At 72.9% G+C, this 55,595-nt stretch carries 57 protein-coding genes and 1 tRNA gene (2 of these 58 running past the window's edge); 34 read left to right on the plus strand and 24 right to left on the minus strand.

What is annotated here, in order from left to right:
- The 5 genes from KBX43_RS13680 to KBX43_RS13700 all read left to right on the plus strand — a co-directional run.
- Window positions 1–319 carry the end of an aspartate-semialdehyde dehydrogenase gene (locus KBX43_RS13680; protein WP_064447774.1) on the plus strand. Its footprint begins 704 nt before the window's first position, so the window shows 319 of its 1,023 coding nt (coding positions 705–1,023); its start codon lies off the left edge, out of view; its stop codon occupies window positions 317–319.
- A gap of 103 nt (window positions 320–422) precedes the next feature.
- Window positions 423–1,091, plus strand: coding sequence for a TMEM175 family protein (locus KBX43_RS13685; protein ID WP_210884638.1), 669 nt, complete (start codon window positions 423–425; stop codon window positions 1,089–1,091).
- A gap of 65 nt (window positions 1,092–1,156) precedes the next feature.
- Complete coding sequence (locus KBX43_RS13690) at window positions 1,157–1,573, plus strand: CBS domain-containing protein (RefSeq protein WP_043328834.1); 417 nt, start codon at window positions 1,157–1,159, stop codon at window positions 1,571–1,573.
- A gap of 160 nt (window positions 1,574–1,733) precedes the next feature.
- Window positions 1,734–2,105, plus strand: coding sequence for an SCP2 sterol-binding domain-containing protein (locus KBX43_RS13695; protein WP_043328836.1), 372 nt, complete (start codon window positions 1,734–1,736; stop codon window positions 2,103–2,105).
- Window positions 2,105–4,165 carry a glycogen debranching N-terminal domain-containing protein gene (locus tag KBX43_RS13700; RefSeq protein WP_043328837.1) on the plus strand — a complete coding sequence of 687 codons (2,061 nt, stop codon included), beginning with the start codon at window positions 2,105–2,107 and terminating at the stop codon, window positions 4,163–4,165. Before KBX43_RS13695 ends, KBX43_RS13700 begins: the two co-directional genes overlap by 1 nt.
- Window position 4,166: 1 nt before the next feature.
- Here the strand turns inward: KBX43_RS13700 and KBX43_RS13705 are convergent, their stop codons facing one another.
- On the minus strand, window positions 4,167–4,556 hold the full coding sequence (locus KBX43_RS13705; protein WP_043328838.1) for a VOC family protein: 390 nt from the start codon (window positions 4,554–4,556) through the stop codon (window positions 4,167–4,169).
- 9 nt (window positions 4,557–4,565) lie between these two features.
- Window positions 4,566–5,225, minus strand: a complete 660-nt coding sequence (locus KBX43_RS13710) for an alpha/beta hydrolase (RefSeq protein ID WP_043328840.1) — start codon at window positions 5,223–5,225, stop codon at window positions 4,566–4,568.
- A gap of 100 nt (window positions 5,226–5,325) precedes the next feature.
- Between KBX43_RS13710 and KBX43_RS13715 the strand changes: the two genes are divergently transcribed.
- Window positions 5,326–6,078, plus strand: coding sequence for a 1-acyl-sn-glycerol-3-phosphate acyltransferase (locus tag KBX43_RS13715; RefSeq protein ID WP_209962994.1), 753 nt, complete (start codon window positions 5,326–5,328; stop codon window positions 6,076–6,078).
- 353 nt (window positions 6,079–6,431) lie between these two features.
- Here KBX43_RS13715 and KBX43_RS13720 read toward each other — a convergent pair whose 3' ends face one another.
- From KBX43_RS13720 to KBX43_RS13735, 4 genes are all read right to left on the minus strand, one after another.
- Window positions 6,432–7,175: a hypothetical protein gene (locus tag KBX43_RS13720; RefSeq protein WP_043328843.1), complete on the minus strand. Its 744-nt coding sequence runs from the start codon at window positions 7,173–7,175 to the stop codon at window positions 6,432–6,434.
- Between the two features lie 74 nt (window positions 7,176–7,249).
- The gene (locus tag KBX43_RS13725) at window positions 7,250–7,966 is read right to left on the minus strand and encodes a response regulator transcription factor (RefSeq protein WP_043328844.1); all 717 of its coding nucleotides are present in this window, start codon (window positions 7,964–7,966) and stop codon (window positions 7,250–7,252) included.
- Window positions 7,936–9,132 carry a hypothetical protein gene (locus KBX43_RS13730; protein ID WP_209962992.1) on the minus strand — a complete coding sequence of 399 codons (1,197 nt, stop codon included), beginning with the start codon at window positions 9,130–9,132 and terminating at the stop codon, window positions 7,936–7,938. Before KBX43_RS13730 ends, KBX43_RS13725 begins: the two co-directional genes overlap by 31 nt.
- Window positions 9,122–10,297 (minus strand): ATP-binding protein, encoded by a 1,176-nt coding sequence (locus KBX43_RS13735; RefSeq protein ID WP_064448673.1) that lies wholly within the window; start codon window positions 10,295–10,297, stop codon window positions 9,122–9,124. Before KBX43_RS13735 ends, KBX43_RS13730 begins: the two co-directional genes overlap by 11 nt.
- A gap of 206 nt (window positions 10,298–10,503) precedes the next feature.
- On the opposite strand from KBX43_RS13735, the gene KBX43_RS13740 reads away from it, so the two are divergent.
- Complete coding sequence (locus KBX43_RS13740) at window positions 10,504–10,944, plus strand: hypothetical protein (protein WP_043328848.1); 441 nt, start codon at window positions 10,504–10,506, stop codon at window positions 10,942–10,944.
- A 41-nt stretch (window positions 10,945–10,985) separates the two neighbouring features.
- Complete coding sequence (locus KBX43_RS13745; RefSeq protein WP_064448672.1) at window positions 10,986–11,396, plus strand: TIGR03618 family F420-dependent PPOX class oxidoreductase; 411 nt, start codon at window positions 10,986–10,988, stop codon at window positions 11,394–11,396.
- Here KBX43_RS13745 and KBX43_RS13750 read toward each other — a convergent pair.
- Both KBX43_RS13750 and KBX43_RS13755 read right to left on the minus strand, forming a co-directional pair.
- A complete protein-coding gene (locus tag KBX43_RS13750; protein ID WP_210884640.1) occupies window positions 11,393–11,839 on the minus strand; it encodes a hypothetical protein in 447 nt (148 codons plus the stop codon). The two genes, KBX43_RS13745 and KBX43_RS13750, sit on opposite strands and share 4 nt — an antisense overlap.
- A 157-nt stretch (window positions 11,840–11,996) precedes the next feature.
- Window positions 11,997–12,356 (minus strand): MerR family transcriptional regulator, encoded by a 360-nt coding sequence (locus KBX43_RS13755; protein WP_181373721.1) that lies wholly within the window; start codon window positions 12,354–12,356, stop codon window positions 11,997–11,999.
- A gap of 75 nt (window positions 12,357–12,431) precedes the next feature.
- On the opposite strand from KBX43_RS13755, the gene KBX43_RS13760 reads away from it, so the two are divergent.
- The 5 genes from KBX43_RS13760 (at window position 12,432) to KBX43_RS13780 (ending at window position 16,993) form a co-directional block, all read left to right on the plus strand.
- Complete coding sequence (locus KBX43_RS13760; RefSeq protein ID WP_210884646.1) at window positions 12,432–13,157, plus strand: SDR family oxidoreductase; 726 nt, start codon at window positions 12,432–12,434, stop codon at window positions 13,155–13,157.
- Between the two features lie 131 nt (window positions 13,158–13,288).
- Entirely contained in the window at window positions 13,289–14,137 is an 849-nt protein-coding gene (locus tag KBX43_RS13765) for an alpha/beta fold hydrolase (protein ID WP_210884649.1), read from the plus strand.
- Window positions 14,128–14,454 carry a hypothetical protein gene (locus KBX43_RS13770; RefSeq protein WP_210884651.1) on the plus strand — a complete coding sequence of 109 codons (327 nt, stop codon included), beginning with the start codon at window positions 14,128–14,130 and terminating at the stop codon, window positions 14,452–14,454. The genes KBX43_RS13765 and KBX43_RS13770 overlap by 10 nt, the downstream gene beginning before the upstream one ends.
- Window positions 14,455–14,556: 102 nt before the next feature.
- Window positions 14,557–16,566 (plus strand): hypothetical protein, encoded by a 2,010-nt coding sequence (locus tag KBX43_RS13775; RefSeq protein ID WP_210884653.1) that lies wholly within the window; start codon window positions 14,557–14,559, stop codon window positions 16,564–16,566.
- A gap of 31 nt (window positions 16,567–16,597) precedes the next feature.
- Window positions 16,598–16,993, plus strand: coding sequence for a hypothetical protein (locus tag KBX43_RS13780; RefSeq protein ID WP_210871367.1), 396 nt, complete (start codon window positions 16,598–16,600; stop codon window positions 16,991–16,993).
- A 29-nt stretch (window positions 16,994–17,022) separates the two neighbouring features.
- Here the strand turns inward: KBX43_RS13780 and KBX43_RS13785 are convergent.
- Window positions 17,023–17,098 (minus strand) — tRNA-Arg (locus KBX43_RS13785).
- A gap of 170 nt (window positions 17,099–17,268) precedes the next feature.
- Between KBX43_RS13785 and KBX43_RS13790 the strand changes: the two genes are divergently transcribed.
- The gene (locus tag KBX43_RS13790) at window positions 17,269–18,003 is read left to right on the plus strand and encodes a hypothetical protein (protein WP_210884655.1); all 735 of its coding nucleotides are present in this window, start codon (window positions 17,269–17,271) and stop codon (window positions 18,001–18,003) included.
- Window positions 18,004–18,024: 21 nt separating this feature from the next.
- On the opposite strand, the gene KBX43_RS13795 is transcribed toward KBX43_RS13790, so the two are convergent.
- Complete coding sequence (locus KBX43_RS13795; RefSeq protein ID WP_043328867.1) at window positions 18,025–19,041, minus strand: alpha/beta hydrolase; 1,017 nt, start codon at window positions 19,039–19,041, stop codon at window positions 18,025–18,027.
- Window positions 19,042–19,204: 163 nt separating this feature from the next.
- The gene (locus tag KBX43_RS13800; RefSeq protein WP_043328869.1) at window positions 19,205–19,615 is read right to left on the minus strand and encodes an HPF/RaiA family ribosome-associated protein; all 411 of its coding nucleotides are present in this window, start codon (window positions 19,613–19,615) and stop codon (window positions 19,205–19,207) included.
- A gap of 286 nt (window positions 19,616–19,901) precedes the next feature.
- On the opposite strand from KBX43_RS13800, the gene ssb reads away from it, so the two are divergent.
- The 3 genes from ssb (at window position 19,902) to KBX43_RS13815 (ending at window position 23,434) form a co-directional block, all read left to right on the plus strand.
- Window positions 19,902–20,756 carry a single-stranded DNA-binding protein gene (gene ssb / locus KBX43_RS13805; RefSeq protein ID WP_210884657.1) on the plus strand — a complete coding sequence of 285 codons (855 nt, stop codon included), beginning with the start codon at window positions 19,902–19,904 and terminating at the stop codon, window positions 20,754–20,756.
- A gap of 81 nt (window positions 20,757–20,837) precedes the next feature.
- Window positions 20,838–21,854, plus strand: a complete 1,017-nt coding sequence (locus KBX43_RS13810) for a cobalamin biosynthesis protein (RefSeq protein ID WP_064448660.1) — start codon at window positions 20,838–20,840, stop codon at window positions 21,852–21,854.
- A complete protein-coding gene (locus KBX43_RS13815) occupies window positions 21,851–23,434 on the plus strand; it encodes a cobyric acid synthase (RefSeq protein WP_210884658.1) in 1,584 nt (527 codons plus the stop codon). The genes KBX43_RS13810 and KBX43_RS13815 overlap by 4 nt, the downstream gene beginning before the upstream one ends.
- On the opposite strand, the gene KBX43_RS13820 is transcribed toward KBX43_RS13815, so the two are convergent.
- A complete protein-coding gene (locus tag KBX43_RS13820; protein WP_210884704.1) occupies window positions 23,428–23,829 on the minus strand; it encodes a rhodanese-like domain-containing protein in 402 nt (133 codons plus the stop codon). The two genes, KBX43_RS13815 and KBX43_RS13820, sit on opposite strands and share 7 nt — an antisense overlap.
- Before the next feature lie 111 nt (window positions 23,830–23,940).
- Here KBX43_RS13820 and KBX43_RS13825 point away from each other — a divergent pair, with 111 nt between their 5' ends.
- The 4 genes from KBX43_RS13825 (at window position 23,941) to KBX43_RS13840 (ending at window position 27,938) form a co-directional block, all read left to right on the plus strand.
- Entirely contained in the window at window positions 23,941–24,597 is a 657-nt protein-coding gene (locus KBX43_RS13825; protein WP_307851521.1) for a hypothetical protein, read from the plus strand.
- Between the two features lie 21 nt (window positions 24,598–24,618).
- Entirely contained in the window at window positions 24,619–25,983 is a 1,365-nt protein-coding gene (locus tag KBX43_RS13830; protein WP_210884660.1) for a dipeptidase, read from the plus strand.
- A 78-nt stretch (window positions 25,984–26,061) separates the two neighbouring features.
- Window positions 26,062–26,268, plus strand: coding sequence for a hypothetical protein (locus KBX43_RS13835; protein ID WP_030273275.1), 207 nt, complete (start codon window positions 26,062–26,064; stop codon window positions 26,266–26,268).
- 86 nt (window positions 26,269–26,354) lie between these two features.
- Entirely contained in the window at window positions 26,355–27,938 is a 1,584-nt protein-coding gene (locus KBX43_RS13840; protein ID WP_210884662.1) for an ATP-dependent DNA ligase, read from the plus strand.
- Between the two features lie 10 nt (window positions 27,939–27,948).
- Here the strand turns inward: KBX43_RS13840 and KBX43_RS13845 are convergent, their stop codons facing one another.
- Complete coding sequence (locus tag KBX43_RS13845) at window positions 27,949–28,773, minus strand: SURF1 family protein (RefSeq protein ID WP_043330989.1); 825 nt, start codon at window positions 28,771–28,773, stop codon at window positions 27,949–27,951.
- 134 nt (window positions 28,774–28,907) lie between these two features.
- Here KBX43_RS13845 and KBX43_RS13850 point away from each other — a divergent pair, with 134 nt between their 5' ends.
- Window positions 28,908–30,278 (plus strand): cobyrinate a,c-diamide synthase, encoded by a 1,371-nt coding sequence (locus tag KBX43_RS13850; protein ID WP_064448657.1) that lies wholly within the window; start codon window positions 28,908–28,910, stop codon window positions 30,276–30,278.
- A gap of 112 nt (window positions 30,279–30,390) precedes the next feature.
- Here KBX43_RS13850 and KBX43_RS13855 read toward each other — a convergent pair whose 3' ends face one another.
- The gene (locus KBX43_RS13855) at window positions 30,391–32,523 is read right to left on the minus strand and encodes a transglycosylase domain-containing protein (RefSeq protein ID WP_043328877.1); all 2,133 of its coding nucleotides are present in this window, start codon (window positions 32,521–32,523) and stop codon (window positions 30,391–30,393) included.
- Between the two features lie 121 nt (window positions 32,524–32,644).
- On the opposite strand from KBX43_RS13855, the gene cobC reads away from it, so the two are divergent.
- From cobC to cobA, 3 genes are read left to right on the plus strand one after another with little or no spacing between them, the layout of a single operon-like run.
- Window positions 32,645–33,727 carry an Rv2231c family pyridoxal phosphate-dependent protein CobC gene (gene cobC / locus KBX43_RS13860; RefSeq protein ID WP_209962966.1) on the plus strand — a complete coding sequence of 361 codons (1,083 nt, stop codon included), beginning with the start codon at window positions 32,645–32,647 and terminating at the stop codon, window positions 33,725–33,727.
- Entirely contained in the window at window positions 33,727–34,797 is a 1,071-nt protein-coding gene (gene cobT, locus KBX43_RS13865) for a nicotinate-nucleotide--dimethylbenzimidazole phosphoribosyltransferase (RefSeq protein WP_210884711.1), read from the plus strand. The genes cobC and cobT overlap by 1 nt, the downstream gene beginning before the upstream one ends.
- Window positions 34,794–36,035 carry a uroporphyrinogen-III C-methyltransferase gene (gene cobA, locus KBX43_RS13870; protein WP_043328883.1) on the plus strand — a complete coding sequence of 414 codons (1,242 nt, stop codon included), beginning with the start codon at window positions 34,794–34,796 and terminating at the stop codon, window positions 36,033–36,035. The genes cobT and cobA overlap by 4 nt, the downstream gene beginning before the upstream one ends.
- Before the next feature lie 20 nt (window positions 36,036–36,055).
- Here the strand turns inward: cobA and otsB are convergent, their stop codons facing one another.
- The 4 genes from otsB to KBX43_RS13890 all read right to left on the minus strand — a co-directional run bounded on the left by otsB (window position 36,056) and on the right by KBX43_RS13890 (window position 40,868).
- The gene (gene otsB, locus KBX43_RS13875; RefSeq protein ID WP_043328885.1) at window positions 36,056–38,656 is read right to left on the minus strand and encodes a trehalose-phosphatase; all 2,601 of its coding nucleotides are present in this window, start codon (window positions 38,654–38,656) and stop codon (window positions 36,056–36,058) included.
- Window positions 38,653–40,053 carry a trehalose-6-phosphate synthase gene (locus tag KBX43_RS13880; protein ID WP_043328887.1) on the minus strand — a complete coding sequence of 467 codons (1,401 nt, stop codon included), beginning with the start codon at window positions 40,051–40,053 and terminating at the stop codon, window positions 38,653–38,655. Before KBX43_RS13880 ends, otsB begins: the two co-directional genes overlap by 4 nt.
- 141 nt (window positions 40,054–40,194) lie before the next feature.
- Window positions 40,195–40,587 carry a hypothetical protein gene (locus tag KBX43_RS13885; protein WP_051611384.1) on the minus strand — a complete coding sequence of 131 codons (393 nt, stop codon included), beginning with the start codon at window positions 40,585–40,587 and terminating at the stop codon, window positions 40,195–40,197.
- Window positions 40,584–40,868: a hypothetical protein gene (locus tag KBX43_RS13890; RefSeq protein ID WP_113974807.1), complete on the minus strand. Its 285-nt coding sequence runs from the start codon at window positions 40,866–40,868 to the stop codon at window positions 40,584–40,586. Before KBX43_RS13890 ends, KBX43_RS13885 begins: the two co-directional genes overlap by 4 nt.
- A gap of 213 nt (window positions 40,869–41,081) precedes the next feature.
- Between KBX43_RS13890 and ettA the strand changes: the two genes are divergently transcribed.
- The 4 genes from ettA to KBX43_RS13910 all read left to right on the plus strand — a co-directional run bounded on the left by ettA (window position 41,082) and on the right by KBX43_RS13910 (window position 44,572).
- Window positions 41,082–42,758, plus strand: coding sequence for an energy-dependent translational throttle protein EttA (ettA, locus tag KBX43_RS13895; protein ID WP_043328893.1), 1,677 nt, complete (start codon window positions 41,082–41,084; stop codon window positions 42,756–42,758).
- The gene (locus KBX43_RS13900) at window positions 42,751–43,194 is read left to right on the plus strand and encodes a thioesterase family protein (protein WP_043328894.1); all 444 of its coding nucleotides are present in this window, start codon (window positions 42,751–42,753) and stop codon (window positions 43,192–43,194) included. Before ettA ends, KBX43_RS13900 begins: the two co-directional genes overlap by 8 nt.
- Window positions 43,191–43,856 carry a hypothetical protein gene (locus tag KBX43_RS13905; RefSeq protein ID WP_043328896.1) on the plus strand — a complete coding sequence of 222 codons (666 nt, stop codon included), beginning with the start codon at window positions 43,191–43,193 and terminating at the stop codon, window positions 43,854–43,856. Before KBX43_RS13900 ends, KBX43_RS13905 begins: the two co-directional genes overlap by 4 nt.
- A 131-nt stretch (window positions 43,857–43,987) precedes the next feature.
- On the plus strand, window positions 43,988–44,572 hold the full coding sequence (locus tag KBX43_RS13910) for a YbjN domain-containing protein (protein ID WP_043328898.1): 585 nt from the start codon (window positions 43,988–43,990) through the stop codon (window positions 44,570–44,572).
- A gap of 12 nt (window positions 44,573–44,584) precedes the next feature.
- Here the strand turns inward: KBX43_RS13910 and KBX43_RS13915 are convergent, their stop codons facing one another.
- The 3 genes from KBX43_RS13915 to KBX43_RS13925 form a co-directional block, all read right to left on the minus strand.
- A complete protein-coding gene (locus KBX43_RS13915; RefSeq protein ID WP_051611386.1) occupies window positions 44,585–44,971 on the minus strand; it encodes a globin in 387 nt (128 codons plus the stop codon).
- 78 nt (window positions 44,972–45,049) lie between these two features.
- On the minus strand, window positions 45,050–46,423 hold the full coding sequence (locus tag KBX43_RS13920; RefSeq protein WP_043328901.1) for an MFS transporter: 1,374 nt from the start codon (window positions 46,421–46,423) through the stop codon (window positions 45,050–45,052).
- 236 nt (window positions 46,424–46,659) lie between these two features.
- Window positions 46,660–47,715: a mechanosensitive ion channel family protein gene (locus tag KBX43_RS13925; RefSeq protein WP_223201338.1), complete on the minus strand. Its 1,056-nt coding sequence runs from the start codon at window positions 47,713–47,715 to the stop codon at window positions 46,660–46,662.
- A 176-nt stretch (window positions 47,716–47,891) separates the two neighbouring features.
- On the opposite strand from KBX43_RS13925, the gene KBX43_RS13930 reads away from it, so the two are divergent.
- Window positions 47,892–49,349, plus strand: coding sequence for a D-glucuronyl C5-epimerase family protein (locus tag KBX43_RS13930; RefSeq protein WP_113974810.1), 1,458 nt, complete (start codon window positions 47,892–47,894; stop codon window positions 49,347–49,349).
- Window positions 49,350–49,549: 200 nt separating this feature from the next.
- Complete coding sequence (locus tag KBX43_RS13935) at window positions 49,550–50,089, plus strand: HNH endonuclease (RefSeq protein WP_030502198.1); 540 nt, start codon at window positions 49,550–49,552, stop codon at window positions 50,087–50,089.
- Between the two features lie 9 nt (window positions 50,090–50,098).
- On the opposite strand, the gene KBX43_RS13940 is transcribed toward KBX43_RS13935, so the two are convergent.
- The 3 genes from KBX43_RS13940 to KBX43_RS13950 form a co-directional block, all read right to left on the minus strand.
- A complete protein-coding gene (locus KBX43_RS13940) occupies window positions 50,099–50,956 on the minus strand; it encodes a class F sortase (RefSeq protein ID WP_043328904.1) in 858 nt (285 codons plus the stop codon).
- Between the two features lie 12 nt (window positions 50,957–50,968).
- The gene (locus tag KBX43_RS13945; RefSeq protein WP_043328906.1) at window positions 50,969–51,478 is read right to left on the minus strand and encodes a hypothetical protein; all 510 of its coding nucleotides are present in this window, start codon (window positions 51,476–51,478) and stop codon (window positions 50,969–50,971) included.
- A gap of 79 nt (window positions 51,479–51,557) precedes the next feature.
- Window positions 51,558–51,998, minus strand: coding sequence for an Lrp/AsnC family transcriptional regulator (locus KBX43_RS13950; RefSeq protein ID WP_030502195.1), 441 nt, complete (start codon window positions 51,996–51,998; stop codon window positions 51,558–51,560).
- Between the two features lie 148 nt (window positions 51,999–52,146).
- Here KBX43_RS13950 and KBX43_RS13955 point away from each other — a divergent pair, with 148 nt between their 5' ends.
- The 3 genes in view from KBX43_RS13955 to KBX43_RS13965 are tightly spaced (at most 14 nt apart) and all read left to right on the plus strand, a layout consistent with a single transcriptional unit that may run on beyond the window.
- A complete protein-coding gene (locus KBX43_RS13955) occupies window positions 52,147–53,025 on the plus strand; it encodes a tryptophan 2,3-dioxygenase (protein WP_210884664.1) in 879 nt (292 codons plus the stop codon).
- Window positions 53,026–53,039: 14 nt separating this feature from the next.
- Window positions 53,040–54,320, plus strand: coding sequence for a kynureninase (gene kynU, locus KBX43_RS13960; protein ID WP_209962958.1), 1,281 nt, complete (start codon window positions 53,040–53,042; stop codon window positions 54,318–54,320).
- Window positions 54,317–55,595 carry the 5' portion of an NAD(P)/FAD-dependent oxidoreductase gene (locus tag KBX43_RS13965; RefSeq protein ID WP_209962956.1) on the plus strand. 50 nt of this gene lie beyond the right edge of the window, so the window shows 1,279 of its 1,329 coding nt (coding positions 1–1,279); its start codon is at window positions 54,317–54,319; the stop codon falls past the right edge of the window. The genes kynU and KBX43_RS13965 overlap by 4 nt, the downstream gene beginning before the upstream one ends.

The following is a 55,595-nucleotide window of genomic DNA, read 5'->3' on the forward strand; positions in this document are numbered from 1 at the left end:
CCCCGGGCTGAAGGTCTCCGGCACGTGTGTGCGCGTCCCGGTCTTCACCGGCCACTCGTTGCAGATCAACGCCCGGTTCGCCCGCCCGATCGACCCGGCCCGGGCCCGCGAGTTGCTCGACGGCGCGCCCGGCGTGGCGCTGCGCGACGTGCCCACGCCGCTGGAGGCGGCCGGCCAGGACCCGACGTACGTCGGCCGGATCCGGGCCGACGAGACCGTCGAGCACGGGCTCGCGCTGTTCTGCGCCAACGACAACCTGCGCAAGGGCGCGGCGCTGAACGCCGTGCAGCTCGCCGAACTGGTCGCCGCCGAGCGCTGACCCTGCGGGCGTCCGTGCCGGGCCACCCGGCACGGACATCCGCTCAGCGGGTATGCCCGCCGGGTCGCCGGCCGCCCCGCGCGCCGGCAGGGCGGAGGTGCCGATGACGGCCGAAGGGGACACCGAGGCCGCCGGGATGCGTTCGGACACGGGCCGGGCGATCGGGTTCAGCGACGCGGTCTTCGCCATCGTCATCACGCTGCTGGTCCTCGACCTGCGGGTGCCCGAGACGGCGCCGGGCGGAATGCTGCGCGCGCTGCTCGACCAGTGGCCGGTCTACCTCGCCTACGTCACGTCCTACCTGTACGTGGCGGTCAACTGGCTGAACCACAAGGGGACGTTCCACCGGGTCCGCTGCGCCGACCGGGGACTGCACTGGGCCAACCTCGGCGTGCTGTTCAGCGTGGCGCTGCTGCCGTTCGTCACCGCGCTCGTCTCCCGCGCCGTGGAGGAGGGCGACGTCTTCGACGAGCGGGTCGCGGTGTCCGCGTACGGGCTGGTCGGCGTGATCCTGTCGATCACCTGGCTGTGGCTCTACCACTACCTGAGCCGGCACCCGGAACTGCTGGAGCCGCACGTCCCCGCCCGTTTCTTCGAGGCCGAACGCGTCCGGGCGCTGCTCGGCGTCCTCGCGTACGCGATCGCCGGTCTGGTGGCCGTGTTCCTGAGCGTGCCGGTGGCGCTCGTGGTGCTCCTGCTGCTGCCGATCTTCTACGGGCTGTCCAGCAACGGCTTCTACGACCTGCGCCGGCGCCTGAGCCACCGGCGGTGACGCCCCGCGTTACCCCGCCTCGGGCGGCGGGTAGACCGCCCTGCCGACACCGAGAGGGGAGCACCATGACAACGGTCGGAGAGTTCATGACGACCCGGTTGGTGACGATGGACGGCAACGACACGCTCACCGCCGCGGCGCAGGAGATGCGCGACAGCGCCATCGGCGACGTGGTGGTGACCGACGGCGACAACGTGGTCGGTATCGTCACGGACCGGGACATCACGGTGCGGGGCGTGGCCGAGGACATGGATCCCACCTCCACCCGGCTCAACCAGATCACCAGCAAGGACGTGGTGACGGTGAGCCAGTACGACGACGCGGTGGCCGCCGCCGACCTGATGCGCACGTACGCGGTCCGCCGGCTCCCGGTGGTCGAGGACGGCCGGCTGATCGGCCTCATCTCCATGGGTGACCTGGCGGTCGAGCGGGAACCCCAGTCGGTGCTCGCGGACATCAGCGCCGACGACCCCAACAACTGACCTGACCGACGCGGTGACGCCGGCTCCCGGTTCGGGGGCCGGCGTTCCGCGTCACGCAGGCGACGCGGCGGTCACCCGGATCGGGCGAGGTTGACCGCGGAACGGGTGGGGACACCGCATCCCGGACGGAAGACCGCGGAACGCGGGAGGAGTCGCCCGGATGGTGGACATGGCCACAAGATTCTTCGAGGACCTGGACCGGCGGGGGTTCGAGCCCCTGTTGGTCAAGACATCCGGAACGCTGCGCTTCGACCTGCACGAGGGCCCGCACACCACGCACTGGCTGCTGGAGATAGAACGGGGCAACCTGCGGGTCCGGCAGGAGGACGGCGAGGCGGACACCGTGGTCGGCACCGAGCCGCGCCTCTTCGCCGAGCTGGTCGGCGGTGAGGAGAACGCCATCGCGGCGCTGCTGCGCGGCGACATGACTGTCGTCGGCGACCTCCGGCTGGTGTTGCAGGTCGAGCGGGTCTTCCCCGGTCCGCCGGACTCCCGGGGACCACGTCACACGTTCGGTGGGAGGGGCGCCTGATGCCCGGGCAGAACACCGTCCGCATCCTGGACGGCAACACGTTCGTGGTCAGCGAGGACAGCGGCGACATCGAGGCCACCCCGAACGAGCCGACGGGTCTCTTCTCGCTCGACACGCGCTACCTGTCGAAGTGGGTGCTCACCGTCAACGGCGAGCGGCTCAACGTCCTGTCCTACGACGACCTGCAGTACTACGAGGCCCGGTTCTTCCTGGTGCCCGGCATGGCCACGCACTACATCGACGCGAAGCTGTCGGTGATCCGGGAACGGGCGGTGGGCGGCAGCTTCCGGGAGACGCTGACCATCCTCAACCACGACGAGAAGGCGGTCGACCTGGAGGTCCGGATGGACGCCGGGTCCGACTTCGCCGACCTCTTCCAGATCAAGGACGAGATCCTGAACAAGAAGGGCGAGCTGTACGCCGAGGCCGAGTCGGACCGGCTGCGCCTGGGCTACCGGCGGGGCAACTTCCGGCGCGAGACCGTCGTCTCCGCCAACCAGCCGGCCCGCTACGACCAGCGCGGCTTCGCCTGGAGTCTGCGGCTGGAACCCAACGAGCAGTGGGACGCCGTCATCGACGTGCAGACGTTCGCCATCGGTCCCGGCGGCCGGGACCTGCGGATCGGGCTGCGCGCCCACGGCGTCGAGCGGCTCGCGCTCCAGCACGACCTGGAGGAGTGGATCAGCCGGGCCCCGAAACTGAACAGCGAGCACGAAGATCTCGCCGCGACCTACCGGCGGAGCCTGGTCGACCTCGCTGCGCTGCGCTTCTCGCCGCTGTCGCTCGGCGGGCAGACGCTGCCCGCGGCCGGCCTGCCCTGGTTCATGACCATGTTCGGCCGGGACAGCATCCTCACCTGCCTGCAGGTGCTGCCGTTCGCGCCGGAGATGTCGAAGACCACGCTGCGGATCCTCGCCGCGCTGCAGGGCACCCGGTTCGACGACTTCCGGGACGAGGACCCGGGCCGGATCCTGCACGAGATGCGCTACGGCGAGACCGCCGCGTTCGAGGAGCAGCCGCACTCGCCGTACTACGGCTCGGTGGACGCCACCCCGCTGTTCGTGGTGCTGCTCGACGAGTACGAGCGGTGGACCGGCGACGGGGCGCTGGTCAAGGAGCTGGAACTGGAGTGCCGGGCCGCGCTGAGGTGGATCGACAAGTACGCCGACCTGATCGGCAACGGCTACATCTGGTACGAGCGGCGCAACACCGACACCGGCCTGGAGAACCAGTGCTGGAAGGACTCGTGGGACTCCATCTCGTACGCCGACGGCACGCTGCCGCCGTTTCCCCGGGCCACCTGTGAGGTGCAGGGCTACGCGTACGACGCGAAGATGCGCGCGGCCCGGCTGGCCCGGGTGTTCTGGGGCGACCACACGTACGCCGACCAGCTCGAACGCGAGGCCGCGGAGCTGAAGCGGCGCTTCAACCAGGACTGGTGGGTCGCCGACCGCGGCTTCTACGCGCTCGCGCTGGACCCGGACGGGCGCCAGTGCGACGTGCTCAGCTCCAACATCGGCCACCTGCTGTGGAGCGGGATCGTGGACGAGGAACGGGCGTCGAGTGTCGCCGAGCACCTGGTGGGGCCCCGGCTCTGGTCCGGCTGGGGGGTGCGGACGCTGGCCGAGGGCGAGGTCCGCTACAACCCGATCGGCTACCACAACGGCACGATCTGGCCGTTCGACAACTCGTTCGTCGCCTGGGGCCTGCGCCGGTACGGCTTCAACGAGGAGGCGGCCACCGTGGCCAACGGCATCCTCGACGCGGCCGCCTACTTCGACGGCCGACTGCCCGAGGCATTCGGCGGCTACCAGCGGGAGCTGACGAAGTTCCCGGTGGAGTACCCGACCGCGTGCAGTCCGCAGGCGTGGTCCACCGGCGCGCCGCTGCTGCTGATCCGCACCATGCTGGGCCTGGAGCCGCACGAGGGGCACCTGGCGGTGGACCCGCGCCTGCCGATGGGCATGGGACGCATCGAGGTGCTGGACATCCCGGGCCGCTGGGGCCGGGTGGACGCGTTCGCCCGGGGCCGGCTCGACCTCGACGAACTGGCCGAATGAGTCAGTGCCCGGGCGGACGCGCGGTGTGCGCCTCGTCCGGCGGCAGCAGGCAGAACTCGTTGCCCTCCGGGTCGGCCAGCACGGTCCAGCGCGGCAGCTCGCGTACCACTGTCGCGCCCGCCTCCAGCACGGCGGCCCGCTCCTCGGCGTCGCCGACCAGGTCGAGGTGGATCCGACCGGGCGCGGGCAGCTCGGCGGCGGGGCTGATCCACAGGTCCGGCCGCCGCCCGTGCGGGTCGCGCAGCAGCACCGCCTCGGCCGGGGCGAGCGTGCCCTCGGCGAGCTTCACCCGGTCCTCCTCGACCACCGGCAGCCCGGTGACCGCGCTCCAGAACGGCGCGAGCAGGTACGGGTCGCGGCAGTGGATGACGATCGCGGCGAGGTCGGGCATGCCTCGAACCTAGTCGCCCGCGACGGCGGGCAGGACGTTGTCCAGGAACGCGGCGGCGGTCGCGAGCAGGTCGGGCCGGGCCAGGTCGAGCGCGTGACCCCCGCCTGTGAGCCACAGATGCACCGGGTGACCGGCGGCGAGCAGCCGAGCGGTCAGCTCGACCGGCTGGGCGGCCGGCACCGCCTCGTCGTCGCGGCCCTGGACCAGCAGCACCGGCACGCCGGAGCCCAGGTGGGTGGCCACTGTCGCGTCGGCGGTGGCCGGGTCGCCCGCGGCCGGCGGGTGGCCCAGCAGGTCGGTCCACGGGTCGTCGCCGGGGGCACGCCGTCGCCGCTGCTCCGGGTCGAGCGGGTCGACCGGCGCCCAGTACGCGAGCACGCCCGCCACATCGCCGGGCCGGTCCACCCCGCGCAGGGCGAGCTGGAGGGCCAGCATCCCGCCCGCTGAGTCGCCGCCCACCAGCAGCGGCAGGCCGTCCGCCCCGCTCCACGCGGCGCGCGCGGCTTCGCGTACGTCATCGAGCTGGGCCGGCCAGCGGGCCTGGTGGGAGAACCGGTAGGTGGCCTCGACCACGCGCAGCCCGAGGGACGCGAGCGCTCTGCCGTCCTCCTCGGCGCGGGCACGCCAGCCTCCGCCGTGGATCCAGAGCAGCACCGCGCGTTCGGTCACGGCACCATCGTCGCCGCACCCGCCCCCGGTGCGCGAGCCCGGTCTGCCGAGGGCAGATCGCCCCTACGGTCGCGTAACCTACCCGGGGTAAAGTTTCGCCATGTCGGAACTCGTGTACCCGCCCGTGATCACCGCCGCGAAGACGATGTTCCGGCTCCTCGACCTGCGCCTCGACGTGTCCGGCAGCGAGCACGTGCCGCCCACCGGCGGCGCCGTGCTCGCATCCAACCACGTGAGCTACCTCGACTTCATCTTCTGCGGCTACGGCGCGCACCCGGCCAAGCGGCTGGTCCGCTTCATGGCCAAGGACAGCGTCTTCCGGCACCGCGTCTCCGGGCCGCTCATGCGCGGCATGAAGCACATCCCGGTCAACCGGGCCGCCGGCGCCGGCTCGTACGCCGCCGCGGTGAGCGCGCTGCGCCGCGGCGAGGTGGTCGGCGTCTTCCCGGAGGCGACGATCAGCCGCTCCTTCGTCGTCAAGGACCTCAAGAACGGCGCGGCCCGGATGTCGCAGGAAGCCGGCGTGCCGCTGCTGCCGGTCGCGCTCTGGGGCACCCAGCGCATGTGGACCAAGGGCCGCCCGCGCACGCTCACCCGCCGGCATACGCCGATCACCATCATCGTCGGCGATCCGATGGACCCGGCCGCCTACCCGGACGCCACAGTCATGACCGCCGACCTGCGTACCCGGCTGTCGGCGCTCGTCGACCGGGCCCAGCGGGAGTACCCGGACCAGCCGTCCGGCCCGGACGACACCTGGTGGCAGCCGGCCCACCTGGGCGGCAGCGCGCCCACGCCGGAGGAGGCCGTCGAGCTGGACCGCTCCGAGCGCCGCACCCGCAGCGCCTCCTGACCCCCGCGGTCCGCAGCTCGGCTCGGCTCGGCTCGGCTCGGCTCGGCTCGGTAGATCTTGGTACGAAAAGGCCCCCATGAGGGCCCTTTCGTACCAAGATCTACACAGATCTCATGACGTAGTACGTTCGTCTCATCTGGTGGTGTGCCCTCCAGGAGTGCGGTGCGCGCCCGGCCGAACTGAGCGAGTGGAGTCTCACGCAACGCCCCTCCGTTGCCGAGATCTTCGGCCGCCCACCACGCACATACGAGGAAAGGGCCGCCGAGAACGCTCACCTGTTCCGCCGACTGAGGACAGCCGCACCGCGCAAGGATGCACCTCCATGCCGCAGAGGATGCGCGCTCGGGGGAGGGTCAGCAGGCGGAACCGGGCTGGTCGCGGGCCGGGACGTCGGACAGCGCCCACGGCGACGCCTCGGCCACCGGCGGACGGTAGTAGTCGTCGCGGGACAGGAACTCCACCGGCAGCGAGCCCGGCAGCGTCACCGTGCCGAGCATCGGGCCGGGGGAGGCGGCGACCCGGGTGGCGAGCACGTCCCGCTCCGGCGGTGAGAGGTCGACCAGATCGGGGTTGGCCAGGCGGTATCCGGCCACCGCGCGGCGGACCTGCCGGGCCAGCCCGGCGACCGGCCCGACCGGGCCGGTCAGTGCCAGCGCCGGCTGCCGGATGGTGCGCAGCGCGTCGCAGACCACGCGCAGCTCGGCTGTGCCGTCGCCGTGATCGACCAGTTCCAGCCGGGACGGCCACTGCCAGCGGATCTGACCGCTGACCAGGCGGGACAGCCGGACCGGGCGCCGGTGCCGGGCACCCGTCCGGCTGTCCCGCCCGGGGACCACTGACAACTCGGAACCGCTGCAGACGTACGCCAGCCGGCGGTCGGTCACGGTGATCGTCGCCGGCGCGGGCAGCGCCCAGCAGCGGACGTCCTCGGTGGGGCCCAGCAGGTGACCGGCGACCCGCAGCAACTGATGCCCGAGTATGCGCTCACCCGGCTCGGGCACCAGCGCGTAACGCCGGTCCAGCACGGGACGGGTGGGGTCGGCGTCGGCGTCGAACCGATGCGGTCCGACGAAGAAGGGTGCGGCGTCCTCCGGCACGGTACGACCTCCCGGTGACGGTTGGCGGTATCAGGGAGCCTGCCGGATTCGTAGGGTGATTGTCATGACACCTGTTAGGGGGTCGGCCGGTCGGCCGACGCCTGCGACCGGTAGATGCCGATATCTTCCGGTCGGACGAGTCCGTCCTCGATCGCGCGGGCGAGCAGGGCCGCCTTCGTGGCAGCCGGACGCCCCGCTCGGGTGTACTTGATCCGCGCTCGGTCGACGTACTGCTTCACTGTGTGCTCGCTGATCTGCATCCGGCGCGCCACCGACGCCTTCGACATCGACTGGAACCACAACAGCAGCGCCTCGCGCTCCTTGTCCGACAGGGCCGGACGATCCGGCCGGGCGTCGCCGACCATCGCGCCGGCCAGCGCGGGCGGCACGTACGGCCGGTCCTGCGCCGCCGCCAGCACGGTGCCCACACAGTGCTCGCGTCCCTCGTGCTTGGCCAGGAACGCCACCGCGCCCGCGTCCAGCGCGGCCAGCATGGTCGGCGGGTCGCTGTGCTCGGAGTAGACCACCACCCGGCGCCCGGCCGCGCTCAGCTCGGCCAGCTTGTCCAGCACCATCCGGCCGTGCAGGCGCAGGTCGAGCAGCACCACCTCGGCGTCGGGCGCGGCCCGCAGCACCTCGTCCGGGTCGTCGCCGGTGGCCACCACCCGCAACCGCGGCTCGCCGGCCAGCCAGGCCCGCACCCCGTCGATCACCACCGGATGGTCGTCCACGATCGCCACCCCGATCGGCCACCCGGCGTTCACGTCCGCCGCCAGCGGGTCTGCGTCCATCTGATCTCCCCGTCCCGCTCGTGCAGGTGTTCCACCGGTCCGCCCCCACCGGTCGTCGTCTCGTCCGGGCCGTCGTGGTCCGGTGTCACCAGGCTGACCACCACCTCGTCCGGTCCCGCGACCACTGTCAGCCGCGCCCAGCCCTCGGCCGCGGCGAGCCCTGCCGTGAGCGGGTCGGCCAGCCCGCGCCGGATCTCCACCGGCAGCTCCGGTGGCGTGCCGACCGCCACCAGGTCGATCGGCAGTCCGTTGCGTTCGGCCAGGTCGGCCGCCGCGCGCAGCTCGTGCAGCAGCGCGTCGGGCACGTCGTCGGACTCGGCGATGAGCCGGCGCAGCCGGGCCGCGGCCAGCACCGCCCGCCGCCGCACCGCCGGGTCGGCCGGGTCGGCGTCGCCCGCCGTCAGCTCGGCCAGCACCTCCTCGGCGGTGCCGCTGACCAGAGCGAGCCGTTCCTGGCGCTCGGTGCGGGCCCGCTCGGCCGCCTCCCGCTCCGCCGCCACGGCCAGCGCCGCCGCCGCGGTGGCGGCCCGGGCCCGGGCCTGCGCGGTGAGCGCCGCCGCGCCGACGAAGACCGCCACCGGCAGGGTGGAGGTGCCGTAAACGTACATCGTGGCCCGGCTCAGATCGGCCGACGCGGTCGCGCCGTACAGCACCACCGCGGTCACCGCGATCGCGCCGTGCGCGGCGAGCATGACCAGCAGCCAGCGCACCGGCCGCCGCCAGAGCGCCAGCAGGAAAAACCACGCCAGGCCGCCCCACACCCAGTTGGCGGTGCTGAACAGGAAGCGCTCGCCGGCGCCCGCGACGACCGCCGCGTCGACCACCAGCAGCGCCGCGGCCAGGCTCCGGGCCGGGGGCAGTTCGCCGCGCAGCAGTAGTACGCCGGCCCAGATCCCGATCAGCGCGGTCACCAGCCAGCCCACCGCCACCACGGCGGGGAAGGCCATTCCCGGTCCCGCCCGCAACACGGCCGGCAGCGCGATCGCCAGGTGCCAGGCCGCCGCGATGACGATGGCGGCGATCCGCGCGCCCCCGTCGGAGGCGTCGGCCACCGCGTGCGCCTCCGGCGGGGCGGTGGCCGGTCCGGGGCGCGTCGCCACCCGCGGCCGGGGAAGTGGACGCAGCACGGAGTCGGCGGTCACCGCCGCACCCGACTCAGTCGGCATCGGACCACTCCAGCCGAATCCGGGTGCCCGCGCCAGGGGCGGAGGTCACCAGCGCGCGTCCACCCACAGTGGTCATCCGCCCGTGGATCGACTCGCGCAGCCCGTACCGGTGGGCCGGGACCGTGGCGGGGTCGAAGCCCGGACCGTCGTCGACCACTTCGACCACGACGGCGCCGCCCTCGCGGGCCAGGCGCAGCGACGCGGTCGCGCCGGGTGCGTGCCGCGCCACGTTCGCGAGCGCGGCGGCGGCGCTGTCGGCTAGCGCCGTGGCGACCTCCGCCGGCAGCCGGCAGGGCGCGAGCGTCGCGGTCACCGCCGGCCCGGGCGTTCCGGCGAGCACCTGGCGCAGCCGTTCGTCCAGGTCGGCCTCGCCGGCCGCGGTCGCGGACCGCGCGCCCGCCAGGGCGGTGAGGGTACGCAGATCGTGCGCGCACCGCTCGCGCAACGTCGCCGAGTCGGGTACCGCGCCGAGGCCGACCATGGTGAGCGTGCCCAGCACGGTGTCGTGCAGGTCGCGGTTCTGCCGCCGTTCGTCCTCGCGGGCGGCGCGCGCGACCACCGCCTCGTGGGACAGCCGCTGGTAGTCGGCGAACGCGGCGTCGGCGCGGGCGATCCGGCGGCGCATCACCGCTGTCATCACCGCCGCGCTTCCGGTCTGCACCAGCAGCGTCCCGGCGTGCGCCCGCGCCTCGACCGGGTTGCCGGCCAGCGTGGTGCCGGTGACGTACGCGGCGGTGACCAGCAGCCCGGCCGGCACCGACCAGCGGGCCGGCGCGGTGGCCTGCGTGTTGATCACCGTCGAGCTGGCCAGCACCGCGATCCAGCTCGCCTCGCCCGGCAGCACCTCCGGCGCGACCAGCCACGGGACGGCGAGCGCGGCGGCGGTGGTGAGTGCGACGTCCCCGGCCACCAGCGGGCCGTCGATGCCGTGCCGGAACGCCCGCCAGGCGTACCAGACCGACCAGACGGTGAGGACGACGACCGCGGGGATCAGCAGCGCCACCCGCACCGGCGGTGTCCGCACCGACAGCGCGACCACCGCGCCGACCAGACCGCAGGTGAGTCGCAGCAGCGCGGGAAGCGTCGTGAAGATCAGCGTGAACGCCTCAGCCGCCGGCCGGGCCTGGGTGGACCCGGGCAGAGACGTGGCGGCAGCGACCGGCATCGGGGGGATGTCCTTCCGGCAGCGACCCGGCCGGGTCCGCGCGGCATAGATTGACGCCGGAGAATAACACGGTTTGTGGGTACTGGTCACCCTTGGTGCTTGACGAGTTTCGCTCCGGCGTAAAGCAGCCGAGGCTCAGCGCCCCGCCGAGAAGCGGAGCCGCACCCTCCGGTTTACGGTTGCCGGCGTCTCCTACCCTGCGGGGTATGGCATACCAGCCGGCCATGGTGCCGCCGAAGAAGTCCAAGCGAACCCTGTTCATCGTGCTCGGCGTGGTGCTGGCGATCTGTTGCTCCGGCGGTGTGCTCGGCGGCTTCTTCCTCTTCCGGGTCGTGCAGGAAGCCACCGGCCCGGCGCGCTCCACAGCGCAGACCTACGCCGAGGCGATCGTCGACCGCGACTACCCCGCCGCGTACCGGCAGCTCTGCACCCGCGTACGCGACCGGGTCAGCGAGGCGGACTTCACCCGGCAGCAGTCCTCCCAGCCGGAGTTCACCGGCTACGAGATCACCGGGCTCAACGTGTCGAACAACAACGGCCGGGTGAGCGGGTCGACGACCATCCGGTTCACCCCGGCGGTCGGGACCAACGTGACGCAGTCGTTCCCCATGGTCAAGGAGGACGGGGAGTGGCGGATCTGCGAGTGAGCCGGTGGCGCTCCTCCGCGCGCACTTGATCCACTTGTCGCATGGCCCCATCTCCCACCGCACCGGTTCCCCCGGCCGTCGAGGACCGGCTCGCCCGCGAACGCAACGTCTGGCTCTGCACGCTGCGCCGGGACGGCTCACCGCACATGACGCCGGTGTGGTTCGTGTACGCCGACGGCGTCTGGTGGATCGGCTGCGAGGGCCGCAGCGTCAAGGCCCGCAACGTGGCGGCCGACCCCCGCGTTTCGCTCGCCCTGGAGGACGGCGTCCACCCGGTCGTCGCGGAGGGCGTCGCCCGACTGCACCGTGCCGGCTTCCCGCCCGCGATCGTGGCGGCCTTCGCCGAGAAATACGGCGGCTGGGACATCCGGCAGCCGGTCACACCGGACAGTGAACGGGTGCTGCTGGAGGTGCCCGTCCGGCGGTGGCTGCTCGCCGGCCGGGCACGCTAGTCCCCGGAGAACCCCCAGAAGTAGATCTCGCTCGGGACGCCCGCCTCGTCGTGCAGCACGGCGTACCGGCCGAACCAGCGCTGCTCGGCCAGCGGCGCGAGCGCCTCGACGTGCGCGCGGGTCGGCCTGGCGACGCCCACACGTGCGAGCGCTTCGGCCTCGGTCACCCGCTGGAACGTCCCGAAGCCGGGCTCCTCGCCGTCGGTCAGCACCCGCGACATGTCCAGGATGGAGTGGGTGCCGGACTCCTGTACCCGCTCGTCCGCCCACAGTTCCTCCTCGCTGCGGGGACGGTCCGGAAAGTCGGCGGCGGACGCACCGAACCCGCCCGGCGCCGCCCACCAGTAGCCGCCGGTCTCGAAGACCTGCCGGCGCAGTTCGTCAAGCGCGGCCTGGGCATCCGGCTGGTACGCCACGAAGTAGGTCCATCCCGATGCGCCCACGCTGCCTCCCGGTGATCCCGCTCGTCGACCGCCGTCGTGCGGCGGCGCACGCGATCATGCCCGACACCACCGACGAAACCGGCGGGTCGACGCGACCAGGATTCCTGTGCCACTCTCCGCCATGCGTCTGTCGTCGGGCCTGCGCGGGCGATCGCGCCTACGGGTGCGAATCGGTGATCGCGATGACCTCGTCGAGGCGGTCCAGCGCGGCCCGGAGATCGTCGACCTTGGCCTGGATGCGCTCGCGCTCGGCGCGCAGCATGGCCCGCTGCCCGGGGTCGGTGTGCCCGGAGTCCCAGCACGGCAGGAGTTCGGCGATCCGGCTGCTGGTCAGGCCCGCCGCGTACATCTGCTGGATGAACCGGACCAGCGTGACCGTGTCCGGCCGGTAGAGGCGCTGGCCGGACGGGCTGCGCCTGGGGACGAGAAGACCCTGCTCCTCGTAGTAGCGCACGGCCCGTACCGAGACACCGGCGCCGCGCGCCACCTCGCCGATGCGGATCAGCGGCTCGGTCACGGTGACCCCTCTCACCCCGGTTTCGGCGATCAACACTTGCCTCTGACGTCAACGTTAGGTTTTAGCGTACCGGGCATGGACATCAACGACTCGGTAGCCCTCGTCACCGGCGCCAACCGCGGCCTGGGCCGCGCCTTCGCCCAGCGCCTGCGCGAACGCGGCGCCCGCAAGGTCTACGCGACCGCCCGCCGGCCGGAGACCGTCGACCTGCCCGGCGTCGAGGCGCTGCCGCTCGACATCACCAGCCCCGCATCCGTACGGGCCGTCGCCGCTGCCGCCCCGGACGTCACGCTGCTCGTCAACAACGCCGGCATCCAGACCGGAACCGACCTGGTGACCGGTTCGCTGGCTGCGGTACGACACGAGGTGGAGACCAACGTGCTCGGCCACCTGGAGATGATCCGCGCGTTCGCGCCGGCCCTCGCCCGCAACGGCGGAGGCGCGATCGTGAACGTGCTCTCCGCCATGTCGTGGTTCGGGACCAGGGGCGCCGGCGCGTACCACCTGACCAAGGCCGCCGCCTGGGCCATGACCAACGGCGTACGACTGGAACTCGCCGACCAGGGCACGCTCGTGACGGCGGTGCACCTCGGCCTGGCCGACACCGACATGTCAGCGGGCTGGCCCGTCGACAAGATCGCGCCGTCCGATCTGGCCGACGCGGCGCTCGACGGCGTCGAGGCGGGCGCCGCCGAGGTGCTGGCCGACCAGTGGAGCCGGGACGTCAAGTCCCGGCTGACGCTGACGCCGGAGGAGTTCAACGCCGCGATGGACCGCGCCCTGGCGGCGCTGGCGGCCTGACCGGGCCGGCGGTACGTGCCGGTCGTGGCCGCGTTCGCTGAGGCGCCACATCGCCGACCGGTTGCAGCGCGTTGACGGTGACCCGGAGGGTGGCGTGGCGCTTCCGATCACCCTGATGCAGGATGCAGCGGGTGACCTCGATCTATCGAACCGCTGCGGGCCGGGACAGGATCCGCCGGTGGTGCGAGGAACAGTTGACTGCATGGCCGGTCCCGCACGATCGACGCGTGATTCGCGCCCAGGCCGAAGACACTCACGTCGTCTCCGTCGGCGCAGGCCCGGTCACAGTCGTCTTCGTCGCTGGTGACCGCTTCAGCAGCACCGCCTACCTGCCGCTGCTCACTGCCCTGGCCCAGCGCTATCGGGTGGTCGCCGCCGACCTTCCAGGCCAGCCAGGGCTGAGCTCCGACGAAGCGGGCACCGCCGGTGGCCGGCTCACGTGGTACGGCTCGTGGCTGGGAGAGGTCATCGAGAAGACCACCGCCGGGCCGGTCGTGGTGCTCGGGCATTCGTTCGGCGGCGCTGTCGCGCTCGCCGCGGATCATCCGCGGATTCGGGGAAAGGTCGCCGTGTCTCCAGGCGGGTTGTGCCGGCTCCGGATCACACCCCGTGTCCTGCTGGCGTTCCTGGCCTGGCTGGTGCGGCCACGCGCTGATTCGAGCCGTCGACTGCTGCGCATCCTGTCTGCTCCCGGCCAGGAGCCCCGCGCCGAACTGGTGGAATGGATGACGCTGGTCGCCCGGTACGCCCGTCCGGTGAGCTCCGACGACCTCGTACCGGCGGCCGCTCACACGATGCCGGTCGTGGTCGCGAGCGGACACCACGACGTGTTCCTGCCCCCGGAACGACTGCGCGCAGGAGCACGACAGCGGATCCATGCGGACGCCGACATCGTTCCCGCCGCCGGCCATCTCGTCACCGACGAGCACCCCGACCTGATCGCCGCGCTGGTTGCCCGGCTGGAGGATCAGTGGCGCTGAACAAGCGGGGCAGTCGGCCCATCGTCGTCGACGGCAACCGCTACTGCTGGCTCGTCCGCCGGAAGCCGACGTACAGCCAGGGTCTGACCTGGTCACCGTTGAGCTTCGCCGTTGAGCGGTCGGACCTGGCCGGCTGCGCCACCCTCGTCGTCCGACTCGCGTCACCGCGACCGGACAACTGGATGAATGCCGTGGCCTCTCCGGTGCTCCCTTCGCTGGTCGCAAGTGCCATCCGGCAAGGGCTTGAGCGGGGCTGGCAGCCCGAGCGCCCCGGCTCCCCGTTCATGATGGACCTTGGCGCTGACGAGCAGGGCTAGGGCCGGCTCGACGCTGGCGTCGCACCGTGCGAAGGCTGGAAACGCGGTTCTCCGAATGGCGTTTCGCTCCGTAGGATCTCCGGCGATCAAGGGGGATTAACGGTGGGCGATTTCCAGCAGTTCGTGACGGACGTGACTTCACGTCTGTCCACCATGTCCAAAGGTGAGTTGTACCTCGTCGGCGACGGCCTCGACCGGGACTCACTCTGGCTCACCTTCCTCGAATCCTTCCCCGCCGGCACCAATCCGCGGTTCCGTGAGCGATCCGAGTACGACTGCTCGACCTGCCGCGGTTTCATCAAGCACTTCGGCAACGTCGTCGAGATCAACGCCGGGCGCGTCCGTACCGTCTGGTCCGGGGTCTCGGCCTCCGACCCGGTCTTCTCCGTCGTCGCCGCCGCTCTGGACGAGTTCGTCCTCTCGCTGCCGTTGGCCACCGTCTTCCGGTCCACTCAGGAGCAGTACGGCACGAAGACCACCCGATCGCTGCGCGACGGCCAGGTCGAGGTGTGGCACCACCTGCACGGCCGGGTGGAGAAGCGGCATCGCACCGACGACGTCGGCGCGGCACAGAGCGACTTCAACGCCGCGGTGCAGGTCTTCCAGCGGGGCCTGGCCGAGCTGACCCCGCACGCTCTGGACACCGTCGTCGACCTCATCGACGACAACGCCCTCTACCGCGGCACGGAGCATCGTCGGGCGGTGACCGAGTTCCGGTCGCTGCAGAACCGGTGGACGAAGGCGACCGACGGACGGGCCTTCGTCTTCGCCAACGCCATGAACCCGGCGGCACGCTTGCGCAACACGGTGATCGGCACCCTCGTCCAGGCTCTCTCCGCGGGCGTCGACCTGGAGCAGGCGGTCCGGTCGTTCGAGACGAAGGTGGCGCCGCAGAACTACCAGCGCCCCACGGCGCTGATCACCCCGGCCATGGTCAAGGCTGCCATGAAGACTATCGACGAGTTGGGCATCGAGGAGTCGTTGCAGCGACGGTTCGCCCGGCTGTCCGACGTGTCGGTCAACAACGTGCTGTGGGTCGACAACGACACCCAGCCGCAGATGAAGGACGGCATCGAAGGGCTGCTCATGCAGGCGGCCACCACGACGTCGGCAGGTGCACGCCTTCGTGACGCGAAGCCGGAGGAGATCCCCGTGGTCTCCTTCCTGAAGGACATCCTGCCCGGCGCCACCTCCATCGACCTGTGGGTCGCCAACACCCACGAGCCGCACTTCGTCAGTCTCACGACCGGCCGGCACCCGGCCGCTCCGCGGTTGTTCAGGTGGGACAACGACTTCGCCTGGTCGTACGGCGGCAACGTCGCCGACTCGATCCGGGAGAAGGTCAAGCGGGCCGGCGGCAACGTCACCGGCAAGCTGCGGGTGAGCCTGTCCTGGTTCAACCACGACGACCTCGACCTGCACGTGTTCGAACCAAACGGCGACCACATCTGGTACCAGGAGAAGCGCGACAAGCTGGACGTCGACATGAACGCGAGCGGGCCGCTCTCCCGCGAGCCGGTGGAGAACGTCACCTGGGCCGACCATGTCGCCGACGGTGAGTACCGGATCGAGGTGAACCAGTACCGCAAGCGGGACAGCGCCCAGGTCGGCTTCGTGATCGAGACCGAGAGCGACGGGAAGATCGAGCATTACCGCCACGAGCGCGCGGTCGGCCACAAGGAGACCGTCGAGGTCGGCCGGATGACGGTCACCGGCGGCGTGATCACCGCTTTCCGGCCGGGTAAGGACGTGCAGCGGGGCAGTGCGGGCAAGGAACTGTGGGGGATCACCACCGAACAGTTCGTACCGGTGTCCACCGTCATGTACTCGCCGAACTACTTCGACGACAACGAGGTCGGCAACCGGCACTACTTCTTCATCCTGAAGGGGTGCGTGAACGACCAGCCGACGCGCGGGATCTACAACGAGTTCCTCCGCGCCGACCTGCAACCGCATCGCAAGGTGTTCGAGGTTCTCGGCGACCGCACCAAGTGCGAGCCCTCTCCGGATCAGCTCTCCGGCCTCGGCTTCAGTTCCACGATCCGTAACTCTGTGGTCGCCAAGGTGACCATGACCGGCGGTCGGCGCCGCCTCGTCAGCATCCAGTTCTGATCCCCTACCCAGAAATCGGAGAGAGGTCACCGTGACCATTTTTGAGAAGGCCACCCGGGAGAAGTTCCGCTATCCGTCGGCCAAGGGACTGCTGACCACGGAGCAGTTGTGGGAGCTTTCGCTGACCGCCAAGTCCGGCTTCAGCCTCGACGACGTGGCCAAGGCGGTCAACGCTGAACTGAAGGCCGTCGACACCGAGTCGTTCGTGGCCACCGAGGCCAATCCGGCCAAGGCGACCCTGGAGACCAAGTTGGAGGTCGTCAAGCACGTCATCGCCGTCCGCCTCGCCGAGGACCAGGCGGCGAAGGCGGCGGCGGCCAAGAAGCTGGAGAAGGAGAAGCTGCTGGCGGTCCTGGGCCGCAAGCAGGACGAGGTCCTGGAGAACCTGACCGAGGCGGAGCTGCTGGCCCGGATCAACAACCTGTAGCCCGCTGACGATCTGGCCTGCGGTGGGGATGGTGCGCCCGGCAGGATTCGAACCTGCGGCCTTGGGATTAGAAGTCCCCTGCTCTATCCGCTGAGCTACGGGCGCGCGCCGACGGTCGTCGCGCCAAGAGGGTACCGCCGCTCCCCGTCCGCCCGGGGGTACGGGTCGGCGCGTCCGTTCCGCCCCTCAGCGTCCCATGCCGGGGCCCGGAACGGCACCACAGTTCCGGCGGGTCCCGCGCGGGGCGGGCGGGACGCGATCCGTACCCTCGTCGGATGCTGCTCGACCAGGAAACCGAGAACGAGATCGTCTTCGAGCTGTGTCAGCTCCTCGGACGGGCGATCCTGCCCCTCACCGGCTCGGACGGCCCGGGCGCGCCGGCCGGCGTCCTCGGCACCGCCTTCTTCTACAGCGAGCTGGTCGGCGCCACCGACGACGGGGAGGTCGCGCACGAGTGGCTGCTCACCGCCGACGCGCTGACCGACCGGGCGTACGGCGAGATCGGGTTGCGGCCGAGCGTCACCGACCCGGCCGAGGGCGCGGACGAGCCGATCGACCTGCCCGGTTTCGCCGACCACTGGCTGCACCTGCCGGAACTGGGGCTCGCCGCGATGCCGACCGGCGGTCTGCACGGCTGGGCCGACGACCGGGGCTGGCGCTGGCGTACCCAGCAGGTCACCGAGGCGGTGGCCGCGCCGGCCGACTCGGTCGCCCGGATCGGCGCGGCGCCCGTCTCGGCGTTCGTGCTGGCCCTGGGCGCGGGTGAGGACGGGTCGCGGCCGTTGGAGGCGGTGGTCGAGCGGGTCGCCCGGGACGGCGGCGAGGTGCGGGTCACCACGGAACTGCCCGACGGCTACGTGGGCGCGCCGGTGTTCGCGGTCGAGGCCGGACCGGACGGCGGGTCGGCGTTGCGCTGCCTGGGCGTGGTGCTGCCGTGGCGCGCGGGCGGGCACCCGGTCGCGACGTTCGACCGGATCCGCGCCGCGCTCGCGGCGGTCGTCACCGACTGAAGCGGCTTGGCGGGGCCGGGCTCAGCCCTCGGCGGTCGCGTCGGCCGGCCGCCGAGGTGACGGCGGCGTCGTGGGCTCCGGCTCGGTCGGTCCGGCGCGGAGGAATCCCTCCGCCCACCGTCCGACCTCCGCGAAGACCTTCTCGCGTACGCCGGGACTGGACAGCGTGAGGTCGTGCAGCCCGCCGTCGAAGCGGGCCAGCGTGACGTGCCGGCCGAGGCGGGGCGCCCAGCGCACCATGTGCTCGACGTCGAGCACCGCGTCGGCACCGGTGGCGCTGTCGTGCCACTTGGTGCCCCGGAAGCTGCGCGTCGAGCAGGCCAGCAGCACCGGCACCGGGATGTCCAGCCCGGCCCGTAGGCGACGCTGACCGGTGCGGATCGCGTTGATCCAGCCGGCCCGGACCGGGAACCCGGCGAGCGGCTTCCAGGCCAGGTCGTACCGCCATTCGCCCCGGTGGTCGGCGTGCAGGCTCTCGCCGTACACCGTGCCCAGGCCGAACGGCAGGACACGCTGCGGCGCCCTGCGGCCCAGGCGGGAGACGGCGGCCGCGAGGGGTCGACGGACCATCCAGGGCGCGTTGATGTCGAAGAAGGGGCTGTTGAGCACGATGCCGTCGACCAGTCCGGCGTCGCGGCGGTCGTGCGCCCAGAGCGAGATGATCAGGCCGCCGGTCGAGTGGCCCATCGCGAGCAGGGTGTCGTGGCCCTCTTCGGCGCGGATGATCTCGGCGGCGGCGTCCAGCTCGGGGAAGTAGTCGCTCAGGTCGCGGCAGAAGTTCGGGGTCTGGTGCGCCAGCAGGCTGCGGCCGTACTTGCGCAGGTCGAGCGCGTAGAAGTCCCAGCCGCGCTCGGCGAAGAAGTCGGCTACGTGGGTCTGGAAGAAGTAGTCGACGAAGCCGTGCACGTAGAGCACGGCGCGACCGGTCGGGCGGTCGGCCCGCCGTCGCACCAGGGTCGCGACGACCGGCCCCTCGTCGTCGGTGCCCAGGTCGATCGTCCGCCGCTCGTAGGGGGCGCCCAGCACGTCCGGTTCCACGACCGCGACGGTACGCCGCCGCGCTACTCGGCGGTAGGGGTGCTGGGCTGTAAGGAGGGGGCCCTTGTTAACGCATGCGGTAGAGGAAGGGCCCCTTCTTAACAACGCCTCGGCGCGGGGACGGCCCGCCCGCCGGCACCGAGCGGGCGGGCCGTGCCGGGATTCAGACGGTTTCGGCGTCCTCGCGTGCGGCGTCCTGCAACGGGACGCCCTCGGGCTGGTCGACGGCGCGCAGGTGCTTGTTGTTGCGCGGCTCCTGCCGGGTCTTCGCGTCGTTGAGCTTGCGGCGCAGGTCGTCCCGGACGTCGTTGAGCGCGGCGTGCAGATCCTCCTCGGTCGAGGTGGTGACGATCTTCTGCCGGCCGGCGATCCAGCACTCCAGGGTCACCTTCTGGCCCCGGGCCTCACGATCCTTGACGGACACCTCCAACTCGGTGGCGTCGGCGTGGAAGCCGGCGAGCCGGGTGTCCAGGGTCGCGAACTGCTCGGCGATCCAGTTGCGGTCGCCCTGGGAGAACCCGGCGCCGACCCGCAGGCACTCGGCCACGGTCGCGGGGTTCGCCACGGCGCTCATCGCGCTGCCTCGCGGACGTCTCGGAGAAGCATCGGAGCTCCCTTTCTCTCGGTTGATCAAGTACTTACCCAACCGGCGCGATTCCGGAACGCCTGCTTGCCGGCTCCACTCGATCGTGCGTCGCCGCAGGTCAGGCGCGTAGGGCCGGTTGACCTAGCAGATCGGGACCTTGATCAGGGGGTTGTCCACAGGGCGGTCCGTCATCCACAGGTACGGGCCGGACGGGTGGTCCGGGCGAGGCGGCAGGCCGACGCTTCCGGGGACAAGTCGATCCCTGGGAGGGGCGATGTTCGATACGTACGTCACGATCGTCGGCAATGTGCTGACCGCGCCGGAGTGGCGCCGGACCACCCAGAGCGGAACGCTGGTGGCCAACTTCAAGGTCGCCTCGACCGCCCGCCGGCTCGACCGCGACAGCGGCCGCTGGGTCGACGGCAACAGCCTTCGGGTACGCGTCAACTGCTGGCGCCGCCTGGCCGAGGGAGTCGCGTCCTCGGTGGCGGTCGGCGACCCGGTGATCGTCGCCGGCCGTCTCTACACCCGGGACTGGACCGACGAGTCCGGCACCCACCGCACGCTCTACGAACTGGAGGCGGTCGCGGTGGGGCACGACCTGTCCCGCGGCCGGGCCCGGTTCCTGCGTAACCAGCCCCGCGCGGCCACCAGCACGGTCGAGGACGCGGAGGCCGAGCAGCGGGTGCACGGCGAGACGACCGAGCCGGTGCCCGACGGGCAGGCCCCGGCCACCTTCGACGACCGGCCCTTCGACGACGACTTCCCGCCCTCGGAGTACGGCGGCGGCCGGGTCGGGCTCGTCGGCACCGTGGAGCGGGTGGGTGAGCCCGACCCGTTCGACGCCCGGTCCGTCGACGCCCGGTCCGTCGACGCCCGGCCCGGTGCGCGGCAGGCCGCCGGCTTCGACCCCGGTTCGGGTGGCCCGGCGGGGGAGGAGGACGAGCTGGGCGACGTGGCCGACGACGGGCCGGCCACGGCCGAGGACGACGAACTGGGCGAGGTCGCACCGCCGGAGGTCGGCGGACCGGGTGGTTCCGGGCCGGGTGAGGGCGAGCCGGGCGGCGCGAGCCCGGGCGGGACCGCGTCGGGGCGCCGGAGCAGGCGACGGACCCCGGTGCCCGCCTGACAGCCCGACGGGGGCGCGGGGTGGTGACATCGGCGTCTCCACCCCGCGTACGACTAGGCTGGCCGGCCGGAGGTGGTGAGGGTGCGGCAGGCGACCGCCATGGCGAACGCGACCGGACTGGTGGCGGGTTACGCGCTCGACGCGCTGCTCGGTGACCCCCGCCGGTGGCATCCGGTGGCCGGCTTCGGCCGGGCGGCCGGCGCCCTGGAACAGCGGCTCTACCGTCCCGACCGGTCGGCCGGTGCCGCGTTCACGGCGCTCGCCGTCGGCGCGCCGGTCCTGCTCGGCGCCGCCGCCGCGCTGGCCACCCGCCGTCATCCGGTGGCCCGGGCCGCGCTGGTCGCCGCCGGCACCTGGACGGTGCTGGGTGGGCGCACGCTGCGGCACGAGTCCCGGGTGATGGCACGGGCGCTGGGCCGGGCCGACCTGCCCGCCGCCCGGGCCCGCCTCGGCAACCTCTGCGGGCGGGACCCGTCCGCCCTCGACGAGTCCGAACTCGCCCGCGCCACGGTCGAGTCGGTCGCCGAGAACACCTCGGACGCGGTGGTCGCCCCGCTGGTCTGGGGCGCGGTCGCGGGCCTGCCCGGTCTGCTCGGCTACCGGGCGGCGAACACGCTCGACGCGATGGTCGGTCACCGCTCGCCCCGGTACGCCCGCTTCGGCACCCCGGCGGCCCGGCTGGACGACGTGCTGAACCTGGTGCCGTCCCGGCTGACCGGGCTGCTCACGGTGGCGGTCGCGCCGGCGGCGCACGGGGACCGTGCCGTCGCCTGGCGGGTGTGGCGGCGGGACCGGGCCGACCACCCGAGCCCGAATGCCGGTCAGTGCGAGGCGGCGATGGCGGGCGCGCTCGGTGTCCGGCTCGGCGGGCGCAACGTCTACTTCGGCCGCGCCGAGACCCGGCCGTTCCTCGGTGACGGGCCCCGCCCCGAGGCGCGGCACCTGAAGCGGGCCGCCCGGATCTCCGGCGCGGTCGGCGTGGCCGCGCTCGGCCTGGCCGCGCTCTACCCGGTGACCGTCGGGCGCGTGGCCGGTGCCGCCGGACGGGCCGCGCTGGGCGTCCTCATGCGGGCAGCCCGCCGGGGGAGCGGGCGGTGAGCGGCGGGCTGCTGGTCGCCGGCACCACCTCCGACGCCGGCAAGAGCGTGCTCACCGCCGGTATCTGCCGCTGGCTGCGCCGCCGGGGCGTCCGGGTCGCGCCGTTCAAGGCGCAGAACATGTCGAACAACTCCGCTGTGGTGGTCGGGCCGGACGGGCGCGGCGGGGAGCTGGGCCGAGCCCAGGCCATGCAGGCCGCCGCCTGCGGGCTCGACGCCGACCTGCGGTTCAACCCGGTGCTGCTCAAGCCGGGCAGCGACCACGCCAGCCAGGTGGTGCTGCTCGGCGAGGCGGTCGACACGGTCACCGCCGGCAACTACCACGAGGTGCGGTCCCGGCTCGCCACCACCGCGTACGCGGCGCTGACCGAGCTGCGCGAGGAGTACGACGTGGTGATCTGCGAGGGCGCGGGCAGCCCCGCCGAGATCAACCTGCGCGACGGCGACTACGTCAACATGGGGCTGGCGCGTGCGGCCGGGCTGCCGACGATCGTGGTCGGCGACATCGACCGGGGCGGCGTGTTCGCCTCGATGTTCGGCACCGTCGCCCTGCTCGACGCGGCCGATCAGGCGCTGGTCGCCGGGTTCGTCGTGAACAAGTTCCGGGGCGACCGGGGGCTGCTCCAGCCGGGGCTGGACATGCTGCGCCGGGTCACCGGCCGCCCCACGTACGGGGTGGTGCCCTGGGCGCTGGACCTGTGGCTGGACGCGGAGGACTCGCTCGCGTACGGGCGGGTGCTCGGCCGGCCGCCCGCGCCCCGGGGCACCGACTGGCTCGACGTGGCAGTGGTGCGGCTACCCCGGATCAGCAACGCCACCGACGTCGAGGCCCTCGCCACCGAGCCGGGTGTGCGGGTACGCCTCACCGTCGAACCGGCCGAACTGGCCGCCGCCGACCTCGTGGTGCTCCCCGGCACCAAGTCGACTGTCGCCGACCTGGCCTGGCTGCGGGAGACCGGCCTGGCCGACGCGGTACTGGCGCACGCCGCCGCCGGCCGGCCGCTGCTCGGCATCTGCGGCGGCTTCCAGATGCTCGGCCGGGCGATCCACGACCCGGTGGAGAGCCGCGCGGGCACCGTTCCCGGCCTCGGGCTGCTGCCCGTCGAGATCACGTTCGAGCCGGTCAAGACGGTGCGCCGGGCCGAGGGCAGCGCCGCCGGAGACGTGCCGGTGAGCGGCTACGAGATCCACCACGGCCGGGTGTCGACGGCCGACCCGGGGCTCGCGCCGCTGCTCCGTCACACCGACGGCACCGGCGAGGGCGCACGCCTCGGCAACGTGTACGGCACCCACTGGCACGGCACGTTCTCCTCCGACGAGTTCCGCCGCCGCTTCCTGACCGAGGTCGCGGCGGCGGCCGGGCGCACCGGCTTCAAGGTCGCGCCGGACACGTCCTTCGCGGCGGCCCGGGAGCGGACGCTGGACCTGCTGGGCGACCTGGTGGAGGAACACCTCGACACGGACGCGCTGTGGCGGCTGATCGAGTCCGGTCCGCCGCCGGGACTGCCGTTCGTGCCACCCGGCGCGCCGCCGGCACAGAGCGACGTCCGGCGGCCCGCCGTCGACCGCGCGGTTCAGTAGCGCACGTCGGCGGGGCGGTCGGACATCGGCAGCCCGGCCTCCCGCCAGCCCTGCACCCCGCCGATCATGTCGGTGGCCTGCCGCAGCCCCAGCGTCTGGAGGCTGGCGGCGGCCAGGCTGGAGCTGTACCCCTCCCGGCACACCACGACGATCTCGCGGTCGTACCCGGTGGCCTCGGGGATGCGCCAGGCGCTGGCCGGGTCGAGCCGCCACTCCAGCACGGTGCGGTCGACGACGATCGCGCCGGGCAGCTCACCCTCCTCGCGGCGCTGCGCCTCGGTACGCGTGTCGATCAGCAGCGCGCCGCCTCGGACCGCCTCGACGGTCTCGTGCGGAGTGAGCCGGCGGAGACCGGCGCGGGCCTGTTCCAGGAGGGCGTCGACGCCCGGACACATCACGTCATGGAGCACCCCCCGATGATGCCCAGCCGCCCACGTCACCGCTCGCCGAAACGGTCCGCCCGGGTCGCAGGTTCCAGCGGACGGGGGAACGTTAGCGTCGGTCGGGTGAACGTCGCCGTGATCGAGGCGTACGCCGGGTTGGCCCGCCGCGTGCTGGCCGGTCCGGCGCGGTTGGGGCGTACCCGGCTGGTGGCCGTCGACGGGCCCAGCGGCGCGGGCAAGAGCGTGTTCGCGACGCGCCTCGCGGACGCGCTCGCGGAGCGGGCGGGCGGCGTGCGCCCGCCGCTGGTGCACACCGACGACCTGCTCGACGGCTGGGACGACCAGCTCACGTTCTGGACCCGGCTGGAGGAGCAGGTGCTCCGGCCGGTGCGGGCCGGCCGGGCGGGCGGCTACCGCCGCTACAGCTGGGTGCGCCGGCGCTTCCTGGACCGGGTGGTGCCGGTGCCGGCCGGTCCGGTGCTGATCGTCGAGGGGGTGAGCGCCGCCCGCGCCGCGGTACGCCCCGAGCTGACGCTGTCGGTGCTCGTCACCGCGCCGGCCGAGCTGCGGTTGCGCCGGGCGCTCGCCCGCGACGGTGAGCAGATCCTGCCGGAGTTGCGCCGCTGGCACGCGGGGGAGCGGGCGCACTTCACCGCCGACGGCACCGCGGTGGCGGTGGACCTGGTCGTCGACGGCGCCCCGGACCTGCCGCACGACGCGGACCGCTACTACGTCCGGGTGGGCGGCCGGCGATCAGGCTCGGCCGACGTGGCGGGGTAAGGCCAGCATACGATTCCGGTCATGACCACTCCGATCCTCTCCGAGTCCGAGGTGCGGGCCGCCGTCGAGCGGGAACTGCCCGGCGTCCGTGCCGACCTCGAGCGACTCGTCCGCATCCCGGGCATCGCCTTCGAGGGCTTCGACCACTCGCACGTGGAGCGTTCCGCCGAGGCGGTGGCGGAGCTGCTGCGCGGCTGCGGCCTCGACACGCGGATCGTCCGGTCCGGCGGCCAGCCCGCGGTGATCGGCACGAAGGCGGCCCCGCCCGGCGCGCCCACCGTGCTCATGTACGCGCACCACGACGTGCAGCCGGTCGGCGACCTGTCGCTGTGGGAGTCGGACCCGTTCGAGCCGGTGGAGCGTGACGGCCGCCTCTACGGCCGGGGCGCCGCCGACGACAAGGCCGGCATCATGGCTCACGTCGCCGCGCTGCGCGCGTTCGGCGACCGGCTCCCGGTCGGCGTGGTGCTGTTCATCGAGGGCGAGGAGGAGTACGGCTCGGACTCGCTGGAGCGGCTGCTCGCCGAGCACCGTGACGATCTGGCCTCCGACGTCATCGTGATCGCCGACTCCACCAACTGGGACGTCGGCGTGCCCGCGCTGACCACCTCGCTGCGCGGCATCGTCAACTGCTTCGTGGAGGTGCGCACGCTCGACCACGCGGTGCACAGCGGCATGTTCGGCGGCGCGGTGCCGGACGCGCTCACCGCGCTGGTGAAGCTGCTCGGCACGCTGCACGACGAGGCCGGTGACGTCGCGGTGGACGGACTGGTCGGCCGCGAGGGCGCCAGCGTCGACTACCCGGAGGACCGGTTCCGCGCCGAGGCCGGCCTGGTCGACGGCGCGGAACTGTTCGGCACCGGCCGGATCACCGACCGGCTCTGGACCAAGCCGGCGCTGGCGATCCTCGGTGTGGACGCGCCGGCCACCGGCGAGGCGCCGAACGCGCTGGTGCCGTCCGCGAGGGCGAAGTTGAGCGTACGGCTCGCGCCGGGCGACGACCCGAAGAAGGCGTACGCGGCGCTGACCGCGCACCTGGAGCGGCACGCGCCGTGGGGCGCGCAGGTGTCGGTGACGTTCGAGCACGACGGCGCGCCCTGCGTCATCGACGCCTCCGGGCCGATGTTCGACGCGGCGCGGTCGGCGTTCCGGGCGGCCTGGGACGGCACCGACCCGGTGGACATCGGGGTGGGCGGGTCGATCCCGTTCATCGCCACGTTCCAGGAGATGTTCCCGCAGGCCGCGATCCTGGTGACCGGGGTGGAGGACCCGCACGCGCGGGCCCACGGGCCGAACGAGAGCCTGCACCTGGGCGAGTTCGCGCGGGTGTGCCTGGCCGAGGCGCTGCTGCTGGCCCGGGTGGCGGAGGCCGGAAACCGCGGCTGAGGTGTCGAAACCGTAACTTCGGGGCCGATGTCGGAGTTTGTGGTGTGTCGGCGGGCGGGGTGTTATAGCCTTTCGAACATGCGTACGAACGACGAGATGGAGCGGCTTCAGGCCGCCGTCCGTGCTCTGGGGGACGTCGACGTCTCCGCGTGGTCCGAGGACACGCTCAACGAACAGATCGGCGAGCTCTCCGCCGCGCTGGTCACGCTCGACGCGCTGCTCACCCGGGTCGCCGAGGGCGTGCGCGGGCGCGGCCTGCGGATCGAGGAACCGGTCTCGGCCTGACCGGTTGCCGGTGACCCGGCCACCCGTGTGGTGTGCCGGGTCGCCGGATCGGCCCCGGTGTCGCAGGTGACTGGCAGGATATGGGCGTGCGTTTCGCGGAGCTGGCGGCCACCTCGGCCGCGGTCGGCGCCACCAGCGGCAGACGAGCCAAGGTGGAGCTGCTGGCCGCTGCGCTGCGCGGGCTGGAGCCGGGCGAGATCCCGGCCGGCGCCGGCTATCTCGCCGGTGAGCTGCGCCAGCGTCAGACCGGTGTCGGCTGGGCGGGCCTGCGTGACCTGCCGCCGCCGGCCGCCGAGCCGACGCTCACCGTCGCCGCCGTCGACGCGGCGATCGAGGAGATCTCCCGCGTCGCCGGCTCCGGTTCGCAGGCCCGGCGGCGGGAGCTCGTCGGCCGTCTCTTCGCCGCCGCGACCGCCGACGAGCAGCGCCTGCTGACCGGCCTGTTCCGGGGCGAGCTGCGGCAGGGCGCGCAGGCCGGGCTGCTGACCGACGCGGTCGCCCGCGCCGCCGACGTACCGGTCGCGGCCGTCCGGCGTGCCCTGCTGCTCGCCGGTGACCTGCGCGCGGTGGCGGTCGCGGCGCTCACCGGCGGCGCCCCGGCGCTGGCCGGGTTCGGCCTCCAGGTGGGCCGCCCGCTCGCGCCGATGCTGGCGCAGAGCGCGCCTTCCGTCGACGAGGCGCTCACCGCCACCGGCGTGCCGGCGATGGTCGACGTGAAGCTCGACGGCATCCGCATCCAGGTGCACCGTTCCGGCTCGGACATCGCCGTGTTCACCCGCAGCCTGGACGAGATCACCGGCCGGCTGCCCCAGGTGGTGGCGGCCGTACGCGCGCTGCCCGCCCGCGAGCTGGTGCTCGACGGTGAGGCGATCGGGCTGGACGCGGCCGGCCGGCCGCTGCCGTTCCAGGAGACGTCCAGCCGGGCGGCCCGGCGCACCACGCCCAGCACCACCGGGCCGACGCAGGTCGCGCCCGCTGTGCTGGCCGCCGCCGAGCGCACCGGCGAGCCGGTGCTCACGCCGTACTTCTTCGACCTGCTGCACCTCGACGGCGCCGACCTGATCGACGCGCCCGGGCGGGAGCGGTGGGCGGCCCTGGCCCGCGCGGTCGACGCCTCGCTGCTGGTCGACCGGATCGAGGTGGACGACGCGGAGCAGGCGGCCACGGCGTTCGCCGCGGCTGTCGACGCCGGGCAGGAAGGCGTGGTCGTGAAGGACCCGGCCGCGCCCTACGACGCCGGCCGGCGCGGCTCGGCCTGGGTCAAGGTCAAGCCGCGGCACACGCTCGACCTGGTGGTGCTCGCGGTCGAGTGGGGCAGCGGCCGGCGCGAGGGGTGGCTGTCGAACCTGCACCTCGGCGCCCGTGACCCGCGAACCGGTGAGTTCGTCATGCTCGGCAAGACCTTCAAGGGGCTCACCGACGAGATGCTGCGCTGGCAGACCGAGCGGTTCCTGTCGCTCGCAGTGGAGAAGGGCGACTGGGAGGTGCGGGTCCGGCCGGTGCAGGTGGTCGAGATCGCCTTCGACGGGGTGCAGACCAGCAGCCGCTACCCGGGTGGCATGGCCCTGCGCTTCGCCCGTGTGCTGCGTTACCGCCACGACAAGACGGCCGCCGAGGCGGACACGATCGACGCGGTCCGCGCCATCCACGCCGGCCGGATCACCGGCTGACCGGTCCGGCTCAGGCGGAGGTGGGGGCGGCCGGCTCGGCGGCCCGGTCCACCGGCTCGCCCGGCTTGTCCAGTCCGGCGAGGCGCCGGGCCTCGCGGCGCGCCACCCAGCCGTAGCCGAACAGGCTCATCACCGCGAAGATCCACCACTGCCACACGTAACCGAAGTTCTGCCAGTTGTTCGTGTGCCCGATCTGCACCGCCCGGAACGCCGGGTCGGCGGCCGGCGTCTGCCCGTCGAGCAGCACGTAGCCGCCGGTCACCGGATAGGGGAGCTGCTCGGCCAGGCGGGGGATGTCGATGCGCCGGGCCTCCAGCTTCCCGTCGCGCCGGCTGACCCCGCCCCCGCCGCTCTCGCTGGCGACCACCCGGCCGGTCACTGTCACCTCGCCGCCCGGCGCCGCCGGCACCTGCGGCTGGACCGTCGCGCCGGCCCCCGGGGCGGGCGGGATCCAGCCCCGGTCGACGAGCACCGCGCTGCCGTCGGCGAGCACCAGCGGGGTGAGCACCTCGAAGCCGACCGTCCGGTCGACGGTCCGGCCGCGGATCAGGACGGTGTTCGCGCTGTCGTACCGGCCGGTGGCGGTGACCCGGCTCCAGGTCAGCTCCTCGGCCGGAGCGGGACCGACGGCACCCGCGCCTCCGGTGGGCGCGGGCAGCGCGTCGCGCAGCGGCGCGGGCGTCATGGTGGCCCCGGCGTCGATCCGGTCGTTGATCGCCGTCCGGCCCCGGTAGCGGTCCAGCTGCCAGTTGCCCAGGAACACCATCACCGTCGCGGCGACGAGCGTCAGCGCGAGGTAGCCGAGCCAGCGCGGGGTCAGCAGGAACCGGTACACGTTGGCCAAGGCTACCCGTATGAGCGATGCCACTCGCCGTCGCCGGGCAGAAACGGCGGTACGCGCGGACGTCGCGGGCCGGGCCGGACGGGTATGGTCACGCGGGCGGAAACCACCCACATCAGGAGTCGATGATGACCGACGTGCCGCGCGTCGTGCTGAGTGCGCCCTCCTCGGGTCACGGCACCGGCGCCGTCTCTCTCGGCCTGCTGGCGGCCCTCGCCGACCGGGATCTCCCGGTGGCCGGCTTCAAGGTCGGGCCGGACCAGGTGGACGCGGCGTACCTCGGGCTCGCCGCCGGCCGTCCCGGGCGCACGCTCGATCCGAGGCTGGTCGGTCCGGAGCGGATCGTCCCGCTCTTCGCGCACGGCGCGGCCGGGACCGGGTTCGCCCTGGTGCAGGGGACGATGGGCCTCTACGACTCGGTCGCCGGGCGGCCGGAGAGCGAATCCACGGCGGCGGTGGCCACCGCGCTGCGCAGCCCGGTGGTGCTCGTGGTGGACGTGGCCGCGATGGGCCAGTCGGTGGCCGCGCTGGTGCACGGCTTCCGGGCGTACGACGACGAGCTCTGGCTGGGCGGCGTGATCCTCAACCGGGTGGCCTCGCCCCGGCACGAGGCGCTGCTGCGCGAGGCGCTCGACGACGTCGGCGTGCCGGTCTACGGGGCGCTGCGCCGGCACGAGCTGCCGCCGGTGCTGCCCGCCCGGCGGTACGGCACCGGTCCCGTGGTGCGCGGCGACGCCGATGCCGAACGTGGCGTACGCCGGCTCGGGGAGGCGGTGGCCGCCACCGTCGACCTCGATCGGCTGCTGGTGCTGGCCCGGTCCGCCCCGGCGCTCACCGTTCAGGCGTGGTCGCCGGAGCCGGCCGATGCCCCGGCGGCGTCGGCGGAGCGCCCGGTGGTCGCGCTGGCCGGCGGTCCGGCCGGCGCCTACAGCCACCCGGAGGTCGCCGAGCTGCTGCGCGCCGCCGGCGCCGAGGTCGTCACGCTCGATCCGCTGCGCGACGAGGCGCTGCCCGCCGGGGCGCGGGCGCTCGTCGTCGGCGGCGGGTTGCCCGAGACGTACGCGGAGCAGCTCTCCGCCAACCGCCGCCTCTGCATCGCGGTGGCCGAGCTGGCCCGCTCGGGCCGTCCGGTGATCGCCGAGGGGGCCGGCCTGCTCTGGCTGGCCCGGGAGCTGGACGGCCTGCCGATGTGCGGCGTGCTCGACGCGGTCGGCACGGTCCGGGACGGCCTGGTGGTCGGCTACCGCACGGCCACGGCGGTCACGGACAGCGTGGTGGCCCCGGCCGGTACGACGGTGACCGGGCACAAGCAGCACGCGGCAGTGCTCACGCCGCGCGCCGGTGAGCGGCCGGCCTGGCGCTGGGAGGGCGGCAACCCGGAGGGGTTCGTCCGGCAGGCCGTGCACGCCTCGCAGCTCGTGCCGCACTGGGCCGCGCATCCGGACGTCGCGGCCCGGCTGGTGGCCGCCGCGCTGGCGCCCGTGCCGGCGCCCGCCTGACCGCAAGGTGACGGAAACGTCGATCAAGGAGCTCGCGTCGGCGGATCAGGCGATCCGGACGCAAACTCCTTGATCGACTACCCGGGCGCACCCCCGGGCGGATCGGGGCGGGTCAGCCGACTATCTGGTCCGAGGGTGGGGTGAACTGGCGGGTCGGCTGACCCTTCAGGGAATCCCGCAGGGTCTGCGCCACCGCGTTCACCGGGATCTGCGACTGCCCGTCACCCACCGCGTTGAACGGGTTGTCCGGGTCGGCGATGAAACTCGCCGCCGCCAGCTCCGGCGTGTAGCCGACGAACCACGCCGACCGGGTGCTGTCCGTCGTACCCGTCTTGCCGGCGACCGGCCGGCCCACGGTGCCGCGGACGCTGTCGGCCGTCGACCAGCCGCCGCAGCTCCCCTTCGCCGGGGTGTCGCCGGTCGGGCAGCGCGCCGCGTCCGTGGCGGCCCGGGCCGCGTCCGCGTTCACCACCTGGCGGCACCGGGGCTTGGCGACCTCCCGCTGCACCCCGCCCGGCGTGCTGTACGTGGCCGGTGTGCCGTCCCGGTTCATGATCGCGTTGACCGGGATGGCCTCGCAGTAGCGCCCGTCGGCGGCGATGGCGGCGTACGCGTTCGCCATCTCCAGCGGGGTGGCGTCGGAGACGCCGAGCGTGAACGCGCCCCACTTCTTCGCCTTGCCCGGCGACGCCTGTTCCTTGTCCACGTCGGTACGCCAGCGCAGCCCCAGTTGCTCGGCCAGCCGCACCCCGGCGTCCGCGCCGATCTTCTCCTCCAGTTGGACGAAGTACGTGTTCACCGACTTGCCGAAGCCGGACCACATGGTCTGCCGCCCGGTCATCGCGCCGCTGGCGTTCGACGGGGCCCACCCGTCGTAGACGGCCGACTTGTACGTGTACGGCGAGTCGTACGCGGTGGACAGCGGCATCCCGGCGTTGAGCGCGGCGAGCATCGGGAACATCTTGAACGTCGAACCGGCCTGGTAGCCCGGGAGCGTCCCGCCGCCGAGCAGCGGCGCTACCGTGTTCGGGTAGTTCGCCTTGACCTTCGGTCCGGCCTCCGGGTTCGAGCTGTTCGGGTTCTCGGCCAGGTCCAGCGAGTAGTTCCGGTTCACCGCCATCGCCTTGATCCGCCCGGTGCCGGGCTCGGCGACCACGATGCCGTTGGCGAACGGGCTGCCGGTGTTGTCCTTGGCGCCCACGTTCTTCTCCGCCGCCGCCTGCGTCTTCGGATCGAGCGCGAGCACGATCCGGTAGCCGCCGCGGCGCAGCTTGTCCATCCGTTCCAGCCGGTTCTCGCCGAACGCGGGCTGGGCGCTCCACCAGTTCTTCAGGTAGTCGCAGTAGAAGCCCCAGCTGCGGTGCCCGCCGTCGATCGCGGCGCAGTCGTTGGGCGGGTCGGTCAGCTTCAGCTTGATCGGCTGGCCCTTGGCCGCCGTGGCGGCGTCGGGCGACAGGTAACCGAGGCGGGCCATGTTGTCCAGCACGTAGTTGCGCCGGCCGGTGGCCTCCTTCTGGTCGGAGGTGATCGGGTCGTACTCCGACGGCGACTTCACCAGCCCGGCCAGCGTGGCCGCCTCGACCGGGGTGAGTGTGGCCGGGGTCTTGGAGAAGAAGATCTGCGAGGCGGCGTAGATCCCGTACGCGCGGTGGCCGAAGTAGGCCGAGTTGAGGTAGCGCTCCAGGATCTGTTCCTTGGTCAGGTGCTTCTCGATGTCCAGCGCCATGCGCATCTCCTTGACCTTGCGCAAGCTGGTCTGCTGGGTCGCCTCCTGGACCTCCTTGGGCGTGGTCGCGCTGTCCCGCAGCGCCATCCGCACGTACTGCATGGTGATCGTCGAGGCGCCCTGGGAGACGCCGCCGGATCGGGCGTTGGAGACGAAAGCTCGCGCCACGCCCTTCGGGTCGACGCCGTGGTGCTGGTAGAAGCGGTTGTCCTCGGCGGCGACGATCGCCTGCTGGATGTTCGGCGACATGTTCTCGATCTTGGTGTACTGCCGGTACTCCTCGTAGAACATGGTCAGCACCGTCTTGCCGTCCGGCGCGTAGACGTACGAGGTCTCGGCCGGCAGCGCGGTCTTGAGGATGCTCGTCTTCTGTTCGATCGCGTGCGCGGTGGCCTTGGCCCCGATGCCGGTGACGGCGACCAGCGGATACAGGGCGGCGGCGACCACGATGCCGGCGATCAGCCCGGCGCGGAGAAGAGGAACGAGACGGCCAGCGGAAGCAAGGGGACGACTGCTCACGGGGTCAAGCTATGACATTTCCGATTCGGAAATGAGAAGAACTCATAAACCGGCGGACCGTGACGCGACCCACGCCGGGATGCGCTGTCCCGGGCGGCGGCTACCCGGCAGGATCGCGGACATGCCCGCACCATCGACCGGGAGCGCCGCCGCGCTCGACGAGCCCGACCTGGGCCACCACGGGGACGCCGAGGCCACGCCCGGCCTGGTCGACCTGGCGGTCAACGTGCGCCGCGCCCCGATGCCGGACTGGCTGGCCGACCCGGTCACCGCCGCGCTGGGCGACCTGGCCGCGTACCCGGACCCGGCGCCGGCCCGCGCCGCCGTCGCTCACCGGCACGGGCGACCCCCGGAAGAGGTACTCCTCACCGCCGGCGCCGCCGAGGGTTTCGTCCTGATCGCCCGCGCGTTGTCCGGCGTCCGCCACCCCGTCGTGGTGCACCCCCAGTTCACCGAGCCGGAAGCCGCGCTGCGGGCCGCCGGGCACCGGGTGGACCGGGTGCTGCTCGACCCGGCCGACGGCTTCCGCCTGGACCCGGCGAGCGTCCCGGAAGACGCCGACCTGGTCATGATCGGCAACCCCACGAACCCGACCTCCGTGCTGCACCCGGTGGAGGCGATCGCCACGCTGGCCCGCCCCGGACGGGTGCTCGTGGTCGACGAGGCCTTCGCCGACACCACCACCGCGCCGGGCGTCGACGGCGAGCCCGAGTCCCTGGCCGCGCGTCGCGACCTGCCCGGCCTCGTGGTCGTGCGCAGCCTCACCAAGACCTGGGGCCTGGCCGGGCTGCGGATCGGCTACCTGCTCGGCGACCCCGCGCTGCTGGCCCGGTTCGCCGCCGCGCAGCCGCTCTGGGCGGTCTCCACCCCCGCGCTCGCCGCCGCCACCGCCTGCGCCGCGCCGGCCGCCGTCGCCGCCGAACGCGCCGTCGCCGCCGAACTCGCCGCCGACCGCGACCACCTGGTGGCCCGCCTGTCCGGCCTGCCCGGGGTGCGCGTGGCGGGCCGCCCCGCCGCCGCCTTCGTCCTGATCCACGTGGCCGGCGCCGCCGACGTACGGGAGCGGCTGCGCGCGCACGGCTGGGCGGTACGCCGGGGCGACACGTTCCCCGGGCTCGGCCCGGACTGGCTCCGGATCGCCGTACGCGACAGGGGCACCACAGACGCGTTCATCGAGACGCTGGCACGGATCCTGGAGGCATGATGCTGGAGTCCACAGTCGCGGCGATCCGGCCGCTGGACGAGGCCGCCATGGCGGCGGCCCGCGAGTTGCAGGGGCGGCTGACCAAGCCCGCGGGCTCGCTCGGCGCCCTGGAGCCGCTCTCGGTACGCCTCGCCGGGCTGGCCGGCGCCTGCCCGCCGCCGCTGCCCGAGCCGGCCGCGGTGGCGATCTTCGCCGGTGACCACGGCGTGCACGCCCAGGGCGTGACCCCGTGGCCGCAGGAGGTCACCGCCCAGATGATCGCCAACTTCCTGGCCGGCGGCGCCGTGGTGAACGCGTTCGCCCGCCAGGCCGGCGCCTCGGTCACGGTGGTGGACGTCGGCGTGGCCACCCCGATCCCCGGCGCCGAGTCCGCCGACCCGGCCGGGCCGCGTCTGGTGTCCGCGAACGTCCGCGCCGGCACCCGCGACATGACTGTCACCGCCGCGCTCACCCGGGACGAGGCCCGCACGGCCGTCGAGACCGGTATCCGGGTCGCGGGCGAGCTGATCGACGCCGGGGCGGGAATCCTGCTCACCGGCGACATGGGCATCGGCAACACCACCCCGTCCGCCACGCTCATCGCCGCGTTCTCCGGCGTCGACGCCGAGGCGGCCACCGGCCGGGGCACCGGGGTCGACGACGAGACGTACGTCCGCAAGGTGGCGGTGGTGCGGGCCGCGCTGGCCCGGCACGAGCCCGACCCGGCCGACCCGCTGGGCGTCCTCGCGGCGGTCGGCGGGCTGGAGCACGCCGCGCTGACCGGCCTGATCCTCGGCGCCGCCGCGCGCCGGGTGCCGGTGCTGCTCGACGGCGTGATCGCGGTGAGCGCCGCGGTCGCCGCCGCCGCGTTCGCGCCGGACGCGGTGGGCGCCATGGTGGCCGGGCACCGCAGCGCCGAGCCGGGCGCCACGGCGGCGCTGCGGCACCTCGGACTGGAGCCGCTGATCGACCTGGGGCTGCGGCTCGGCGAGGGCACCGGGGCGCTGCTCGCCCTGCCGGTGGTCACCGGCGCGGTCCGGGTACTGCACGAGGTGGCGACGTTCGACTCCGCCGGGGTGGCGGAGAAGTGACCGGACCGACGTCGCCCAGCCCGTACCCCCTGGGGTTGCGGCTGGACGGGCGGCGCGTGGTCGTCGTGGGCGGGGGAGCGGTCGCCACCCGGCGGGTGCCGGCGCTGCTCGACGCCGGCGCGGACGTCCTGCTGGTCTCGCCCGAACTGACGCCGGCGCTGCGTGCCCACGTCGACGCCGGGCGGCTGCACTGGGAGCCGCGCCGGTTCGCCCCCGGTGACCTGGACGGCGCGTGGCTGGTCCAGGTGGCGGTGGACGACCGGACCGCCGCCGCCGCGGTCAGCGCCGCCGCGGCCGAGCGGCGGATCTTCTGCGTACGCGCCGACGACCGGACGGCGGCGAGCGCGTGGACGCCGGCGGTGACCCGGCACGGCCCGGTGACGGTTGCGGTCCTCGGCGGCGGCGACCCCCGCCGCGCGATGGCAGTCCGCGACGCCGTCCGGGAGTTGCTCGGAAGGAAGGGCCCCCCGTTAACGCCTGCGGTAGAGGAAGGGACCCCTGTTAACACCGGCGGCCGCGTCGCGCTCGTCGGATCCGGTCCGGGCGACCCGGAGCTGATCACCGTGAAGGGATGGCGGCTGCTCACCGAGGCCGAGGTGGTCGTCGCCGACCGGCTCGTGCCCGGACTGCTCCTGGACGAGATGCGCCCCGACGTCGAGCTGGTCGACGCCTCCAAGATCCCGTACGGGCCGTCGCGTGCCCAGGAGGAGATCAACCGGATCCTGGTGGACCGGGCCCGGGCCGGCAAGGTCGTGGTACGGCTCAAGGGCGGCGACCCGTACGTCTTCGGCCGTGGCGGCGAGGAACTGCTGGCCTGCGCCGAGGCGGGCGTACCGGTGACTGTGGTACCCGGCGTGACCAGCGCGATCGCGGTGCCCGAGGTGGCCGGCGTGCCGGTGACGCACCGGGGCGTGGCGCACGAGTTCACAGTGGTCTCCGGGCACCTCGCGCCCGACGCGCCCGCGTCACTGGTGCGCTGGGACGCCCTGGCCGGGCTGCGCGGCACGCTGGTGATCCTGATGGGGCTGAAGAACCTCGCCGCGATCAGCGCCACCCTGATCGCGCACGGCAAGCCGGCGGACACCCCGGCCGCGGTGATCCAGGAGGGCACCACGTCGGCCCAGCGCACGCTGCGCTCCACGCTCGGCGCGGTCGCCGCCGACGTCGAGGCCGCCGCCCTGCGCCCACCCGCGATCGTGGTGGTAGGCGACGTGGTGCACGCCCTGACCCCCGCCTGACCCTCCGCCCTCGTACGGCGTTACTGCTTGAGCATGTTGTCCAGCAGCAGGGCGCAGCGGATCAGGCCCAGGTGGCTGTACGCCTGCGGGTGGTTGCCCAGCCCGCGCTCGGCCAGCGGGTCGTACTGCTCCGGCAGCAGCCCGGTCGGCCCGGCCGTGTCGACCATCTGGGTGAACAGCTCCTCCGCGTCGCTCCGGCGGCCGGTGCGCAGGTACGCCTCGATCAGCCACGACGTGCAGATGTGGAAGCCGCCCTCCCGGCCGGGCAGGCCGTCGTCCCAGTGGTACCGGTAGACGACCGGCCCGCTGCGCAGCTCCGCCTCGATCTTGAGCACGGTGGAGAGGAAGCGCGGGTCGTCGCCGGCGAGCAGCCCGGAGATGCCGATCCACAGCGACGAGGCGTCCATCTCCTCGTAGCCGTAGGCGACGCTGTACGCCTCGGCCTCCGGGTGCCAGCCGTGCTCCAGCACGTTCGAGGCGATCCGGTCGCGCAGCTCGACCCACTCGGGCCGGTCCTCGCCGCCGTGCCGCCGTACGACGTGCAGCGCCCGGTCCACGGTCATCCAGAGCATGACCTTGGAGAAGACGTGGTGCCGCGGGGGGAGGCGGGCCTCCCAGATGCCGTGGTCGGGCTCGTGCCAGCGGCGGCGTACCGCCTCGACCATGTTCTCCAGCACCCGCCACTCGTCGTCGCGGATCGAGCCCCGGGCGTCGGCGACTGCCGCGATCAGGTCCGCGACCGGGCCGAACACGTCGAGCTGGAGCTGGTGGTTGGCGAGGTTGCCGACCCGTACCGGCCGGGAGCCGGCGTAGCCGGGCAGCGTGTCGATGACCGCCTCGGCGCCCAGCTCGAAGCCGTCCACCGTGTAGAGCGGGTGCAGCCGCTCCGGGTGCCCGCCGGTGCGCTCGACCACGCCGTCGATCCAGCGCAGCAGACCTTCGGCCTCCTCGGTGGAGCCGAGGTCGACCAGCGCGCGGGCGGTCATCGCGGCGTCCCGGAGCCAGCAGTAGCGGTAGTCCCAGTTGCGGACACCGCCCAGCTCCTCGGGCAGCGACGTGGTGGCCGCGGCGAGGATCGAGCCGGTGGGCTCGTGGCAGAGCCCGCGCAGCGTCAGCGCGCTGCGGGCGACCAGGTCCCGGGCGGTGGCGGGCAGCCGCAGCGAGGCCACCCAGTCCTTCCAGGGCTGCTCGGCGGCGGCCTGCCGTTCGTGCACCGGCAGCCGGTGCGGCTCCAGGCTCTGGGTGCCGAAGCGCAGCTCCAGCACCACCTGGCCGCCGGCCGCCGACAGGTCGACCACCGCCTTCGCGGTCTCGTACCCAGCGTCGTTGGTGACCTCCCACTCGACGCCGGGGGAGTGCAGCGCGACCGGCTCGTTGGAGCCGAGCACCAGCAGGCCGTCGTCGAGCGGCTGGAGCTGCACCGCGACCTGGCCGAACTCGGGCCGTGGCGCGAACTCGACGCGGGCCCGCCCGGTGCCGCTGAGCACCCGGACCAGTGTGGAGTCGCCGCTGACCACGGCCGGGTCGTCCGGCGTGGTCTGCCGTACCGGTAGGTCGAGCCAGTCGGTCACGGTCAGGCCGGACCAGCGGGTCTCGACGGTCATCGTGTTGCTGCGGTAGCGCTGGCCGAGCGGGATGCCGCCGCGCTCCGGGCCGACCGTGAAGTGCCCGGCCGGGCTGCCGCCGACCAGGTCGGCGAAGATCGCCGCCGAGTCCGGCTTCGGGTGACACAGCCAGGTGATCTTCGCTTCCGGCGTGACGAGCGCGACGGTACGGCCGTTGGCGAGCATCGAGTGCCGCTCGATCGGCACCGCCCGCTCGCCGAACAGCCAGTGCCGCCGCGTCTCCAGCAGCAGCCCCAGTGCGCGGGCCGCCTCGATCGGCTCGGACACCCGGTAGTCGGCGCGGGTCTCGCCGGGGCCGATCTTGATGCCGACGTCCGGCCCGGTCAGGTTGCCGAACGCGTTCTCGTCGGTGACGTCGTCGCCGATGAACAGCACCGCGCTGGCGGCGAGCTGGGTCCGGAGCTGGTCGATCGCGGTGCCCTTGTTGGTGACCACCACCGACAGCTCGATGACTTCCTTGCCCTGGGTGACCGTCACGCCGTCCCAGGTCGCCGGCCCGTTGCGGACCGCCTCGACGGCCCGGGCGGCGGTGTGCGGGTCGACGCCGCGGGTGTGCACGGCGACGCTGGCGGGCTTGCGTTCCAGGCGGATGCCCGGATGCTCGGCGGCGATCTCCCGCAGCGCCTCGCGGAGCCGGTGCCGGACCGCGATCAGCTCGGGGGTGAGGCGCTCGACGAAGCCGATGTCGAACTCCGAGCCGTGGCTGCCGACGAGGTGCACCTCGCTGGGCAGCCGGGAGAGCGTGGCCAGGTCGCGCAGCGCGCGGCCGGAGACCACCGCGACGCTGGTCTGCGGCAGCGAGGCCAGAGCGCGTACCGCGGCCACCGACTCCGGCAGCGGAACGGCCTTGCTCGGGTCCTCGACGATCGGCGCGAGCGTGCCGTCGTAGTCGCAGGCGACCAGAAGCTGCGGAACCCGGGCGATGCGGCCGATCGCGGCACGCAGTTCGGGATCCAGCACGCCGCCGTGTGCGGCGGCGAGGGCGGGCGAGGTCACGCAGCCTCCGTATCTCCGACGCCGAGCTCGCTGAGGAACGACTTGGCCCAGTGGCCCACGTCGTGGCTGCGCAGATGGCGTTGCATGACGCGCATCCGGCGGCGGGCTTCGGGCTTTTCGACATGCACGGCCCGCAGCAACGCGTCCTTCACCGCGTCCGGGTCGTGGGGATTACACAGGAACGCCTGGCGCAGCTCGGTGGCAGCGCCGGCGAACTCACTGAGCACGAGCGCGCCGCCCTGGTCGGCGCGCGATGCGACGTACTCCTTGGCCACCAGATTCATTCCGTCTCGCAGCGGGGTCACCATCATGACGTCGGCCGCGACGTACATCGCGGCCAGTTCGGAGCGACTGTACGACTGATGCAGATAATGCACTGCAGGCACGCCGACCCGGCCGAATTCACCATTGATCCGGCCAACCTCGCGTTCCACCTTCACCCGAAGTGCCTGGTAGTGCTCCACACGCTCGCGGCTGGGCGTGGCGACCTGCACCATAACCGCGTCCGGAACTGTCAACTTTCCGTCAGCGAGGAGTTCGCGGAAGGCCTTCAGGCGGAGTTCGATGCCCTTGGTGTAGTCGAGCCGGTCGACGCCCAGGATGATCGTCTTCGGGTTGCCCAGCTCCTCGCGGATCTGCTTGGCGCGGGCCTGGATCGCCGGGTCCTCGGCCAGCCGCTCCATCTCCTTGGTGTCGATCGAGATGGGGAACGCGCCCGCCTTCACCTGCCGGCCGTCGACCTGGATCATCTGGCCCTCGTAGCGCAGGCCGAGCAGGTGCCGGGCCAGCCGGACGAAGTTCTGCGCCGCCAGCCGCTGCTGGAAACCGACAAGGTCCGCGCCGAGCAGGCCGCGCAGGATCTCGGTGCGGAACGGCATCTGCATGAACAGCTCGATCGGCGGGAACGGGATGTGCAGGAAGAAGCCGATCCGCAGGTCCGGCCGCAGCTCGCGGAGCATCGCCGGCACCAGCTGGAGCTGGTAGTCCTGGACCCAGACCGTGGCGCCCTCGGCCGCCACGTCGGCCGCGGCCTCCGCGAACCGGGCGTTCACCAACCGGTACGCCTCGCGCCAGCGGCGCTTGTACGCGGGTGTCTCCACGGCGTCGTGGTAGAGCGGCCAGATCGTCGCGTTCGACTGGCCCTCGTAGTAGCGCTCCAGCTCCTCGGCGCTCAACGGCACCGGGTGCAGGCGGATGCCCTCCAGGTCGAACGGCTCGGGCGCGGCGCCGGTGCCGCCGGCCCACCCCACCCAGGTGCCCTGGTGCTCGGCGAGCACCGGGTGCAGCGCGGTCACCAGCCCGCCCGGGCTGCGCCGCCACTGCCGCCCCTCGGGTGTGCTCACCTCGTCGACCGGCAGGCGGTTGGCCACTACGACAAAGGAGCTACGGACGGTCACGATCGGCCACCTCCGGGTACTGACGGGTCCACCGCGATGAGCGTACTGAGCGTAGCTGCGGCCTCTGTTCCCCCGTGCCGGAGTTACCTACCCGTCCCAGAACCGCCGAACCCACCGCGTGATCTTGTCGACACCGGTGGCTCAGAGGTCGATGATCGGCCACTCCTTCGGCAGCACCTCACCGAGCAGCTCCCGCCGGTCCGTCACGATCGGCACGAGCGGATTGGCGGCGGCCTCCATGGCCAGCTGCGCGAGATCCATCCGCCCGGTCATCCGCCGCGACCAGCCTCCGAGGTAGGCGCACATGTCAGGTTCCACGGGGGTGATCTGCACCTGCGGCAGGGCGGCCAGCAGTTCCAGAAGCTCCCACTGCGGAGCCGTGGCCTGCTGATGGGCATGCGCCAGGCAGAGGGCGGGCACCAGCACGTCACGCGCGTAGTCGGCGGCCTCGGCGATCCTCGCACCGACGTCCTTGGCGCCCGAGGCATAGGCCAGCAGCGCGGCCGTGTCGAGCGCCAGGCCGAACTGCGTCACCGCCGCGCCTTCGCCCTGGCCGCAAGGACCTCCGACTGGAGCCGGGTGGCCCGCTCACGAAGCTCGGGCGTGATACTCGCGGTGAGCTGCTGCATCTCCGCGTGGGCCCGGGCCACGTCCTCGTCGGTGATCGTGACACCGGCGCGAGCGAGCAGCACCCGCGTCTGCTCGCCGGCCATCTGCCGACGCACGGCGCGCGCTACGAAGGCGGACACGTTCGGCTCCTTGGCCAGCCGCTCCGCGACGTCGTCCGGCAGGCTCACGGCGATCTTCTTGGTCATACGCCAAGGCTATTCAGTCATACCCGCGCCGGCAAGGAGGCGCGCCACCGTACCCCTGGGGTGGGGTGATGTGGGCGTGGCGGTCCGTACCTGTCAGGATTGACGGCGGCGTGCGTGCGGCCGGCTCCCGGCCGGCGGCGGCGGGCGGAGATCGACGCCCGCGCCCCGCACCCGACAAGCCCGCGAACGCAACCGACGGAGGTAGCCCGCACCGTGGCCCAGTTCATCTACGTCCTGGACAAGGCGCGCAAGGCGCACGGCGACAAGGTCGTGCTCGACAACGTGACGCTGAACTTCCTGCCGGGTGTCAAGATCGGGGTGGTCGGTCCGAACGGCGCCGGTAAGTCCAGCCTCCTCAAAATCATGGCAGGGCTGGACCGGCCGAGCAACGGCGAGGCCCGGCTCATGCCCGGCTACTCCGTCGGCATGCTCGCGCAGGAGCCGCCGCTCAACGAGGAGAAGACGGTCCTCGGCAACGTCGAGGAGGCGGTCGCCGAGACCAAGGCCAAGCTGGAGCGGTTCAACGCCATCGCCGAGCAGATGGCCACCGACTACTCCGACGAGCTGATGGAGGAGATGGGCAAGCTCCAGGAGGAACTGGACGCCGCCGACGCGTGGGACATCGACTCCAAGCTCGAACTCGCGATGGACGCGCTGCGCTGCCCGCCGCCGGACGCCGACGTCACCAAGCTCTCCGGTGGAGAGCGCCGCCGGGTCGCGCTGTGCAAGCTGCTGCTGGAGGCGCCGGACCTGCTGCTGCTCGACGAGCCCACCAACCACCTGGACGCGGAGAGCGTGCAGTGGCTTGAGCAGCACCTGGCCAAGTACGCCGGCACCGTCCTGGCGATCACCCACGACCGGTACTTCCTGGACAACGTGGCCAACTGGATCCTGGAGCTGGACCGCGGCCGGGCCTACCCGTACGAGGGCAACTACTCCACCTACCTGGAGAAGAAGGCCGCCCGGCTCTCCGTCGAGGGACGCCGCGACGCCAAGATGAAGAAGCGGCTGTCCGAGGAACTGGAGTGGGTCCGCTCGAACGCCAAGGCTCGGCAGACCAAGTCCAAGGCCCGCCTGGACCGCTACGACGAGATGGCCGCCGAGGCGGAGAAGACCCGGAAGCTGGACTTCGAGGAGATCCAGATCCCGCCGGGCCCGCGACTGGGCAACACGGTCATCGAGGCGCAGAACCTGACAAAGGCGTTCGGCGACCGGGTGCTGATCGACGACCTGTCGTTCTCGCTGCCCCGCAACGGCATCGTCGGCATCATCGGCCCGAACGGCGTCGGCAAGACCACGCTGTTCAAGACCATCGTCGGGCTGGAGCAGCCGACCAGCGGCTCGGTCCGGGTCGGCGAGACGGTCTCGCTGTCGTACGTCGACCAGAACCGGCAGGGCCTGGACGGCGACAAGACGGTCTGGGAGGTCGTCTCCGACGGGCTGGACCACCTCATGGTGGGCAAGGTCGAGATGCCGTCCCGGGCGTACATCGCGGCGTTCGGCTTCAAGGGGCCGGACCAGCAGAAGCCGACGAAGGTGCTCTCCGGCGGCGAGCGCAACCGGCTCAACCTGGCGCTGACGCTGAAGATCGGCGGCAACGTGATCCTGCTCGACGAGCCGACGAACGACCTGGACGTGGAGACGCTGTCCAGCCTGGAGAACGCGCTGCTGGAGTTCCCCGGCTGCGCCGTGGTCATCTCCCACGACCGGATGTTCCTGGACCGGGTCGCCACGCACATCCTGGCCTGGGAGGGCGACGACCAGAACCCGGCGAAGTGGTTCTGGTTCGAGGGCAACTTCGAGGCGTACGAGAAGAACAAGATCGACCGGCTCGGCGCCGAGGCGGCCCGGCCGCACCGGGTGACCTACCGCAAGCTCACCCGTGACTGACCGCTTCGTCTACCACTGCGCGTTGCGCTGGTCCGACCTGGACGCGTACGGCCACGTCAACAACGCCCGCTTCCTCACGCTCTACGAGGAGGCCCGGGTGGCGATGATGTTCGCCGGTGGCCGGGCGTGGGGAGTGGGCTCGTTCGCCGACGGGGTGGTCATCCGCCGGCACGAGGTCGACTACCTGCGCCCGGTCGACTACGCGCTCGGCCGGGCCAGCGCGGAGGCGGCCCCGACCGTGCGGATCGAGCTGTGGGTGGACCAGATCCGCAACGCCTCGTTCTCGGTCGCCTACGAGCTGTACGACGGCGACACGCTGGCCAGCACCGCCCGGTCGGTGCTGGTGCCGTTCGACCTCGCCGCCCAGCGGCCACGCCGGATCTCGCCGGACGAGCGCGCGTTCCTGCTCCGCTACGCGCCGGGGCTGAGCGGATGACGACCGGGCACGGGCTGACCGGGGTGGCCGACGCGGGGGCCTTCCTGGCCCGGCTGGTCCGGTTCGACCCGGCCACGGTGGTCCGCCTGCGGCCGGTGCCCGGCGCCGGGCGTACGGCGCTCTGGGCGCGGCTGCCCTGGGGGGTGCTCGTGGTCCGTACCGTGCCCGGCGCCGCCCCCGGTGACGTCACGGTGGCCGCGGGGGAGCTGCTGGCCGAACTCTCCGCCGGGGGCGCGGCGCTGCCGGTACGGCGGGACGACGGCTGGCGCTGGCAGCTCCCACCGGCTGCCAGCCGCGTGGTGGAGACGCTGCCCGGCGCGGAGTTGCGCCGGATCGCGGAGGCGGCGGCCGGGACGCTGCGCGAGGCGGCCACGCACGGGGTGGCCGGCCGCGCGGTGGGTCAGCGGGTGCTGCGGGACGCGCTGCTGGACCACGTCGCCGTGGTGGTGACGCCGGACGAGGACCCGCGCACGCCGGTGGAGGTGTCGCAGCGGCTGGTGCAGGGTCTGGTCCGGATGGGCTTCGCCGGTAGCGGCGAGGACGACGTTCAGGTGCGGGTCGCCGGCCGGTGGGTCGGGCTCGTCGGTCCGTTCGGGGCGGTGTGGTCGCGTACCGTCGCCGATCTTGCACTCAGGCCGATGCCGGGTCAGCCGAAAGTATGACCCATCATCGGCCTTCCGGTTTGGGGCGGCCGTTGGGGGGATGCCTCATGCCGCCTGTCCGGGTACCGTCCTTCCTCGGATCCAACGCACCGTAGGCGATTGGATCCGCTGGGGAGTGAGGTGCGCGAGCGATGCCGTGGTGGTCATGGCGCCCTGGTCCCGCCGCTGGCGGCGAACCGGAGACTCGAAGCGGAGTCACAGTGGATGACACCATCCGGGTGGGGCCACCTACCCCGCGCCAGCCGGGAGACGACGCGCCGGCACCCGAGCGCCCGGCCCTGGCGGACATGCCGGCCACTGTCGCCCCGGTCACCCTGAGCCGGGTCTGCGACGCGCTCGACCTGCTGGACGTGCGCTACCTGGCCGACGGCGGCGGCAACCTGCTGGCCATGTGGGAGCGGCACGCCGTGCTCGTCGCGCTGGAGGGCCCGGAGGACGAGATCCTGGTGATGCGGGCCCGCCCGCACGCCACCGTCCCGCCGGACTGGGCCGACCGGGCGTACCGGGTGGTCAACGAGTGGAACCACACCCGCCGCTTCTGCAAGGCGTACATCGGCGACCCGACCGAGCGCGGCCAGCTCCCGATCTACGCCGAACTCCAGGTCCCGCTCGGCGCCGGGGCCCACGACGCGCTGCTCGTCGAGATGCTCGACTGCGGCGCCGCGGTCGCCACCACGTTCGTCGACTGGCTGCACGACGAGGGCGCGCTGCTCTGAGAGCCGGGCGGCTCAGCCGGCCGCCGGGTCCTCCATCACGTTCACCATGAAGTAGGCGGCCCGCTCCAGGTAGTCCCAGAGCGCGCCGGCGAGCTGCGGCGGCAGGTCCAGCGCGTCCACCGCCCGGCGCATGTGCAGCAACCAGGCGTCGCGCTCCGCGGCGCCGATCCGGAACGGGGCGTGCCGCATCCGCAGCCGGGGGTGCCCGCGCTGCTCGGAGTAGGTGTGCGGCCCACCCCAGTACTGGATGAGGAAGAGGGTCAGCCGGTCCGCCGCCGGGCCCAGATCCTCCTCCGGATACATCGGCCGCAGCAGCGGGTCCTCGGCGACGCCGGCGTAGAACTCGTCCACCAGCTTGCGGAAGGCCGGTTCACCGCCGATCGCCTCGAAGAGGGTCATCGACTCGCCTGGGGAAGTCACGCTTCCATCCTGCCAGGTGCGCCCCCGCGGTCGCGCCCGCCCGCGGGGCGGCGCGGATCACGTCACCGCGTGCCGGCGCCGGCCGTGCTCCCGGCCCCGGTCGCCCGCCGCCGGGCCACGCGCGGCGTGCGTGGGTGCGGCGGCGTCCGGGGCCGACTCGGCGCGGGCGGCCGCGATCGCCGCGTCGATGGTGCGCGGCCGAGGCCAGGCGAACGCCGCGACGAGCATCAGCAGCACGCCCGCCGCACTCCACGCGCCGACCACCGACGGGACGGAGAACCGCTCGGCGAGGGCGCCGGTGGCGAGCACCGCGGCGCCCTGGATGACCTGGGTGCCGGTGGCCATCACCCCGAACGCCCGGGCCCGGTAGCCGTCCGGCAGGGCCTGCACGAACAGCCCGTTGGCGACCGGCACCAGCCCGGCGACGGCGAAGCCGCACGCCGCGGCGAGCAACGCCACCACGGACGGGGCCGGGTCGAGGAGCGCGGGCACGAGCACCGCCGGCGCGATCACCATCAGCGGCCGCATCAGCGCCAACCGGCGCGCCGGGGCGATCAGCCGCCCGATGATCACCCCGCCGAGGACGTATCCGACCGGACCGGCGGCCATGATGACCGCCTGGGCGGTGCCGGCGTCCATCGTGCCGTCGGTGCGCTCGGCGGCCCAGCCGGCGGCCAGCCCTTCGGGGACGATCGAGAACAGCATCGCGCTGAACACCAGCATCGCGATGGCCCGCAGCACCGGCCGTTCGAAGACGATGCGGAAGCCCTGGCCGGTCTCCCGCAGCAGGTGGCTGCGGTGCTTCGCGGTCATCGTCGACGGCCGGTCGTGTACGCCGACGCGGACCAGCAGGGCCGACAGGGCGAAGGTCGCCGCGTTGACGAGCAGCGCGGCGTTCGGGTTCAGCGCGGCGATGGTCGCGCCGATCAGGTAGCCGACGACCTGGGCGGCCTGGGACGCGCTGGTGAACGCGGACAGGCCCACCACCAGCCGGTCGCCGGTGAGGATCTGCGGCATCACCGCCGAGCGCGCCGCCTGGCTCGGCGGATTCGCGAGCGTGGCCAGGAAGATCAGCGCGAGGACCGACCAGGCCGGCATGAACGGCATGGCGACGAGCACCATCAGCGCCATCCGGATCAGGTCGCAGATCACCATGACCCGGCGGTAGCGGTGCCGCTCGGCGAGCGCGGAGAGCAACGGGCCACCGAGCAGCCAGGGCAGATAGCTGACCGCGAACGCGGCGGCGGAGAGCGCGACCGATTCGGTCTCGCGCAGCACGAGCACGGTGACCGCGGCCTTGGCGAGATAGTCGCCGACCCAGGAGAGGATGTTGGCGGCGAAGAGCGCCCGGAACTCCGGCTGACCGAACACGTCGCGGAAGGTGGCCGGGCCCTCCTGGGCGGGTCGCTCGTCGGACACCGTCGCCTCCATCGTTCCTGGTCGACCACTTGTGATGGCCCGACCGGGAACCGTCGTCAGATCAACCGATCAGCGAGGACACGAGCACGCTCCCCGGTGGAGCGTGTTCACCGGATTCTGCCCGATCGTCTGACAACTGGCTAGGGTGAACGGATTGATCGTCGCATCTCCGACTGAACCGAACGGACGATACCCGAGGGGCCGCGCGGAGCGCGACCCCCGGAAAATAGTCCGGCTTGTCCGGCGACTCAGGTGGGTCCGCTGGTCCCCGTGCCCTCGGCAGTGGGCGTCGCCGGCGTCTGGGGCGGCAGCCCGGGGAAGAGCCGGGCCGCCGCGATCTGCGCGGTGATCCCGGAGTTCTCCAGCGCCTCGGCGAGGCGGCGGCGCAGCTCCCGGCCCACCGCGAACTGCCCGTCCGCGGTGGTCTTGACGACGGTACGGATCACCGTGCCGTCCACGGTGATCTGCTCGACGCCGAGGACCTCCGGCGCCTCGACGATCTTCGGCGCCAGCTCCGGGTCCAGCGCCACCGACGCCGCCGCGGTACGCAGCACCGCCGTGGCCTCCTCGGTGCCGGCGAAGCCGATCGGCAGGTCGACCACGACCAGGGCCCAACCCTGACTCTTGTTGCCGACGCGGACGATCTCCCCGTTGCGGATGTACCAGAGCACCCCGCGGCCGTCACGGACCGTGGTCACCCGCAGGCCCACCGCCTCCACCACGCCCGTCGCCTCGCCGAGGTCGACCGTGTCACCGACGCCGTACTGGTCCTCGATCAACATGAACAGGCCGGCGATCAGGTCCTTGACCAGGCTCTGCGCGCCGAAACCGAGCGCCACGCCGGCGATGCCCGCGCTGGCCAGCAGCGGGGCCAGGTCGAAGCTGAACTCCTTGAGCACCATCAGCAACGCGATGCCGAACACGAACGCGGTGACCATGCTGCGCAGCACCGACCCGATCGCCTCGGCCCGCTGCCGCCGCCGCTCCGGCACGAACTGGTCCGGGTCGGGCGTGGCGCTGGGAATCCGCTCCCGCAGCGGGCGGAGCATGGTCGGCACCGCGCCGTCGGTGGTGGTCCGCACCAGCCGGTTGATGGTCCGGTGCAGCGCCCAGCGGGCGGCCACCGCGAGCAGCAGGATCAGCGCCACCCGCAGCGGCTTGAACAGGATCCAGTAGCTGCTCTCGGCGAACCAGGCGGAGTCGGTGACCCGGTACACCCACTCGCAGGAGCTGCTGCCCTGGCAGTCCGGCCGCCGGTCGGAGACGGCGGACAGCAGGGCGGAGATCAGGTCGGAGAGATTCACAGTGCTTTCGTACCGCACCCGCGTCGCCCGTCCGGCGCGGACCCACCGCCGGCCGGGCAACCCGCCCTGCTTCCTGCTCCGTTGTACCGGGGGGCGGCAAAAACGCCCCGGCCCGCACGGGGGCCCCGCGACTGGCCGTCCAGCGCGCAGCTGGGCGGAGCAAGGGGAAAAGCGACATGACGGAGGAACTCTTAGGCGCGCGCCGATCCTGGTCCCGTCGTCAGGTGCTGACGGTGGTGGCGGCGGCGGCCGGCGCCGCGCCGCTGGTGGCGACCGGGGCGGCGAAACTGTCTGCCGAATCGCCTGTCAAGTTCCGCAGCGACCCGTTCGAGATCCGCGATCTGCCGCAGGGGCAGCGGCCCTACTACAGCGGCGTGCGGCTCCCGCTCGTCGACACGGGCACGCACGACGAGCACGGCGTACGCATGGCGCTGCTCACCGGGAAGCTCTACGACCATCCGGTGGCCCAGGCCCAGTACGGCATCAACCTGCTGGAGAGTTACCGGGTCACCGGCGATCAGGTGTACCTCAAGCGGGCGATGGCGCAGGCGCAGCGCCTGATCGACAGGCGGGTCGTGCGGCGGGACGCCTGGTTCTACCCGTACCGGTTCCGGCACGCCATGCACCGCGGCACCGACGTCTACGAGACGCCGTGGTACTCGATGATGGCCCAGGGGCAGGCGATGAGCCTCTTCGTCCGGCTGGCGCAGATCGTCGGCGAGCGCACCCACTGGCGGCAGGCGGCCGACTCGACGTTCGCGTCCTACCTGCTCCCGCCGGTGGGCGGCCTGCCGTGGGGGGTGTACGTCAAGGACGGGCTGCTCTGGCTTGAGGAGTACGCCCACCCGACGCGGGTGCGCGGCGACCAGACCTACAACGGGCACGTCTTCTCGGCCTTCGGGCTCTGGGACTACTGGAGCCTGAGCCGCGACGCCCGGGCCCGCCAGATGCTCCAGGGCGCGATCACCACCGCCCGGGACGCCCACCACCTCGTCCGCACCCGCCAGTGGCGGAGCCGGTACTGCCTCACCCACCGCAAGGACGCGGGCATGTACCACTCGACGCACATCATCCAGCACGCCGTGCTGCACGCGATCACCGGCGACCCGACATTCGCCGGGATCATGGACCTGTTCTACTCCGACCACCCCACCTACGGGGTGTCCGGAACGATCCGGCTCGCCCCCGGGGACCACGTCGGCTACAAGTTCGACGCGTCCGGCACGGTCCTGGACCGCAAGCGGATCTCCCTGACCAGGCCGACCGAGGCGGCCTCCACGGAACGGCACAAGGTGATGCGGCAGACCGGCATCTGGTACGACATCAGCGAGGGGAGCCTGAGCGGCTACCTGGTCCAGGAGATCCCCGGCCGGTCGTACCAGATCGGGAGAGCGGCGCCGATCGGCTACCGCATCCCGCGCTCGGCGGTGGTCGTCGCCGCGCCCGGCAGGGCGTACTCCCTGGACGACGCCGGGAAGGTGACGGCGGTGACCGCCGGCCTCGCCGTCGGTGACACCGTGACAGTGGATCTGCGCGCCGCCATCGACGGCGTCCAGCACTACCGCCTGGCCGCCGGCCCGCACGAGGGCCAGTGGGTCCGGCTGGGCACCCTGCGTAGCGTCGGCACGGCGTAGCGCGAGCGCGCCGGACCGCCCCGGTGCGGGTGATCCGGTGGGCCGCTTGCAGATTCGTGCGTGCAATCGAGGGCGCGATCAGGGACTATTGGCGCAACGGACGTCGGTGATCCGGCCGGCGTCGGAATTCGTTCCGCGCTGTTCGCGGGCGGTTCCGGCGCGCAGACGGCGGGAGCGGCTGGACCGGGAGGGTGAGCGCGATGCCTGACATACGACCCACGGCGGGCTCCGGTGCGCTCGTTCTCAACGCCACCTACGAACCCCTGTGCGTCGTGTCGGTGCGTCGTGCCGCGATCCTCGTGCTCTCCGCCAAGGCGATCTGCGTCGCCGACGGCGAGGGCATCCTGCACAGCGCGCGCAACGCGTTACCGGTGCCCTCAGTGGTACGCCTGACCCGCTACGTCCGGGTGCCCTACCGCACCCACGTCGGGCTGTCCCGGCGGGCCGTGTTCGCCCGCGACGGGTGGCGGTGCGCGTACTGCCGGGGGCCGGCGGAGACCATCGACCACGTGTTCCCGCGCAGCCGGGGTGGCCGGCACGCCTGGGAGAACGTGGTCGCCGCGTGCGCGCGGTGCAACCACACCAAAGGCGACAAGACGCCGGCCGAGCTGGGCTGGCGGCTGCACCACCTGCCGGCCGCCCCGAAAGGGGCGGCCTGGCGGGTTCTCGGGCACCGCGCGCCCGACCCGCGCTGGGCGGACTGGCTCGACCTGCGCGAGCCCGAGTCCGAGGCGGCCTGACCGGCGCGCTCAGCGCGCCTTGACCAGCGAGGCGTAGACGACCAGGTTGTCCGCGTACCCGGTCTCGCCGCCCACCCAGCGCCCACCGCAGGTGATCAGCCGCAGGTTGGGCCGGCTGAAGTCGCCGTAGACGTCCTCCACCGGCAGCTTCTCCTTGCCGTACCGCTCGATCGAGGTCACCTCGAACACCGCCACCGAGCGGTCCTCGCGGGTCACCTCGATCCGGTCGCCGTCGTCGAGGTTCTTCAGCCCGTGGAAGACGGCCGGCCCGGTGGTGGTGTCGACGTGCCCGACGAGCACCGCCGGGCCGTACTGGCCGGGGGTGGGGCCCTGGTCGTACCAGCCGACCTCGCCGGCCCGGTCCACGTCCGGCACGTCGATGCTGCCGTCCGGCGCGATTCCGACGCGGTGCACCGGCGCGCGCAGGTCGAGCTTGCCGATGCTCAGGTCGGTCGGCGGGCTGGCCGGCAGCACCGGGAACTTCTTCGGCGGCGGGCGCAGGCCGGCGACGATCCGGTCCGGCAGCACGCTGACCCCGGTCACCCGTTCCAGCCCGAGCATGGCCACGATCAGCGCCATCACGCTCGCCACCACGAGCACCGGGACACCCGGGTTGCGGCTCGGGGCGTACCGGCGGGTGGTGGCCGGTGCGGCGCGGGCCGGGACCGGCCGCGGGTCGGCGGTGGTGACGCTGGCCGTGAAGGCGTGCCCGGCGACATGGGCGAACCGGCGCGCGGCCCGGGACGTCAGCCGCAGCGCGGCCCGGAGCCGTTTCGCGCGCTCCGGCGGCCGGCGGCCGGCGGCGCGACGGCGGGTGCGGTCCGCCGCCGGGCCGGCGCGGTCCCGGCGGCGCGATTTGCGGGCCATGTCGGCGCCTCGTCAGACGCGGTTACCGGTCTTGCGGCGGGCGCTCACGCCGGCCACCACGGCCACCGCCACCAGCCCGCCGACCAGCAGCAGCGAGCCGGTGCCCCGGCCGCCCGCGGCGCCCCCACCGCCGGTCGCCGGTCCCTTGCTCGGCTGCGCCATGTTCAGCACGGTGAGCATGGTCGAGGCGGTGTTGCCGTTGGAGCAGTCCAGGTTCACCGGGTAGTCGCCGGGCGCCTTGTTGCCGGGCACGGTGACCGAGCCGGTGAGGAAGCCGTTGTCGGGCCGCAGCGTCACCCGCCCGAAGGCGTCCGAGGTGACCTGGGCCTGACGGTTGTTGCTGTTGTCGCAGCCGGCCCGCAGGCTCACTCGGGAACCGGCCTGGACGCTGTTCGGCGTCACCTCGATGAACACGCTCTCGCCGGCCCGCGCCGGTGGCGCGGTCGCCAGGACGAACGTCGCGACCAGGCCGAACAGGCCCAGTACGGACGACAGCACGCGGTGTGACAGGAGCCCTCGCATGGTTCCCCCCTCCCGGCGCGACGGTGCGCCGGACCCACTGACGGGCAGCGGCGGCTGCTTTCCCGGCGGGCAGGGGAAGCTAACGAGGCGCCTTCACCACGGGATGCCAGGCCAGCGGCGTGGAGAGCACCATCGTGCTGGACGGCTGGCCGTACGGGGCGAGCCGGTCGATGACCTCCTCGAACTCGCCCATGTTGGTGGCGGCGACCTTGAGCATGCTGCAGGCGTCCCCGGTGATCCGGTGGATCTCCATGATCTCCGGCCAGCCGGCCACCTCGGGGTCGTTGAGGATGCAGCGCGCGCCGTAGCAGGACATCCGGATCAGGGCGAGCACCGTGCGTCCGGCCCGGGTGAGGTCGACGTGGGCGTGGTAGCCGGTGATCACGCCGGACTCCTCCAGCCGCCGCACCCGTTCGGCCACCGCGGGCGGGGACAGGTGGACCCGGCGGGACAACTCGCTGTACGAGAGCCGGGCGTCGGCCTGGAGCTCACGCAGCAACGCCCAGTCCATGTCGTCCACGCGGGGACCTTCCTTCCGTAAAGGGAGCGACGCGAGATGGTTTCGGTTCGCGAGGTGAGACCACCATACCGCCGTTGAACAGGCATTCCATTCGGCCGCCCACCAGCGGGATCATGACGTCTACCCCGCGCACGGACGGAGAACGACTGTGGAACAGACGACGGCGGTGCGCCCGGTAACCCCCCAGGAACGGGCGGCTCGGGCGGCACGCAACGGCGGCGAGCCGACGCTGGAATTCGCCGAGCGCGTGCCGTACGACGCCTACGTACGGGCCAGCACCCTGCACCGGCTCCAGGAGCCGCTCAGCGACGACCCGGGCGAGATGTCCTTCCTGATGGTCAGCCAGATCATGGAGCTGTACTTCGGGCTGACCTGCCACGAGCTGCGGCACGCCAAGCGTGAGCTGCGCGAGGACCGGATCTGGGAGGCGCTGGCCCCGCTGCGCCGGGCCGCCCTGCACCTGGAGGGCCTCAACGCGGCCTGGCACGGCCTGCGCTGGATGAGCCCGGCCGACTTCAACCGCTTCCGCGACCGGCTCGGCGAGGGCTCCGGCTTCCAGTCCGCGATGTACCGGCAGCTGGAGTTCCTGCTCGGCCTGCGCGACCGGGCGCTGATCCGCCCGTTCCGCCGGCAGACCGACGTGTACGACGAGCTGACCGCCGCGCTGGCCACGCCGAGCCTCTGGGACGAGGTGGTGGGGCTGCTGGCCCGCAAGGGCTTCGACGTGCCGGCCGAGCTGCTGTCCCGGGACGTCAACACCGAGCACGAGGCGCACCCGGCGATCGAGGCGGCCTGGGTCCGGATCTACGGCGACAGCGGCCCGGACAACCACCTGCGCCTGCTCGGCGACGCGCTGACCGAGATCGCCGAGGAGTTCGGCGACTGGCGCTGGAACCACGTCAAGGCCGTGCAGCGCACCATGGGCGCCAAGGTCGGCAGCGGCGGTTCCGCCGGACTGGCATGGTTGCAGCGCAGCATGGCCCGGGTGGTCTTCCCGGAGCTGTGGTCGGCCCGCACCGCGATGTGACGAGAGAGAACAGCATGCACACCCCCGAGAACGAAGCCCTCCGCCGCGACGCCGACGACCCCGGTCACCGGCACCTGTTCCACATCCCGCCGGCTGACGGCGGTCGCTACCCGGACACCGCGTACCTGGCCGGCAACTCGCTCGGCCTGCAGCCCCGCGCCACCCGGGACGAGCTCCTCGCCGACCTGGACGCCTGGCAGCGCCTGGGCGTGGAGGGGCACCTGGAGTCGGAGCGGCCCTGGCTGCCGTACCACGAGCTGCTGACCGCGCCGGCCGCCCGCCTGGTCGGCGCGCTGCCCGCGGAGACGGTGGTGATGAACTCCCTCACCGTCAACCTGCACCTGCTGATGGTGAGCTTCTACCGGCCGGCCGGCGAGCGCACCCGCATCGTGATCGAGGACAGCGCGTTCCCGTCGGACAGCTACGCGGTGCGCAGCCAGGCCCGCTTCCACGGCCTGGACCCGGACACCACCGTCGTCCGCCTCAAGCCGCGCCCCGGCTCCGACACGCTCGGCACGCAGGACGTGCTGGACTTCCTGGCCCGCGAGGGCCACACGGTGGCGCTGCTGATGCTCGGCGGCGTGAACTACCTGACCGGCGAGCTGATGGACATCCCCGCCATCACCGCCGCCGGGCGGGCCGCGGGCGCGGTCGTCGGCTGGGACCTGGCGCACGCCGCCGGCAACGTGCCGCTGGCGCTGCACGACTGGGACGTCGACTTCGCGGCCTGGTGCTCCTACAAGTACCTCAACTCCGGCCCGGGCGCGCTGGGCGGCGTCTTCGTCCACGAACGGCACCTCGGCGACCCGTCGATCCAGCGCTTCGAGGGCTGGTGGAGCACCGAGGCGGCCACCCGGTTCGAGATGACCCCGGTGTCCCGGCCGCCGGCCACCGTCGAGGCGTGGCAGATCTCCAACCCGCCGATCTTCGCGATGGGCCCGGTGCGTACCTCGCTGGAGCTGTTCGACTCCGTCGGCATGCCGGCGCTGCGCGAGCGCAGCCTGCGGCTCACCGCCTGGCTGGAGCAGCTGCTCGACGAGGTCACGCCGGGCCGCCCGCTGAGCGTGGTCACCCCGCGCGACCCGGCCCGGCGCGGTTGCCAGCTCTCGGTGCGGATCGGGGTGGGCAGCGCGAACGAGCTGACCAAGCGGCTGCGGCACGAGCACGGCGTCGTCGCCGACGCCCGGGAGCCGGACATCGTCCGGTTCGCCCCGGTGCCGCTCTACTCGACGTACCACGACTGCTGGCGGGTCGCCGAGGCGCTGGCGGCAACTGTTGAGAAGGAGGGCTCATGACCGAGCGCGACGAGATCGCTGTCGTCGGCGCCGGGCTGGCCGGCTGCCTGCTGGCCTGCTACCTGGCCCGGCGCGGCTACCCGGTGGCCCTCTACGAGCGGCGGCCCGACCCGCGTACCGGCACCGTCGAGCGGGGCCGCTCGATCAACCTGGCGCTGTCCGAGCGCGGCCTGGACGCGCTGCGCCGCATCGGCCTGGAGGACGAGGTGATGGCGGACGCGCTGCCGATGCGCGGCCGCATGATCCACCCGGTCGAGGGTGAGCCGGAGTTCCAGTCCTACAGCGGCACCGGCGACCTGGCGATCAACTCGATCAGCCGGGGCGCGCTGAACAACGCGCTGCTGGACGCCGCCGCCGCGCTGCCGAACGTGCGCGTCGCGTTCGACCACCGGCTGGTCGGCCTCGACCCGCTCGGCGGCGAGATGACGTTCGAGACCCCGCAGGGCAAGGTCACCGCCACCGCCTCGGTCATCCTCGGCGCCGACGGCGCCGGCTCCGCGGTGCGCGGGCAACTGCTCGCGTACGGGGGCCTGACCGAGAGCCTCGACTTCCTCGACTACGGCTACAAGGAGCTGACCATCCCGCCGCTGGGCGGGGAGTTCGCGCTCGACCCGGGCGCGCTGCACATCTGGCCGCGCGGCACCTCGATGATGATCGCGCTGCCGAACCCGGACCGCTCCTTCACCTGCACGCTGTTCTGGCCGACCCACGGCACGCGCAGCTTCGCGTCGCTGAGCAGCCCGGCCGCGATCGAGCGGTTCTTCGCCACCCACTACCCGGACCTGGTCCCGCTGGCCCCGAACCTGGTCGACGACTACCAGCACAACCCGGTCGGCGTGCTCGGCACGGTGCGCTGCACGCCGTGGCAGGTGGCCGGGAAGGTCGGCCTGATCGGCGACGCCGCGCACGCCATCGTGCCGTTCTACGGCCAGGGCGCGAACTGCGCGTTCGAGGACGTGGTCGAGCTGGACCGCTGCCTCGACGAGTGCGACGACGAGTGGGCCGCCGCGCTGCCGCTGTTCCAGCACCGCCGCCAGGACAACGCGGAGGCGATCGCCCGGATGGCGCTGGCGAACTTCGTGGAGATGCGGGACAAGGTCGCCTCGCCGGTGTTCCGGACCCGCAAGCAGGTCGAGCACGCGCTGGAGCGCGCGCTGCCCGGCCGCTACGTCTCCCAGTACGAGCTGGTCTCGTTCTCGACCACCCCGTACGCGCAGGTGCGCCGCCGGGTGCGCGCGCAGTACGCGGTGGTCGGCGCGGTGGCGGCCGGCGCGG

It is taken from the genome of Micromonospora sp. C41, from assembly GCF_018070485.1.
Classification (GTDB): domain Bacteria; phylum Actinomycetota; class Actinomycetes; order Mycobacteriales; family Micromonosporaceae; genus Micromonospora; species Micromonospora chalcea.

Excerpts from the sequence above, each read along its gene's own strand:
- KBX43_RS13745 (WP_064448672.1), top strand. The coding sequence starts at position 10,986 with ATGGCCCCATCTCCCACCGCACCGGTTCCCCCGGCCGTCGAGGACCGG.
- KBX43_RS13760 (WP_210884646.1), top strand. The coding sequence starts at position 12,432 with ATGGACATCAACGACTCGGTAGCCCTCGTCACCGGCGCCAACCGCGGC.
- KBX43_RS13700 (WP_043328837.1), top strand. The coding sequence starts at position 2,105 with ATGCCCGGGCAGAACACCGTCCGCATCCTGGACGGCAACACGTTCGTG.
- KBX43_RS13930 (WP_113974810.1), top strand. The coding sequence starts at position 47,892 with ATGACGGAGGAACTCTTAGGCGCGCGCCGATCCTGGTCCCGTCGTCAG.
- KBX43_RS13905 (WP_043328896.1), top strand. The coding sequence starts at position 43,191 with ATGACGACCGGGCACGGGCTGACCGGGGTGGCCGACGCGGGGGCCTTC.
- KBX43_RS13945 (WP_043328906.1), bottom strand. The coding sequence starts at position 51,478 with ATGCGAGGGCTCCTGTCACACCGCGTGCTGTCGTCCGTACTGGGCCTG.
- KBX43_RS13910 (WP_043328898.1), top strand. The coding sequence starts at position 43,988 with ATGCCGTGGTGGTCATGGCGCCCTGGTCCCGCCGCTGGCGGCGAACCG.
- KBX43_RS13730 (WP_209962992.1), bottom strand. The coding sequence starts at position 9,132 with ATGCCGACTGAGTCGGGTGCGGCGGTGACCGCCGACTCCGTGCTGCGT.
- KBX43_RS13920 (WP_043328901.1), bottom strand. The coding sequence starts at position 46,423 with ATGGAGGCGACGGTGTCCGACGAGCGACCCGCCCAGGAGGGCCCGGCC.
- KBX43_RS13715 (WP_209962994.1), top strand. The coding sequence starts at position 5,326 with ATGTCGGAACTCGTGTACCCGCCCGTGATCACCGCCGCGAAGACGATG.
- KBX43_RS13695 (WP_043328836.1), top strand. The coding sequence starts at position 1,734 with ATGGTGGACATGGCCACAAGATTCTTCGAGGACCTGGACCGGCGGGGG.
- kynU (WP_209962958.1), top strand. The coding sequence starts at position 53,040 with ATGCACACCCCCGAGAACGAAGCCCTCCGCCGCGACGCCGACGACCCC.
- KBX43_RS13935 (WP_030502198.1), top strand. The coding sequence starts at position 49,550 with ATGCCTGACATACGACCCACGGCGGGCTCCGGTGCGCTCGTTCTCAAC.
- KBX43_RS13820 (WP_210884704.1), bottom strand. The coding sequence starts at position 23,829 with ATGTGTCCGGGCGTCGACGCCCTCCTGGAACAGGCCCGCGCCGGTCTC.
- KBX43_RS13835 (WP_030273275.1), top strand. The coding sequence starts at position 26,062 with ATGCGTACGAACGACGAGATGGAGCGGCTTCAGGCCGCCGTCCGTGCT.
- cobC (WP_209962966.1), top strand. The coding sequence starts at position 32,645 with ATGCCCGCACCATCGACCGGGAGCGCCGCCGCGCTCGACGAGCCCGAC.
- KBX43_RS13915 (WP_051611386.1), bottom strand. The coding sequence starts at position 44,971 with ATGACCCTCTTCGAGGCGATCGGCGGTGAACCGGCCTTCCGCAAGCTG.
- cobT (WP_210884711.1), top strand. The coding sequence starts at position 33,727 with ATGCTGGAGTCCACAGTCGCGGCGATCCGGCCGCTGGACGAGGCCGCC.
- KBX43_RS13890 (WP_113974807.1), bottom strand. The coding sequence starts at position 40,868 with ATGACCAAGAAGATCGCCGTGAGCCTGCCGGACGACGTCGCGGAGCGG.
- KBX43_RS13705 (WP_043328838.1), bottom strand. The coding sequence starts at position 4,556 with ATGCCCGACCTCGCCGCGATCGTCATCCACTGCCGCGACCCGTACCTG.
- KBX43_RS13740 (WP_043328848.1), top strand. The coding sequence starts at position 10,504 with ATGGCATACCAGCCGGCCATGGTGCCGCCGAAGAAGTCCAAGCGAACC.
- KBX43_RS13790 (WP_210884655.1), top strand. The coding sequence starts at position 17,269 with ATGCTGCTCGACCAGGAAACCGAGAACGAGATCGTCTTCGAGCTGTGT.
- ssb (WP_210884657.1), top strand. The coding sequence starts at position 19,902 with ATGTTCGATACGTACGTCACGATCGTCGGCAATGTGCTGACCGCGCCG.
- KBX43_RS13940 (WP_043328904.1), bottom strand. The coding sequence starts at position 50,956 with ATGGCCCGCAAATCGCGCCGCCGGGACCGCGCCGGCCCGGCGGCGGAC.
- KBX43_RS13850 (WP_064448657.1), top strand. The coding sequence starts at position 28,908 with ATGACCGACGTGCCGCGCGTCGTGCTGAGTGCGCCCTCCTCGGGTCAC.
- KBX43_RS13830 (WP_210884660.1), top strand. The coding sequence starts at position 24,619 with ATGACCACTCCGATCCTCTCCGAGTCCGAGGTGCGGGCCGCCGTCGAG.
- KBX43_RS13690 (WP_043328834.1), top strand. The coding sequence starts at position 1,157 with ATGACAACGGTCGGAGAGTTCATGACGACCCGGTTGGTGACGATGGAC.
- KBX43_RS13685 (WP_210884638.1), top strand. The coding sequence starts at position 423 with ATGACGGCCGAAGGGGACACCGAGGCCGCCGGGATGCGTTCGGACACG.
- KBX43_RS13800 (WP_043328869.1), bottom strand. The coding sequence starts at position 19,615 with ATGAGCGCCGTGGCGAACCCCGCGACCGTGGCCGAGTGCCTGCGGGTC.
- KBX43_RS13735 (WP_064448673.1), bottom strand. The coding sequence starts at position 10,297 with ATGCCGGTCGCTGCCGCCACGTCTCTGCCCGGGTCCACCCAGGCCCGG.
- KBX43_RS13725 (WP_043328844.1), bottom strand. The coding sequence starts at position 7,966 with ATGGACGCAGACCCGCTGGCGGCGGACGTGAACGCCGGGTGGCCGATC.